Source organism: Cupriavidus sp. DB3 (assembly GCF_020418465.1).
Lineage (GTDB): Bacteria > Pseudomonadota > Gammaproteobacteria > Burkholderiales > Burkholderiaceae > Cupriavidus > Cupriavidus cauae.
In genome coordinates this window covers 1-56596 of the sequence record NZ_JAIZPL010000004.1, presented here as the reverse complement: position 1 = coordinate 56596, position 56596 = coordinate 1, and the positions used below count along the sequence as shown (strand labels likewise).

Genomic DNA, 56596 nt, shown 5'->3' with positions numbered 1-56596 from the left:
AAGTTCCTCGGCGTGCTGGACTTCGACGTGCGCGGCGGCAAGGTGGCCGACTTCCGCTACCGGCTGCTGCCGGTGTTCGCCGACTACCTGCCCGCCGATCCGGCGATGGAGGCGCTGATCCGCAAGGTCCGCGCGCCCTACGAGCAGAAGCTGGGCGAGGTGCTGGCCGTCAACAAGGAGCTGCTCTACCGCCGCGGCAACTTCAACGGCACCTTCGACCAGTTGATCCTGGACGGGCTGATGGACGTGCAGGGCGCCGAGATCGCGTTCTCGCCGGGCTTTCGCTGGGGCACCACGCTGCTGCCCGGGGAGGGCATCACGATGGAAAAGCTGATGGACCAGACCGCGATTACCTACCCGTACACCACGGTGACGCAGATGAGCGGCGAGACCATCAAGACCGTGCTCGAGGACGTGGCCGACAACCTCTTCAACCCCGACCCCTACTACCAGCAGGGCGGCGACATGGTCCGCGTCGGCGGCCTGCAGTACACCATCGACCCGGCCGCGCCGATGGGCAAGCGGATCACCGAGATGCGCCTGAAGGGCAAGCCGATCGAGGCCGGCAAGACCTACAAGGTCGCCGGCTGGGCCCCGGTCGCCGAGGAAGCCCGCCACAACGGCGGCCCGCCGATCTGGGACCTGATGGCGGGCTGGCTGCGCCAGCGCAAGGAAGTGGCCGCGGCGCCGCTGAACCTGCCGTCGGTCAAGGGAATGGGCGGAAACCCGGGCATGGCGGCTTGAGCTGGCGTGAGGTGGCTTGAGGGCCTTGAGGCGGCTAGAGGCGGCTAGAGGCGGCGTCATGGCTGGGTCGACGGCGGTCACGCCAACCCGCCACGACGGCTTGAATTCGCCGCAAAGCTCGCGCTATAATCGCCCGCTACGGGCCGATAGCTCAGCTGGGAGAGCGCTGCGTTCGCAATGCAGAGGTCGGGAGTTCGATCCTCCTTCGGTCCACCAAGATTCAAAGGCCAGAGCGTGCGCTCTGGCCTTTTGCTTTTTGGGGCCTTTTGGGGCCGCCAGAACGCCGAATGCAAGAACCGACAGCTTGCTGCAGCGTTGAAGTCGACGCTGTGCAGCAGGCATGCTGATATGCGTTCCATGAAGCGAACCTCTTGCACCGGGCTCCGGCCCGCCCCTATACTACGCGGCAACAAAACCCGCCAAGGCTATGCGCGCGAGCGTACCCTCAAACCGGCGGGTTACTTTTTTGTGCGGCAGAGTCTGGCCAGGGCTGCATCGGAACAACGATGAAAATCCCCTTTGGCAAGCCGGCTACGACTCACGCGCAGCAGGTGGCCTTGCTGCAACGGCGGGGCATGATGATCGACGATCCGGCGGAAGCAGAAGCCTGCCTGCGACATCTGAATTATTACCACCTCGCGGCGTACTGGCTGCCATTCGAACAGGACCACACCAACCATATTTTCAGGCCCGGCAGCTGCTTTGCTGACGTGATGAATCTCTACGCATTCGATCGCGCCTTGCGGCTGCATGTCCTCGATGCCATCGAACGCCTGGAGGTTTCCATGCGCAGTCAGTGGGCCTATCAATTGGCTCACCGATACGGGCCTCACGCCCATCTCGATGTCGCATTGGCGTTCAAGCCCCACCTATGGCGACTGAACCTCGATAAGCTTGCCGAAGAAGTAGGCCGGTCCGACGAAATGTTCATCAAACATTTGAAAGCGACTTACGCAGAGCCCTTGCCCCCAGTGTGGGCGGTCTGTGAGGTAATGACGCTCGGACTGCTTTCTCGCTGGTACAACAACCTCAAACCGATGCCGGCCCGCCGGGCCATTGCGATGGAATATGGGGTGGACGAGAAGGTATGGGAATCGTGGCTGCGTCACCTTTCATTGGTACGCAACACCTGCGCGCATCACTGCCGGCTCTGGAACCGGGAGTTCACGATTACCCCGGTTTTGCCTCGGAACAAGCCCGCTGCGCTGCGCGATGGATTCCAGCATGGCTCCCGTAAGCTCTACAACTCCCTTGTCATCCTGACGCACTGTATGCGGCGGATTTCGCCCAAGCAAAGCTGGTGTGCCGATCTCAAGAAGCTGATTACCCAATATGCCGTTCCGGTACAGGCAATGGGCTTTCCGCACGGCTGGGAACGCATGGAAATCTGGCGTGCAATAACAGCTTGAGGTCGAACGAGTCGGACCTACTATACTTTTCCCATTGGAGGACAAGCGATGAAAGCCACTGTCAGGACCACGGTCAAGCTGATCCGCAGCGATCCCGAGAGCGACAAGGCGCTGCGCGAGTTCATTGCCACCGGGAAGCTGAACTCCACCAGGACGTTCAAGATCCGGGACGCCGCCAAGGGCGTTGAGCGCGAGGTCAAGCTGAAGCTGATTCCCGCCCAGGGCTGACCTTGAACATCGCGCTGCCCGCGATCCTGCTGTTTTTCCTGGTCGCGCCGGGCTTCCTTTACCACCACTACAGCCAGGCCAGAGAGGCGCGCGAAGCCGACATGACGCCCTTCGGGGCGACGGCGATCAAATCCATCGTGCTGGCGCTGATCGTGGATGCCGTGGTCGGCCTCGCCGCCACGGAATATTTCGGTTACCAGCTCTATCTCGGCGACGCGCTGCGCATGCTGTCCGGCGGTGCCGCGGCGGCCAGCGTCCCGCCGCACCGCTATGAATGGCTGAACGAACACCCTTGGCCGGTGTTCGGTTTCTTTGCGGGGACGTTTGGCCTCGCCTTCACGCTGGCCATGCTGCGCCGGTGGCTGGTCAGCCGGTTCCATCTGGACCACCCGAACAGCTGGGCGAGCGGCTTCTTCCGGCAGCAGGCGCCCTGGTACTACCTCTTCAGCGGCATCGATTCGGGCATCAGCGACGGCGCCATGGTGGTCGTCAGCGCCGTGGTGCCGATGAAGGACCAGTCCTATCTCTACACCGGCCTGCTGGAGGACTTCGAGTTCAAGAGCGACGGGGAGCCGGAGCGGATCATCCTGTCGGCCGCGTCCCGGCGCAAATTGACCGACGACCGTGGGCGCGGCCTGGAGGAGCACGGGCGCTTCTACCCGATCGAAGGCAATCGGCTGGTGATCCGCTCCAGCGAGTGGACGACCTTGAACGTCAAGTTCCTGGTGGAAGAAAAGGCCTAAGCACCGGCTCCGGCCCTCGCGGACGGCTAGCGCATCTGCCTGGCCGAAGCGGCCACTACCGGTCCCGCCTCCCGCACCGCTCCTCCCGACCCCGACGGGCGCCCGATCAACGCGGCCGACACTGCCGACACCAGCCCGGCGAACATCACGTACGCACAGATCTGCCACGGCTTGCCCTCGCCCGACTTCAGCAGCGCGGTGGCGATGATCGGCGTGATCCCCGACGCGAAGATGCCCGAGAACTGGTAGACGAAGGAGGTGCCGGTATAGCGGACCTTGGCGTCGAACAGCTCGCAGAACAGCGCCGCCTCCGGCCCGTAGACCGCGGCATAGAAGATGCCGAACGGCACGATGATGGCCAGCCACAGCAGCATCACGTTGCCGCCGCCGTTGAGCATCAGCCAGAACGCGGGGAAGGCCGAGCATGCGGTAATCAGCGATCCCCAGAAGTAGACGCGGGTGCGGCCGATGCGGTCCGACAGGTGGCCGAAGAACGGGATGAAGAAACACATCACGATGGCGGCGGCCATCACGCCGGTTAGCGCCTCGGTGCGGCTGATCTTCACCGTCTGGGTCAGATAGCTGATCGAGAACACGCCGAAGACATTGAAGAAGACGCCGTCGATATAGCGCGCGCCCATGCCCTTGAGGATATTGCCGGGGTAGCGCCGCATCATGTCGACGAAGGGAATGCGCGTCTCGGCGTTGCGCTGCTTGACCGCGGTGAACTCGGGCGTTTCCTTGATCGACAGCCGGATATACATGCCGACGAAGACCATGCCGGCGGACACCAGGAAGGCCACGCGCCAGCCCCAGCTGAGGAACTGCGCGTCCGTCAGCGTCAGCGACAGCAGCGCCACCACGCCGGAGGCCAGGCACAGGCCGATCGACAGCCCGATCTGGGGCAGCGAGGCATAGAAGCCCTTGCGGCCCGGCGGCGCGTATTCGTAGGCCATCAGCACCGCGCCGCCCCATTCGCCGCCGAGCCCGATACCCTGCAGCACGCGCAGCAACAGCAGCAGGATCGGCGCCCACAGGCCGATGCTGTCGTAGGTGGGCACCAGGCCGATCAGGAAGGTCGAGATGCCCATGATCATCAGCGTGATCACCAGCATGCTCTTGCGGCCGACGCGGTCGCCGAAGTGGCCGAAGATGACGCCGCCGAGCGGCCGCGTGACGAAGCCCACCGCGAAGGTGGTGTAGGCCAGCATGGTGGCGACCACCGGATCGCCGGCCGGGAAATACAGCTTGTTGAACACGATGCCGGCGACGACGCCGTACAGGAAGAAGTCGTACCACTCGATGGTGGCGCCGATCACCGATGCCATCGCGACCTTGCGTACCGCCTGCTCGTTGGGGCTTGCCATGCTTGTCTCCTTTGGATTGACGGCGCCCTTGGTGGAATGAGTATGCGGGCGCGCGCGCTGCTGGGCTCGGCCGTGGGTGGCGCAGCGAACCGAGCCCGGGTTCGCTGCCGCTATGCGTTGGCGGGGCGATGGCGGGCCGGGGTCAGACCGGCTCGGTGATGCCGCGCTCGGGTTGGTGAGGGGCCTGGTGCCGGGCCTGGTGCTCGCCTTGGCCCTCGGTATCGCGCTCGGTTTGGTGCTCGGTCTCGCGTGCGGTTTGTCGCTCGGTCTCGCGCTCGGTCTCGCGTTCATCCTGAACCGGCCCTACCGCCCCCGCGCCGACGATCTCGCCGACCGTCTCCGCGCGCGCATCCTCGCGAATGAAGTCCGCTGCGCGCTCGGCCATCATCACGACCGGCACATTGGTATTGCCCGACACCAGCGTCGGCATCACCGAGCAATCGACCACGCGCAGGCCCGCCACGCCATGCACGCGCAGCCGCTCGTCGACCACCGCGAACGGATCGCTGGCCGGCCCCATCTTGGCGGTGCCCGACGGATGGAAGATGGTGGCGCCGTATTCGCGGCAGAAATGCAGGATCTCGTCGTCCGACTGCACCGCGTCGCCGGGCCGGAACTCGGCCTGCATCAGCGAGCGCATCGGCTCGGTCTGTGCCACGCGGCGGGCGAAGCGGACCGAGGCGATCGCGCTGCGCCGGTCCAGCTCGGCCGAGAGATAGTTCGGCTGCATCGACGGCGGCGTGAACGGATCGGTCGAGCGGATCCGCACCGTGCCGCGCGACTCCGGCCGCAACTGGCAGACCGAATACGTGCAGCCCGAGAACGGATGGACCTGGCCGCCCGCCATGTCGGCCGACAACGTGGCGAAGTGAAACTGCGTATCGGGCGTCGCGCTCTCCTGCGGCAGCACGCGGCAGAACATCGCGCCCTGGTTGATGCCGATCGCCAGCGGTCCCTGCCGCCACAGCAGCCATTCCAGCCCCATGCGGGCCTTGCCGAACAGCGAGCGCAACTGGTCGTTGGTGGTGATCGGCCGCGCCACCTGGTAGATCAGCCGGATCTGCAGATGGTCCTGCAGGTTCTCGCCAACGCCGGGCAGCGCGTACACCACCGGCACACCGAACTCGCGCAGCAGGCTCGCCGGTCCGATCCCGGACAGCTGCAGCAGCTGCGGCGACTGCAGCGCGCCGGCGCACAGCAGCACTTCGCGGCGCGCGCGGAGCACGTGCTGGCGGCCGTTCTGCATATAGCGCACGCCCACCGCGCGCCGCCCTTCGAACAGGATCGCGGTCGTATGCGCGCCGGTCTCGATGCGCAGATTGGGACGCGACTGCGCCGGCCGCAGATAGGCCACCGCGGTCGAGCAGCGCCAGCCCTTGCGCGTGGTCAGCTGGTAGTAGCCGACGCCTTCCTGGTCGCCGGTATTGAAATCGGCCTTGCGCGGCAGGCCGAGCGCTTCGCCGGCCTCGATGAAGGCATCGACCAACGGATGACGCCGATCGATCGAGGTCGCGTTCAGCGGTCCATCGGTGCCGCGCGTCGGGCCGGGGCCGAGGTCGTTGTTCTCGAGCTTGCGGAAGTAGGGCAGGCAGTCGTCCCAGCTCCAGCCGCGATTGCCGAGCGCGGCCCAGTGGTCGTAGTCCTCGCGCTGCCCGCGCACGTAGATCAGGCCGTTGATGGCGCTGCTGCCGCCCAGCGTGCGGCCGCGCGGCCAGTAGATGCGCCGGTTCAGCATGTTGGGGTCGGGGTCGGTATGGAAGCCCCAGTTGACCTCCTTGTGAAACATCGTCTTGCCGTAGCCGATGGGGATATGGATCCACGGATAGCGGTCCGGCGGTCCGGCCTCGAGCAGGCACACCGCGTGGCGGCCGTCCTCGCTGAGCCGGTTGGCCAGCACGCAGCCGGCCGAGCCGGCGCCCACCACGATGTAGTCAACGGTTTGCGACATCGTCGCTGTCTCCTGATCGGGTGTTGCGGGCAGGGTTTGTCCGGGGCGCATTGGCCGCGGGTCCTGTCAGCAACGTTCTTATAATGGAACGACTTGTCCCGATTTTATTTGCCGACCCGGGAATGAAAAGGTAATACGCGTGGAGGCGCGGAAAGTGAAACAGAACGTGCAAATTCCGTTTCAGAATCGCAGTGCAGCAGAGAGTCCGGCAGACCCGCGTGTGACCGACGAGGACGCGCGCAGCCTGCGCGTGCTGATGGTGCTCGATGCGCTCGCCCGCGCCCAGCATCCGCAGACCCTCGCGCAACTGTCGCAGCGCCTGCACGTGCCGAAGACCACGCTGATGCGCCTGCTGGCGGCGATGGAGAGCGCCGGGTTCGTACTGCAGATGCCGGCCGAACGCGGCTTCGTGCCGGGACCGCGGGCGGCGGGGCTGGCGCTGCAGACGTTGCGCAGTCCGCCGGTGCTGCGCGAATGCCGCGCAATCCTGGGCCGGCTGGTGGCGGCCCTGGGCGAGACCTGCAATCGGACCGCGCTGGACGGCGATCGCGTGCTCTACGTCGAACGCGTCGAAACGCACGAGCCGCTGCGGCTGCAACTGTCGCCGGGCATCCATGTGCCGCTGCATTGCACCGCCAGCGGCAAGCTGTTCCTGTCGGCGATGAGCCGGCTGGAGCGGCAGCAGACGCTGCAGCGTCTGGTGCTGACGCGCAATACGCCGCGCACGCTGGCTGACCTGTCGCTGCTGGAGGCCGAGCTCGATCGGCTCGGCGCGCGCGGCATCGGTGTCGACAACGAGGAATTCGTGCGCGGCATGACCGCGGTGGCGGTGCCGGTGCGCGAGCTGGGGCCGGAGGCCAACGGTACGGCGGCGGCCAACGCGCGCCCGGTGCTGGCGGCGATCGCCTGCCACGCGCCGACCGCGCGCGTGCCGCTGGAAGGGCTGCTGCGCGCGGTGCCGGTGCTGCAGGAGGCGGCGCAGCAGATGGCGCGGGTATTACGGACCGAATGACCAGCGCCCAATGACGCGCGCGCCGAATGAACAGTGCGCAGAGGACCAGCGTCACGGGAGCAGGGTACCCGACGACGGGCGCCCCCAAACGACCAGCGAACGGCTACACACCCCCCTGCCGCGGCACCCACACCGTGAAGGTCGTTCCCGTCCCCTCGCGCGAAACGACTTCGATATCGCCGCCATGCAGCATCGCCAGCTCGCGCGCGATATGCAGGCCCAGCCCCAGCCCCTCGGATTCGGTGGCCGAGCGCCCCGAGCGGAAGGCGTCGAACAGATGCGGCAGCAGGTCAGGCGGGATCGCGCCGCCGTTGCTGACCGCCACCGTCACGCGCTCGTCCGTGCCCTCGACACGCACGCGCACCGGCACTGCCGGGTCGCCATGCTGCAGCGCGTTGCCGATCAGGTTGGCCAGCACCTGCGACAGCAGCCCGGGGTCCACCGTCGCCACCGTATCGCCGAAACGTTCCAGCAGCAGCCGGCCCTTGCCGTGCCGGCTCTCGTGTTCGTCGACGATCGCCGCGCACAGCGCATGCAGGTCCTCGCGCTGCACCGCGGGCTGCATGCGGCCGCCGTGCAGCCGTGCGACGTCGAGCAGCTGATCGACCATCCGCACCATGCGCGTGCCGCTGCGGCGGATGCGCTCGACCGCGGGCGCGGTTTTCTGGTCGTGGCAGAAGCGCTCGAGGAACGAGGTCGAAGCCAGGATCGCCGACAGCGGCGTGCGCAGGTCGTGCGCCAGCACCGCCATCAGCATCTCGTTGGCCTTCAGCAGCCGCTGCGTGGTGGCGAGCTGCTCGGCCAGCTGCTGCTTCTGCCGGGCCAGCTGCACGAACACATCGACCTTGGCGGCGAGGATGTTGGCGTCCAGCGGCTTGTAGAGGAAATCGACCGCGCCGGTCGCATAGCCCTTGAACGTGCGCTGGCTGTCGTAGCCGGCCGCGGTCAGGAACAGGATCGGGATATGGTTGGTTCGGGTGCTGCCGCGCATCAGCTCGGCCAGCTCGAAGCCGTCCATGCCCGGCATGTGCACGTCGAGGATGGCCAGGCCGAACTCGTGCTGCAGCAGCAGGTCCAGCGCCTGCGGGCCGGAGTTGGCGTGCACCAGTTCGACATCGGGTCGCGCCAGCACCGCATCGAGCGCGGTCAGATTGCTGGCGATGTCGTCGACGGTCAGGATCTTGATGGGATCGGACATGGCAAGGTTTCAGTGGACGGCGCGCCGCAGCCGGCTGCCGATCGCTTCCAGGGTCAGCACCTCGTCGACCGCGCCGCGCGCGATCGCCTCGGCCGGCATGGTCTCGGCCGACGCGGTGTCCGGGGCCTGCACCCAGGTTCGTCCGCCGCAGTGGCGGATGGTCTCGAGCCCGCGCGCGCCGTCGTCGTTGGCGCCGCTGAGCAGGATGCCGAGCAGCGCCTCGCGCCAGGCATGCGCGGCAGACTCGAACAGCACGTCGATCGACGGGCGCGAGAAGCGCTCGGGCGGATCGACCGACAGCGCGAAATGCACGCCTTCGGCGCGCTCGCTGCCGAGATTTCCAACGGGAGTACCGACGTGACTGCCGGAGTAAGCGCCACCGTGGCGGCTGTCGCGCTCGACCAGCAGGTGATAGTCGGGCGGCGCCAGGTACAGGTGGCCGTGCCGCACCGGCATCTTGTCCTCGGCCTCGCAGACCGGCAGCGCGCAGCGCAGCGAGAACAGCTGCGGCAGCAGGCTCGGTGTATCCGGCCGCAGATGCAGCACCACGATCAGCGCCGGACGGAAGGCCGCCGGCAGCATCGGCAGCAGCACGTTCAGCGCCTCGATGCCGCCGGCCGAGCCGCCGATGACGACGGCGTCGGGCGCGGGGGACGGGTTGGCGATGGAGGCGTTCATGCGGCGATAAGTCGTGTCAATGCGGTGGAGTCAATGCGTCGATGTCAATGCGTCGATGTCAATGCGGTGATGTTGATATGGCGATGTCGATAGAGCGATGTCGATGCGGCGATGCCGGCGCGACTTCACCGCTTGCGATACAACCGGTCCGACGGCATCACCGCCTCGAACGCCTCGGCGTGCGCGCTGAACTGCAGCGTTTCCTTGCTGCCCAGCCCCAGAAAACCGTGGCGCACCAGCGCGTCGCGGAACAGCCCGAGCGCGCGGTCCTGCAGCGCGCGGTCGAAGTAGATCAGCACGTTGCGGCACGAGATCAGCTGCGCTTCCTGGAACACGCTGTCGGTCGCCAGGCTGTGGTCGGCAAACACCGCGCGCGAGACCAGGCCGGCATCGAACTTGGCCTTGCCATAGGCGGCGTGATAGTAGTCGCCCAGCGAATGCCGGCCGCCCGCGGCGAGGTAATTGCGGCCGAAGCCGCGCAGCCGGCCGGCGTCGTAGACCCCGGCGCGCGCTTCGGCCAGCGCCGCCGGGTTGATGTCCGTCGCATAGAAGGTGGTGCGCTCGTGCAGGCCCTCCTCGGCAAACAGGATCGCCAGCGACCACAGCTCCTCGCCGGTGCTGCAGCCGGCGACCCACACCGTGATCGACGGATAGGTCTTGAGCACGGGCGCCACATGTTCGCGGATCGCGCGGAAGTAGGAGGGATCGCGGAACATCTCGCTGACCTGCACCGTCAGGTACTGGAACAGCCGCCCGAACAGCGCGGGATCGCGCAGCATGCGGTCCTGCAACTGCGACAGCGTGTCGAGCCGCAGGTCGCGCAGCGCCTGCGACAGCCGGCGCCGCAGCGACGCGCGCGAATAGCCGCGGAAATCGTGCTGGTACTTGCGGAAGATGCCCTCGAGCAGCAATTCGAGCTCGATCTCGAAGTCGTCGGCGGGCACGGCCGCGAAGGCGTCGTCGGCCGGCATGGGGCCGGTCGAAGGGCGGACGGGAGGGGTCAGCGCGCGTGCAGCCATACCCGGCACAGCGAAAGCAGCTTGTCGATATCGATCGGCTTGGCGATGTAGTCGTTGGCCCCGGCCAGCAGGCAGGCCTCGCGATCGGACGACATCGCCTTGGCGGTCAGCGCGATGATCGGCAATTGCGCGTGGCGGCCATCCTGGCGGATATGCCGCATCGCGGTGAGTCCGTCCATCTCCGGCATCATGATGTCCATCAGCACCAGGTCGATATCGTCGCGGCCGTCGAGAATTTCAAGGGCCTGGCGGCCGTTGCGCGCGATCTCGACCTGCGCGCCGAGCGGTTCGATGACCTTGGACAGCGCGAAGATATTGCGCGCGTCGTCCTCCACCAGCAGCAGCCGGCGGCCCTCGAAGGCATCGTCGCGGCTGCGTACCGCGCGCAGCATGCGCTGGTGTTCCGGTGGCAGCGCCGATTCGACGCTGTGCAGGAACAGCGTGACCTCGTCGAGCAGCCGCTCGGGCGAGCGCGCGCCCTTGATGATGATCGACTTGGAATGGCGGCGCAGCTGCTGCTCGTCCTCGGCCGACAGCTGACGGCCCGTGTAGACGATCACCGGCGGCATCGAATACGAGGCATCGGCCGCCATCTGCTCGAGCAGGTCGTGGCCCGAGCCGTCCGGCAGCGCCAGGTCCATCACCACGCAATCGAAGCGGCGTTCCGACAGCCGCGCCAGCGCCGCCGACACGGTGTCGGCGGTAACGATGTCGATGTCGGCCGATTGCAGCAGCGCGCGGATGCTCTCGCGCAGCGTGGCATCGTCCTCGACCACCAGCACCGTGCGCATGCCGCCTCGCGCCATGCGCGCTTCCAGTTCGCGGATCACGCTGGCGAGGTCGTCGCGGCCGCTCGGCTTGAGCGTGTAGCCGATCGCGCCGCGGTGCAGCGCCGCCTCGGCATGGTCGCTGATCGACACCAGGTGGGTCGGGATATGCCGCGTGGCCGGGTCGCGCTTGAGCCAGTCGAGCAGCGTCAGCCCCGAATGGTCGGGCAGCGCGACATCGAGCAGGATGCCGCAGGGCTGGTATTCGCGCGCCAGCTCCAGCCCCTGCTGCGCGGTGGTCGCGTGCAGGCAGTCAAAGTCGAGTTCGTGCGCCAGGTCGTAGAGGATCCGCGCGAAGGCGACGTCGTCCTCGATGACCAGGATCAGGCGGTTGCCGCGCGAGCGCCGGTCGCGGTCGTCGTCGATCGGCGCCGGGCCGAGCATGGTGTGCAGCGGCGGCGCGCTGATCGTGATCGGAGACGCGCTCTGCGCCGTGGGCGTGGTGTGCGACATCTGCGCCGTGTGCCCTTGTCTTGCGCCGGCGGCATGCGTCGGCGCGGACATCGCGGCGACCGCCTCGGGCACCGGCGCGGGTTGCGGCGAGGTCAGCGCCTCGGTCACGTCGATGCCGCCTTCGGCCGCGACCTGGGCCGCCGCTTCGAGCACCGCCGCCGGGGCAGGGGGGACCGACGAGACGGCCGCGGCCGGCGCGGCCGGTCCGATGAATTCCAGCGGCAGCGTCAGCGTGAAGGTGCTGCCGGCCCCTGGTTCGCTGTCGACCGTCAGCGTGCCGTTGAGCAGTTGCGCCAGCTGGCGCGAGATCGACAGGCCCAGGCCCGTGCCGCCATAGCGCCGGCTGGTGGTGCCGTCGGCCTGCTGGAAGGCCTCGAAGATGATGGCCTGCTTGTCGCGCGCAATGCCGATGCCGGTATCGCGCACGGCGAAGCGCATGGCGTCGTGGCCATCGCGCGTGACCGACAGCGTCACCTCGCCGCGCTCGGTGAACTTGAAGGCGTTGGACAGCAGGTTGCGCAGGATCTGCTGCAGCCGCACGTTGTCGGTCACCAGCGTCGCGGGCAGGTCCGGCGCGCGCTCGATGCGGAACTGCACCGACTTCTGCGCGGCGATCGGCGCGAAGCCTTGCGCGAGGCCGCCGACCAACGCCTCGATGTCGACCGGCTCGGGCTGCACCGTCAGATGGCCGGCCTCGATCTTGGACAGGTCGAGGATGTCGTTGATCAGGTTCAGCAGGTCGGTATTGGCCGAATGGATGGTGGCGGCATAGCGCACCTGCTCGGGCGTCATGTTGCCTTCCTTGTTGTCCTGCAGCAGCTTGGCCAGGATCAGCGCGCTGTTGAGCGGGGTGCGCAGCTCGTGCGACATGTTGGCCAGGAACTCGGACTTGTACTGGTTGGCGCGCTCCAGCGCCCGCGCGCCGGCGGCCAGCTCGGCCTGGTATTGCAGCAGGTCGCGCTTCTGCGCCTCCAGCAGCTGGGTGTGTTCCTCCAGCTGGACGTTGCTCTGCTCGAGCTCGGCCTGCTGCGTCTCGAGCCGCGCCTGCGACTCCATCAGCGCGCGTCCGCGTTCCTCCAGTTCTTCGTTGGAAACGCGCAGCTCCTCCTGCTGGACCTGCAGTTCCTCGGCCTGGCGCTGGGTCTGAGCCAGCAGCGTCTCCAGACGCGCGCGATAGGCGGAGGCGGTCAGCGCCACGCCGGCCGCCTCGGCAACGCGCCCGATCAGTTCGACGGCATCGTCCAGCTTCGGCTGCGCGCTGGCGAAGGCCAGCTCCACCACGCCGACCACATGGCCGTCCGAGGTCAGCGGCGCGGCCAGCACCGCCTGCGGCACGTCGCGCCCCAGCGCCGAGCCGATGCGCAGATAGTGCGAGGACAGCCCGCGCGCCAGCAGCGGCCGGTTCTCGCTGGCGGCTTGTCCGGCCAGCGTCTCGCCGAGCGCCAGGTTCTCCGGCGTGTCCGCCGGCGCGGCCCAGCCCGCCAGCCGCTTCAGGCTGGCGTCCTCGAGCCGGTAGACCACGCCGGCCTGGGCCTGCACCAGCGGCACCAGCGCGCGCAGCAGCGCGGTGCCGACCTCGGCCGGCGTATCGAGTCCGCGGGTCTGCTGGACCACGCGTACCTGGCCCTCCTGCAGCCAGACGAAGCGGCGCATCTGCAGCTGGCTGGCGATATAGCGGTAGATCGCCGCGGCGAGGAACCACATCACCACGGTGCCGCAGAGGCGGTTGATCAGGCCGATGGTCGGATCGCCCCCGCCCGGCGAGAAGATATAGCCGGCCGCCATCAGCAGGGTCGCCCCGGCGGCCGTCCATAGCGGCATCATCGGCCGGTCGACGAACACGCACAGGCAGATCGGCAGCAGATAGAAGATCCACTCGGCGACGCCGAGCGGGGTCAGCAGGTCCGCGACAAGAAGCGCCGCAAGCAGCAGGGGAATGACGAGCGTACGCAGCAGATCGCTGCGCGCAAGGGTTTGGGGCATGGGCGACCGGGTGGAATTGGGGAGAGGCGGGGCGCCGGCGCAACAGCCGCCCGGTGCCTGCGCATGACGCCCCATGCTACAGATCCAAGTGACGTAAAAAAATCAGACAAAATCCGACATGCCCGCCATGCTGGAAGCGGGAGCGGCTATGGCAGTATGGCGCGATGGCGGCGCCACTCGCGGTCCCGGCCGCGGCCCGCGGCGCCTTGCCGATTCTCCAACACCACAGGAGCCCGAACCATGCCGAGTTTCGATCGCCGTACCGTTGCAGGCCAGCTGCCGCAGGGAGGCCGCTGAGATGGCCGGTGCCAGCCTGCTTGCGCTGCTCGACGATATTTCGACGATCCTCGACGACGTCGCCACGATGAGCAAGGTCGCCGCGCGCAAGACCGCGGGCGTGCTCGGCGACGACCTCGCGCTGAACGCGCAGCAGGTGACCGGCCTGAAGGCCGAGCGCGAGCTGCCGGTGGTGTGGGCGGTGGCGCTGGGTTCGCTGCGCAACAAGGTGATCCTGGTCCCGGCGGCGCTTGCCATCAGCGCCTTCGCGCCGTGGGCCGTGACGCCGCTGCTGATGATCGGCGGCGCCTTCCTGTGCTACGAGGGCTTCGAGAAGCTCGCCCACCGCTACCTGCCCGGCCACGCCGAACCGACCGAGCGCGCCCGGGAGGCGGTCGAGCGCGCCGCGCTGCGGCAGGCGGCGGCCAATCCCGCGGTCGACCTGGTCGCGCTGGAGAAGGAAAAGATCAAGGGCGCGGTGCGCACCGACTTCATCCTGTCCGCCGAGATCATCGTGATCTCGCTCGGCACGGTCGCCAACGCGCCGTTCGGCACGCGGCTGGCGGTGCTGACCGCGATCTCGCTGCTGATGACGGTGGGGGTCTACGGGCTGGTGGCGGGCATCGTCAAGCTCGACGATGCCGGGCTCTATCTGAGCGGCCGCGGCAACGGCTTCGCGCGCCGCATCGGCGATGGCCTGCTGCGGCTGGCGCCGATCCTGATGAAGACGCTGTCGGTGGCCGGCACGATCGCGATGTTCCTGGTCGGCGGCGGCATCCTCGTTCACGGCCTGCCGTGGGCGCACCATCTGGAAGAGACCGCCGCGCAATGGCTTGCGGCCATCCCCGGCGTCGGACCCTTCCTGTCCTGGCTGGGGCCGCTGCTGATCAATCTGGTCGGCGGCGTGATCGCCGGCGCCATCGTGCTGGCCGGCGTGATGCTGGTGCAGCGCGGCCGGCGGGCGTTGCGGCCGAGTTCGCACTGACCCGCGCAAGGCGTTTTCACGGCGCCCTGGGGATAACTCCGGGGACAACCCTGTGCCCGTCCTGTGTGCCGCACGAGGGACAAGCGCTGGGCAGCCTGTGGGGCGCCTGTGGACCGCGGACGAACAAGTCCGGCGCGCTCCGAACCCGTTTCCGCGAGGGCATCGGGTTATCCCGTATACGTCGGGTTTTCCCCTAAGCCTTATACAGTCCGCCAGCCCTTGTGCAGCAAGGGCCCGGCGGCCTTATCCACTGTGGAGGGCGCCGTTTACCTACTACTACTATCTACGTATACGTAAACAATCTTTAAAGACCATGGGGCACCGTTGCGCGGAGCGGCGGCTGGATGTGCGTTTACGTACGTAGGGCCGCCAAGCACGTTTGGGCACGTTCGGCAGGTTGGAGACGCCATGCACCTTGGGATGCCCATGCGTCCCAGGCACGCAGGCCGTCCGCCCCAACCGCGCCGACCGTCCCAACGGCCCCCAACGGCCCCAACGGCCCCAACGGCCCCAACGGCCCCAACGGCCCCAACGGCCCAACGGCCCCAATCGCCCCCACCGCGGTCCCGCTACCGCGGCACCTTGAACGCCGCCCGTTTACGTTGCGCTTCCTCGCGCGCCCAGCATCCCTGCTGGTGGTCGTTGACCATGCCCATCGCCTGCATCAGCGCATACATCGTGGTTGGCCCCACGAAGCGCCAGCCACGTTTCTTCAGGTCCCTGGACAGCGCCGTGGCTTCCGGGCAGGTCGTCATCGTGCGCAGTACCTCCGGCGTCAGCACGGCAGGCCGGCTCTTCGGGTCGGGCTCGTAGCGCCACAGATAGGCGGCCAGCGAGGACTCGGTCTCCAGCAGTTCGAGCGCGCGCTGGGCGTTGTTGATCGCCGCCTCGATCTTGCCGCGGTGGCGCACGATGCCGGCATCGCCCAGCAGCCGCTCGATGTCTCGCTCGCCGAAGCGGGCCACCTTCTCGACGTCGAAGTTGGCGAATGCCTTGCGGAAGGCCTCGCGCTTGCGCAGGATCGTCAGCCAGCTCAGGCCGGCCTGGAAGCCCTCGAGGCACAGCTTCTCGAACAGGCGGCGGTCGTCGTCGACCGGATAGCCCCACTCGTTGTCGTGATAGTGGCAATAGTCCTCGAGCGTGCCGCACCAGCCGCAGCGCACCAGCGGCGTGTCGGGCGCCGGTGCGGCCTGCTTGGGTCGGGTGGTGGCGGGCATGGTGGTCATCGTGTCTCCGTTGTCTCGATTGGGGCCGGTGGGGCAGGGTTGGGGCCGGTTTGGGCCACGTTGGGCCGGGTTGAGCCAAGTGGGGCCGGGTTGAGCCAAGTGGGGCTGGGTGGGGCCAGGTTGGGACGAGGTCGCGACCCCGCAAGCAAGCCGCCATGTTAGTGCGAGTTCGCCGCCGCTTGCAGGGGACAACGCCGCAACGCTGAATTTCAAAATATTTGACCGAGGCGTCCGCAACGCTTGACGCCGCGACGGTGGGGATTTGTCAAACTAGGCCCGTATTCCCCGCATCCACGCTGTCGAAGAAAGGATCCCCATGTTGCCCGCGCTCTATGTCTCCCACGGTTCGCCGATGCTGGCGATCGAACCCGGCCCGGTGGGCCCGGCGTTCGATGCGCTGGGCGAGCGGCTGCGCGCCTTGCAGCCGCGCGCGGTGCTGGTGATCTCGGCGCACTGGATCTACAGCACGCTGGCCGTGACCACGGCCGAGCGCCAGCAGGCCTGGCACGACTTCGGCGGCTTCCCGCCGGAGCTCTATGCGCTGCGCTACGACGCGCCAGGTTCGCCGGCGCTGGCCGGGCGCGTCAAGGCGCTGGTCGAGGCCGCCGGCATCCCGGGGGCCGGGTTTGTCGCGCTGGACGATGCCAGGCCGCTCGACCACGGCGCCTGGCTGCCGCTGCGGTATTTCTTCCCTGATGCCGACGTGCCGGTGGTGCAGCTGGCGCTGAATCCCTACCTGGACCCGGCCGTGCAGATCGAGATCGGCCGCGCGCTGGCGCCGCTGCGCGACGAGGGCGTGCTGGTGGTTGGCTCGGGCAGCTTCACGCATAACCTGCGCGAAGTGTTCGGCGGGGAACGGCCCGTGCAGCACGGCGGCGCGACCGAGCCCTATGTCGAGGCGTTTCGCGGCTGGATGGCCGGCGCGCTGGACGAGGCGCTGCGCACCGGCGATACCGCGCGCATTTCGCGTTATCGCAGCGAGGCGCCGCATGCGCGCCGGGCCCATCCGACCGACGAGCATCTGCTGCCGTTCTTCGTCGCGCTGGGGGCGGCGCTAGGCCCCGCGGCGGGAACCGCCGGCGCGCCTGTGCCGGCCAAGGCGGCCGAGGTGGCAGAGACGGCAGAGACGGCAGAGGTGGCACAGGTCGCCAAGGTCGCCGGGGCCGCCAAGGTCGCGCGTGCGACCGATGCGGTCACCTACGGCGTACTGGCGATGGATACCTTCGTCTTCGAAGGCATGGGCGTGGCCGCCGCGGCGTGAGTCCGGCGGGGTACAGCTAGGCGGCCGCCGGCGGCGCCCCCAGCATGCCGCGCCGGCGCAGCGCATAGGCGAAGGCGCCGAGCGCCGCGATGGCCAGCACCACCATCACCCAAAGCATCAGCCAATAGCCGCCGGCCGCCGTCCACATCAGCGCGCCGAGCCACGGCGCGATCGCCTGCATCAACAGCACCGGCGTCATCATCAGCCCGTTCAGCGTCGCATAGTGGTGCCGCGAGATCAGCTCGGGCATCGCCATCGCACGCAGCATCGTGTTGATGCCGTTGGCGCAGCCGTAGAGCACCGCCGCCAGCATCAGCCATTTGCCGTGGCCCAGCGCCAGCGTCAGCAGGCCGAGGCTCATCACCAGATAGACCGGCATCGCGATCCGCACCGGCTGGCGCGACGGCATGCGTGCCATCGCCAGGCGGCCGATGACCTGCGCCGGGCCGATCAGCGCCGCCACCATCAGCTGCTCGCCGACCGGCAGGCCCTTTTCGTTGAGCATCGGAATCAGGTGCGCGCCCAGCAGCGAGGCCACCACCGCCAGCGCGGTGAAGGCCAGCACCACCGCCCAGAACACCGGATCGCGCAGCGCCAGCGTGGCGATGCCCGGGGAGCCGCCGCCCAGCGGCGCGACCGGCTGCACGCTGGCATAGGTCGGATGCGGCGTGAAGCGCAGCCGCGCATGCAGCGGCGCGCAGACCAGCAGGTTCAGCGCGGCGAAGATCAGCAGCGTGCCGCGCCAGCCGATATGCAACACCAGCCATTGCGCCAGCGGAATGAAAATGGTGCTGGCGAAGCCCGCCACCAGCGTCACGATGACGATCGACTTCTGGTAGCCGTCGCCATAGGCCTGGCGCAGCACGACGAAGGCCGGCTCGTACAGCGTGGTCGCCATGGCCAGGCCCAGCGGCACCCACATCAGCAGGAACAGCGTCGGGTTCGGCGTCCAGGCCCACAGCATCAGTCCCAATCCCGCCAGCACCGAGCCGGTGCCCATCACCCACCGCGCCGGCGCCCGATCGAGCAGCCGGCCGACGGCGAACGAGCACAGCGCCCAGACCAGCAGGCCGAGCGAATAACCGCCCGCCAGGAAGGGCTTGCCGTAGCCGAGCGTGCGGCTCATCGGCTCGATGAAGACGGTGAAGGCGAAGTACAGCGTGCCCCAGGAAATGGTTTCGGTCAGACCGAGTACCCAGGCCAGATGGCGGGGCGGTTCGGACCAGGGGGCGGATTGGGACTGTGGTTCGGTGGGGCCGGCGGCGTCGCTGTCGGCCGCCATGCCGGGGGCGGAGCCGGCGGTGTCGGGGCGGGGACCGGAAGAGAGGTCGGGTGTCGTCATGGCATGCGCCGGGAAGGCCGGCGCCGTGGCCGCCGATGCGATGCCGGCGGCGCATGGTTTGGGGAATCCCGATTGTAGCGGCGGCTCGCCGCCGCGTGCGCGGGGCGTTGCGCGGCGGCATCGCGCGCTCACCGGGCTTCGTGCCTTCCCCACGTATTCACACTTCCCGCGGGGCGTTGGGCCTTCCCCGGCCCTTCGCACTTCCCCCGGGGCTTTGGGCCTTCCCCGAGCTTTCGCGCTTTCCCGGAGCCGTCCTCCGGGCCTTCGCCCCTTCCCCCTGCCGGGCCTACACCCTGGCGTCGGGCGGTCCCTTCAGCTCGACCACATTCCCATCGGGATCGCGCAGGTAGATCGACGGCCCCGTGCCTTCGGCGCCGTAGCGCGATTCGACCGGCCCCGCCTCGACGCCGTGCGCGCGCAGATGGGCGGCGATGGCCTGCGCATCGAAGGGCTCGACGCGCAGGCAGAAGTGGTCCAGATTGCGGCCCTCCGGACCCGGTCCCGCGCCGCCCGCCTTGCCGAGCGGGCCGTCGAGCGTGACCAGATCGATCAGGCTCGCGCCGGCGCGCAGCTGCGTCAGCCCCAGCTTCGGCTGCTCGCGCTCGAGCGTGCAGCCCAGCACGTCCACGTAGAAGCGCAGCAGCGCGGGCACGTCGGCGCTGCGCAGCACCAGATGATCGATACCCCGGATCGACAGCATGGCGTCGGCTTGGCGGCGTTACAGGCGCCGCCCGTCGAACGGGATGACCTTCAGCTTGTCCAGGTCGATCCCCTCCAGGCAGCGCGCATTGACGGCCGCCGTCGGCTGGCCTTTCGGATCGATGGCTTCGCCGAACGGCCCGCAGCCGCACACCGGGCAGAAATGGTGGGCGATCTTCATGGTGTGGAAGCGGTAGGTCGAGTAGTCGGACTCGGGCGTCTTCAGGTGGAACCGGTCGCGCGGCACGAACCACAGCAGATGGCCGCGCCGCTGGCAGATCGAGCAATTGCACGACAGCACGGCCTCGATCTCGCCCTCGACCTCGAATGCAATGCGGCCGCAGTGGCAGCTGCCCTGGTATGGCATGGTGTTCTCCTCGGTTCGGTGAAAGGGTGCCGCCGGTGCTCCAGGGGGATGGCTTCGGCGCCTTGGCTTCGGCGGCTTCGCTTCGGCGACTTCGCTTCAGCGGGTCGGTTTCGGCGGGTTGGCTTCAGACTGGGGTTTGCTTCAGTATCCTGCCGGCGACTGTCGGTATCCTGACAGTGTAGCGGCATCAACCGGTGTCACAATGCCGCAATCCCCAGAGCGCATCAGCGCCGACCCCACCAGGAGACCACCATGAGCGAATCCCACCCCGCGCCGCGTGCGCGCTTCAGCCATATGGAACAGGGCACCCGCGAGGACTGGGCCGCGATCTCGGCCGAGTTCATGCCCTATGCCGCGGCGCTGCCAGACCGCGTGCTGGCCCATCTGCGGCTGCTCGACGGCGACTGCGGCGGCTTTCCGGTCGACCGGCTGACCCACAGCCTGCAGACCGCCACGCTGGCCCACCGCGACGGCCGCGACGAGGAATACGTGGTCTGCGCGCTGCTGCACGATATCGGCGACACGCTGGGCAGCTACAACCATCCCGACATCGCCGCGGCGATCCTGAAGCCCTTCGTCAGCGCCGAGAACTTGTGGATGGTGGAAAAGCACGGCGTATTCCAGGGCTATTACTTCTTCCATCACCTGGGTCTGGACCGCAACCTGCGCGAGCAATTCCGTAGCCAGCCCGAGCTGTTCGAGCGTACCGCCGAGTTCTGCGCGAAGTACGACGCGGCGGCCTTCATGACCGACTACGACACGCTGCCGCTGTCGTTCTTCGAGCCGATGGTACGGCGCGTGTTCGCGCAGCCGAAGAACTCGATGTATGTGAAGAAGGGCGAGGACAAGCTGGCGCAGGTGGAGTAGGGCGGCAAGCTGACTCGGAGAATCGGCGCCCCTCTCCCGCTGTGCGGGAGAGGGGAGCACATCGCAGGCGAGATCAGCCTTTCAAACTCACGCCGCCTGCTGCCCCGCCTGCGGATTCCTGAACTGCGCCAGCAGCGTCTGCCAGCGCGAGCGCGCCGCCTTCAGGTTGTTGGCCTTGACGTGGCCGAAGCCGCGGATGTCGTCCGGCAGATTGGCCAGCGCCACCGCGGTGCCGTGGTTGGCGGCATTGAGTCCCGCCACCAGTTCGTCGAGCAGCGCCCGGTATTCGCCGATCAGCGCGCGCTCGGTGCGGCGTTCCTCGGTCTTGCCGAACACGTCCAGCGGACCGCCGCGCAGTCCCTTCAGTCTCGCCAGCAGCTTGAAGATCGTCATCGTAGACGGGCCGAAGCGGCGCTTGATCAGGCGGCCCTGCTCGTCGTGCTTGGCGATCATCGGCGGCGCCAGCCAGAAGTTCAGCTGGTAGTCGCGGCCCGGCTCGCCCTCGAACTGGTTGCGCAGCTTGTCGAGGAAGACCGGATCGGTATAGAGCCGCGCGACCTCGTACTCGTCCTTGTAGGCCATCAGCTTGGCGAGGTTGCGCGCTACCGCCTCGGTCAGCGGCAGCGGCTTGCCGCTGCCCACCAGCGCGCTCTCGGCCGCGCGCACGCGGTTGACCGCGTCGCGATAGGTCTGCGCATAGGCGGCGTCCTGGTACGCGGTCAGGTGCTCGGCGCGATGGGCGATCAGCTTCTCCAGCAGCGCCCCCGACGAGGTCGGCAGCTTGACCACGTCGGCGCCCTCGGCGGTGCGCTTGAGCTCGCCGGTCAGCGACAGCACATGCTCGGGGTCATGCGCCATATGGCGGCCCCATTCGAACGCGGCCTTGTTCTTGTCGACCGACACGCCGTTCAGTTCGATCGCTCGCACCATCGCGTCCAGCGACAGCGGCACCCAGCCCTTCTGCCACGCATAGCCGAGCACCAGCGGGTTGGTGTAGATCGCGTCGCCGAGCAGCGCCACCGCCAGCGCGCTGGCATTGATGAAGTCGCATTGCTCGCCGACCGCGTTGCGCACGTCCTGCTCGGCCGACAGCCCGGGGAACTGCCACTTCGGATTGCGGATGAACTCGGCGGTCGGGGTTTGCGCGGTATTGACGATCGCGCGCGTGCGGCCCGCCTGCGCCTTGGACAGGACCTCGTCGGTGGCCGACACGATCGCGTCGCAGCCGATCACCAGGTCGGCCTCGCCCATCGCGATGCGCGTGGCGTGGATATCCTCCGGCCGCGCGGCGATCTGCACGTGCGACAGCACCGCGCCGCCCTTCTGCGCCAGGCCCGCCATGTCGAGCACGGTGACACCCTTCTGCTCCAGGTGGGCCGCCATGCCGAGCAGGCCGCCGATGGTCACCACGCCGGTGCCGCCGACGCCGGTCACCAGCACGCCGTACGGCCGCTGCAGCGCGGGCAGCGCCGGCTGCGGCAGCGGCGGCAGGTTCGCCATCGACACGCCGTGCGCCTCGGGCTTGCGCAGCTGCGCGCCTTCGGCGGTCACGAAGCTGGGGCAGAAGCCGTTCAGGCAGGAGAAGTCCTTGTTGCAGGACGACTGGTTGATCTTGCGCTTGGTGCCGAGCTCGGTTTCCAGCGGCTCGACCGACAGGCAGTTGGACTTGACCGAGCAGTCGCCGCAGCCTTCGCACACCGTGTCGTTGATGAAGACGCGGCGCGCCGGATCGGGGAAGCTGCCGCGCTTGCGGCGGCGGCGCTTCTCGGTGGCGCAGGTCTGGTCGTAGATCAGGATGGTGCAGCCCGGCACCTCGCGCAGTTCGCGCTGGATGCGGTCCAGCTCGTCGCGATGGTGAACCGTGACGCCCTGCGGCAGCTTGATCGCGCCGCTGTATTTCTCGGGCTCGTCGGTGACGATGTCGATCCGCTTGGCGCCCTCGGCGGCGACCTGGAAGGCGATGTCCTGCACCGACAGCTGGCCGTCGACCGGCTGGCCGCCGGTCATCGCGACCGCATCGTTGTACAGGATCTTGTAGGTGATATTGACGCCGGCCGCGATCGACGCGCGGATGGCGAGCAGGCCCGAATGGAAGTAGGTGCCGTCGCCGAGGTTGGCGAACACGTGCTTGTCGCCGGCGAACGGCGCCTGCCCGATCCACGCCACGCCTTCGCCGCCCATCTGGCTGAAGGTGCTGGTGCTGCGGTCCATCCAGACCGTCATGTAGTGGCAGCCGATGCCGGCCAGCGCGCGCGAACCCTCGGGCACGTTGGTCGAGGTGTTGTGCGGGCAGCCGGAGCAGAACCACGGCTTGCGCTCGGCGGCCACGCGCGGTGTGGCCAGCGCGCGCTCCTTGGCCTCGATCACCGCGATGCGCGCGGCGATGCGGGCGCGCACGTCGCTGGGCAGGTCGAACTTGTCCAGGCGCGTGGCGATCGCCTTGGCGATGATCGCCGGCGACAGCTCGTAGTGCGCCGGCAGCAGCCAGTTGCTCTGCGGGATCGACCATTCGCCGCCGGCATTGTCCTTCTCGTCGAACTTGCCGTAGACCTTGGGCCGGACGTCGTCGCGCCAGTTGTACAGCTCTTCCTTCAGCGCGTACTCCATGATCTGGCGCTTTTCCTCGACCACCAGGATTTCCTGCAGGCCCTCGGCGAAGGCGCGCGCGCCCTGCGCTTCCAGCGGCCAGACGCAGCCGACCTTGTACAGCCGGATGCCGATGCGTTCGCAGGTCTCCTTGTCCAGGCCCAGGTCGGTCAGCGCCTGGCGCGTATCGAGGTAGGCCTTGCCGCCGGTCATGATGCCGAAGCGCGCGTGCGGCGAATCGATTTCGATGCGGTCGATGCGGTTGGCGCGCACATAGGCCAGCGCCGCGTACCACTTGTAGTCGAGCAGCCGCGCTTCCTGTTCCAGCGGCGGATCGGGCCAGCGGATATTGAGACCGCCCGGCGGCATCGCGAAGTCCTGCGGCAGCGCGATCTGCACGCGGTGCGGATCGAGTTCGACGGAGGCCGACGATTCGACCACGTCGGTGACGCACTTCATCGCCACCCACAGGCCCGAGTAGCGGCTCATGGCCCAGCCATGCAGCCCGTAGTCGAGATATTCCTGCACGTTGGCCGGGAACAGCACCGGCAGCCCGCAGGCCTTGAAGATGTGTTCGGACTGATGTGCCAGGGTCGAGGACTTGGCCGAGTGGTCGTCGCCCGCGAGCACCAGCACGCCGCCGTGTTTCGACGAGCCGGCCGAGTTCGCATGCTTGAAGACGTCGCCGGTGCGGTCCACGCCCGGGCCCTTGCCGTACCACATGCCGAACACGCCGTCGTACTTGGCGCCCGGGTACATGTTGACCTGCTGCGAGCCCCACACCGCGGTCGCGGCCAGGTCCTCGTTCAGGCCCGGCTGGAACACGATGTTGTGGCCGGCCAGGTGCGACTTGGCCTTCCACAGCGCCTGGTCCAGCGCGCCGAGCGGCGAGCCGCGATAGCCCGAGATGAAGCCGGCGGTATTGAGGCCGGCGGCGCGGTCGCGTTCCTGCTGCAGCATCGGCAGACGAACCAGCGCCTGCGTGCCGCTGATGTAGATGCGGCCGCGTTCGAGCGTATATTTGTCGTCCAGGGTAACGTTTGCGAGCGCGCGACGGATGGCGTCGCTGACCGGGGCGGTCAGGGGGGCATTCATATGTGCTCCTCTTCGGGCATGTTGTCGGGATCGCCGACACACTTCAGTGGTGGGCAGCCGCGCAGGCCTCTTGTGAAGGCGGAAGCGACCGTGTCTCTGCCCGGCATGGTAGCACCGGCGGCGTTGACACGGCACCCTGCGGCGCAGCATCCCGGGCCCCTTCCGGCTCGGCGATTTCCCGAATGGACAAGCCCTGGCGTGTACACTGCACTGCATCCAAGCCCGGCAGCGGGCGGCGTCCAAGGGATGCCGCCCGGGCCGCGGTGGTGCAACCCCCCCACTGCTGGAGCGAGCGCTCCCCCAGGACAACCGATGAATACCAATCCCCGCCAGGGCACCGCGACCCTGGCCGTTCTGATCGACGCCGACAATGCCGCTCCCGGCATCGTCGAAGGCCTGCTGGCCGAAGTGGCCAAGTACGGCGTGGCCGCCGTCAAGCGCATCTATGGCGACTGGACCAAGCCCAATCTGGCCGGCTGGAAGGAGTGCCTGCTGTCGCATTCGATCCAGCCGATCCAGCAGTTCCGCTATACGGTGGGCAAGAATGCCACCGACAGCGCGATGATCATCGACGCGATGGACCTGCTGTACTCCGGCCGTTTCGACGGCTTCTGCATTGTCTCCAGCGACAGCGATTTCACGCGGCTGGCCTCGCGCATCCGCGAGCAGGGCCTGACGGTCTATGGCTTCGGCGAACGCAAGACGCCCAAGCCCTTCGTCACCGCCTGCGACAAGTTCATCTACTCGGACCTGCTGCGCGGCGACGTCGGCAGCGACGAAACCGACGAGGCCAGCGCGCCGGCCCGCCGCCGCAGCGGCGGCGAGCTGCGGCAGGACACGCGACTGGTGCGGCTGCTGCAGTCGGCCGCGCAGGCGGTGTCCGACGAGGAAGGCTGGACCACGCTCGGCAGCATGGGCACCCACATCGCCAAGCAGGCGCCCGAGTTCGATTCGCGCAACTACGGCTACGGCAAGCTGTCGGAGCTGGTCGCCGCGACCGGCCTGTTCGAGGTCGAGACCCGCAACGGCGGCAACAACAAGACCATCTGGGTCCGGCTCAAGCGGCGCGGCGAACAGCGCGGTGGCGAGCAGCGTGGTACCGAACAGCGTGGTACCGAACAGCGTGGCGGTGAGCAGCGTGGCGGTGAGCAGCGTGGCGGTGAGCAGCGTGGCGGTGAGCAGCGCGGCGGCGAGCAGCGGGGTGCCGAGCAGCGCGGTACCGAACAACGAGGTGTTGAGCAGCGCGGTAGTGAGCAGCCAGGTGGTGAACAGCGCGGAAGCGAGCAGCGGGGCGACAGACAGGACCACGCGGGGCAGGGTGGCCAGCGTCAAGGCGGTCAGGGCCAGGGTGGCCAGGGGCGGGGCGGTCAGCGCGGACGCGGCAACGCGGCTCCGGCACCGGCACCGGAACCGGCACCGGAACCGGCAGAAGCGGTGCCGGCCGTCAGCGAACCCGTGCCTGCGCCCGAGCCGGTGCAGTTCGACGAGCCGGCGGTAGCCGCCGCCGCGGCCGAGCAGCCTGGCCATGGCGCCCATGGCAATCCCGAACCCGCCGCGCCGCCGCGCTCCTCGCGCGGCCGCCGCGCCTCGCGCCGTCCGGACGTGAAGCTCAGCGACACGCCATGGCCGATCGACAGCACGGTGTTTGCGGCACCGGCCGCGGCGAGCGAAGCGCTGGAGGTGCCGGGCGCGGAAGCGCCGGCGATGGCGGAGCCGGAAGAACCGGTGGAAACCGCCGAAGCGGTGCAGGCCGCCGAGGCCGCGCCGCCGGCACGCAAGCGCCGCAGCCCGGCTCCGCGCAAGCGCACGGCGAAGAAGACGGCGGCAGCGGAATAAGCAGTTCGGGGGCGAGCGCCGCTTGCCCTCTCCCCGGCCCTCTCCCGCGGACCTCTCCCGCGGACCTCTCCCTTCAGGTGGATCGGGAGACGGGGTTGCCCCGCGCTACCGCACCAGCTGATTGATCTCGATGATCGGCATCAGCACCGCCAGCACGATCAGCAGCACCACCACGCCCATCGTCAGGATCAGCAGCGGTTCGAGCAGGCTGGTCAGGAACAGCGTGCGCCGTTCCAGCTCCTGCGCCTCGCCCTGCGCGGCGCGCTCCAGCATCGTCGGCAGATTGCCGGTGGCCTCGCCCGAGCGGATCAGGTGCACCAGCACCGGCGGGAACTGGTTCTGCGCGGCCAGCGCGCGGGCCAGCGACGAGCCCTCGCGCACGCGTGTGGTGGCGTCCTCGACGTTGGCGCGCAGCGCCTCGTTGCCCAGCGTTTCTCCGGCCGCCTGCAGGCTGCGCAGGATCGGCACGCCGGCCGACACCAGGATCGCCAGCGTGCTGGCAAAGCGCGCGGTGTTGTAGCCGCGGATCAGCTTGCCGGCCAGCGGCGCGGTCAGCAGCCAGCGATGCCATTCGAGCCGCACGCCCGGCTGGCGCAGCAGCGCGCGGATCGCCATCACCGCCAGCGCCAGCACGATCAGCGCGGCCCACCACCATTGCCGCACGAAGTCCGACAGCGCCAGCATCACCACCGTCAGCATCGGCAGCTTCTGCTTGGTGTTGGCGAACACGCTGACGACCTGCGGCACCACGTACGACAGCAGGAAGATCACGATCGCGAACGCCACCACCGTGACGATGGCCGGATAGGTGAAGGCCAGCCGGATCTTGGCGGTCAGCGTGTTGCGGGTCTCGATATAGCCGGCCAGCCGTTCCAGCACCAGGCCCAGATGGCCCGAGTGTTCGCCGGCCGAGACCAGCGCGCGATAGATATCGGGAAAGTCGCGCGGATGCTGCATCAGCGCGACCGACAGCGAACTGCCGCCCATGACCTCGGCGCGCACGCCGGCCAGCAGCTCGTGCACATAGGCGCGCTCGGCCTGGTCGGCCAGCGCCGCCAGCGCCTCGTCCAGCGGCAGGCCGGCGACGATCAGGCTGGCGAGCTGCCGCGTGAACAGCGCCAGCTCCTGCGTCGACAGCCGGCGGCCGAAGCCCACCGCGCTGCCGCCACGCGCGGCCTGCGCCGCGCTGCCGAGCGCGTCGACGGTCAGCGGGGTCAGCCCGCGGGTGCGCAGATGCGTGCGGGCCTGCTTCGGGCTGTCGGCCTCGATCACGCCGCGGTCGGTCTTGCCGGCGGCGTCGACGGCTTCGTAGCGATAGGCTGGCATGGCTCAGGTCACGGGGCTCGGTGGCGCGGAGTCCGGCACGGAACTCGACGGCACGTGGATCGAGGGCACGGAGGTCGAAGGCACGGAGGTCGAAGGCAGGGGGGTCGAAGCCACGGGGGTCGACGGCACGGAACCCGGCACGGGGCGCGATCGCAAGCGTTCCATCCCGGCTTCAATCGCGCGTCACGCGCAGCACCTCTTCCAGCGAGGTCGCGCCGCTGTCGATCCAGCGCTGCGCATCGCCGCGCATCGTGTGCATGCCGTTGGCGAGGGCGGTCTGCTTGATTTCCGATTCGGGCGTCTGGCGATGGATCATCGTGCGGATGCGGTCGTCGACCACCAGCAGCTCGTAGACGCCCATCCGCCCCTGGTAGCCCGACTGCCCGCACTTGTCGCAGCCGACCGGGTGCCACAGCTTCTGCAGCGGCTTGCCCTCGGCCAGCAGCGTGTCCGCCTCGGCGGGCGTCACCGCGATGGTTTCCTCGCGCTTGCAGTGCGGACACAGCCGCCGTACCAGCCGCTGCGCCAGCACGCCCAGCAGCGACGACGACAGCAGGAAGGGCTCGATCCCCATATCGACCAGGCGGGTCACGGCCGAGGCGGAGTCGTTGGTGTGCAGCGTCGCCAGCACCAGGTGGCCGGTCAGCGAGGCCTGCACCGCGATCTGCGCGGTCTCCAGGTCGCGGATCTCTCCGATCATCACCACGTCCGGATCCTGCCGCAGGATCGCGCGCAGCGCCTTGGCGAAGGTCATGTCGATGCGCGCGTTGACCTGGGTCTGGCCGATGCCGTCGAGGTCGTACTCGATCGGGTCCTCGACCGTCATGATGTTGGTGGTGCGCGCATCGAGCCGCGACAGCGCCGCGTACAGCGTGGTGGTCTTGCCCGAGCCCGTCGGGCCGGTCACCAGCACGATGCCGTGCGGCTGGCGGATCAGGTCGTCGAAGGCGGTCAGCGTGCCGGGCGCCATGCCCAGCTTGGCCAGGTCGAGCCGGCCGGCCTCCTTGTCCAGCAGACGCAGCACCGCGCGCTCGCCATGGCCGGTCGGCAGCGTCGACACCCGCACGTCCACCGGCCGGCCGCCGACCCGCAGCGTGATGCGGCCATCCTGCGGCAGCCGCTTCTCGGCGATATCGAGCTGCGCCATGATCTTGATGCGCGAGATCAGCGCGCCATGCAGCGCCTTCTTTGGCCGCACCACGTCGCGCAGCGTGCCGTCGACGCGAAAGCGCACCACCGAGGCCGATTCGAACGGCTCGATGTGGATATCCGAGGCGCCTTCGCGCGCGGCCTGCGTCAGCAGCGCGTTGATCATGCGGATGATCGGCGCGTCGTCTTCCGATTCGAGCAGGTCCTCGACCGCGGGGATGTCCTGCATCAGCCGCGACAGATCGACCTCGCCCTCGACTTCGCCGACCACCTGCGCGGCGGTGCCGTCCTGGCGGTTGTAGGCGTCGGACATCGCGTGTTCCAGCGCCTGCGGATCAAGCACGCGCAGATGCAGCGGTCCGTGCACGCGCGCCAGCTCGGCCAGCGCCGCCGGCGAGGTCGAACGGCTGACCCAGACCTCGAGCCCGTCGGCGCGCTGATGCGCGACCAGCAGCTTTGCCTCGCGCGCGAAGCCGTAGGGCACCAGGCGCGCGGCGATCGGCGAGGACAGCGGCGTTTCGGCAACGGCAGCGGCAACTGCAGCGCCACCGGCACCGGCACCGGCACCGGCAAGCGTGCCCCCGACCGTGCCGGCCGGGGTATCGCCGAGGATATCGCCCGAAGTCGCGCCGGAAGTTGCGCCGGAAGCCATGCCGGAAGCTGCGCCGGGAACGGAGGAGGGCAGTGTCGCCATCGTGGTTTGCCTCTGTGGTCGAGTCCGCCGCTCAGGCGCCCTCGCCCTGGTTGGGCGCGCGCGAGGTCGGGCCCGGCGGCGGCAGCGTCTGCTCGAGCGGCAGCGGACCGGGCACCGGGCCGTTGTTGCGCGGGTCGACGAACGGCGCGGTGGGCGCCTCGGCCGGCGGCAGCACCGGCGTCTGCGTGTCGCGCATCATCATGTTCGGCGAGACGAAGCCCTGCTGCTCGCCGCGGATATAGCCATAGCGGTCCTGCGTGATGCGGTCGGTCGCGCCGGAGGTGCGCATCACGTAGGGGCGCAGGAAGACCAGCAGGTTGGTCTTCGCGCGCGACTTGTTCTCGTAGCGGAACAGCCCGCCGATCCACGGCAGGTCGCCCAGGCCCGGCACCTTCTGCACGCCGTCGCCGTAGTTGTCCTCGATCAGGCCGCCCAGCACGATGATCTGTCCGTCATTGACCAGCACATTGGTCTCGATCGAACGCACATTGGTGGTCGGACCCTGGATCAGGTTGGTCGTGCCGGGCACCACCGACGACGACTCCTGGTAGATCTGCAGCTTGACCAGCCCACCGTCGGTGATCTGCGGCTTGACCCGCAGCGTGATGCCGACATCCTTGCGGTCGAACGTGTTGAACGGCGTGCCGCCGCCGACCGCGTTGTTCTGCGCGTACGAGCCGGTCGTGATCGGAATGTTCTGGCCGATCAGGATCTTGGCTTCCTCGTTCTCCAGCGTGATCAGGTTCGGCGTCGACAGCAGGTTGACGCTGCCCTGGCTGCCCAGCGCGCGCAGCAGCGCGCCCAGGCCGAGCGCGCGGTTGACCACGCCCAGGTTCAGGCCGCCGATGTCGGGCACCAGTTGGGCCGCCCGTTCGATCCCCGCCGCGCCGTTCTGCGAGATGTCGTAGACCGCGCCGCTCAGGTTGATGATGTTGCTGCCGCCGGTGCCGAAATTGGTGCCGGCGAAGAAGTTGTTGTTGCCGCCCGAGGAGCTCAGGATGCCTTGCCACTGGATGCCGAGCTCGGCCGCCTGGGTCGAGGTCACCTCGACGATCATCGATTCGATGTAGACCTGCGCGCGGCGCGCGTCGAGGTCGTCGATCACCGCGCGCAGGCTGCGGTAGACCGCCTCGCTGGCGGTGATGATCAGCGAGTTGGTCGACGGATCGGCCTGGATGATGCCGCCGGTGGTCGGAATCTGGTTCGGCGCGAACGAGGCCGAGAAGGCCGAGCCGGTCCCGCCGGTGCCGCCGCCGAAGCCGCCGCCGGTGCTGCCGGTGCGGCCGTAGCCGCCCATCCCGCTGGTGCCGCCGGTGAACTGCCCGGTCGGCGCCGCGATGTTCTGCGTGCCGGCCATGCCGGCGGCCCCGCCCGCGGCGCCCGCGATGCCGCCGATGCCGCCCTGGCCCTGCTGCGCGACATTGAAGCTGGCGTCGGCGGCGACGATCGCGCGCAGCGTCGGCGCCAGCTTGACCGCGTCGGCGTTCTTCAGCGGCACCACCCAGATGTTGCCGGGGCGCGCGTGCGGCTGGTCCAGCTTCTCGATCAGCTGGCGCGCCTGCTGCAGCCGGGCCCGGCTGGTGGCGCGCACCAGCAGCGCGTTGCTGCGCGGCTCGGCGACCACCGAGGTGCGCAGGCTGGCATCGACGGCGGGGCCCGCCGCGCCGCCCGGCGCGCCGCCGGCCGCGCCCGGATCGAGCAGGCGCTGCAGCACCACCGCGGCGTCGCTCGCGATCGCGTACTTCAGCGGGATCAGCTCGACCTCGCCCGACGCGGGCGCATCGATCGCCGCGATGATCCGCGCGATGCGGCGCAGGTTGTCGGCATAGTCGGTGATCACCAGCGTGTTGTTGGCCGGATAGGCCGTGATGGTGTTGTTCGGCGCGATCATCGGCCGCAGCACCGGCACCAGCGCGTTGGCCGACTCGTAGTTCAGCCGGAACACCTGCGTCACCACCTGGCCGCCGCGGCTGGCGCCCGCGCCGACCACGGTGGGCGAGCCCTGCAGCTTGGCGTCGGCCTCGGGCACGACCTTGGTGAAGCCGTTGGCCTCGACCATCGCATAGCCCTGCATCCGCAGCACCGAGCCCAGCGTCTCCAGCGCCTGCGCCCGCGACACCGGCGCCTCGGTCACCAGGTTGACGGTGCCCTTGACGCGCGGGTCGATCACGAAGTTCTTGCCGGTGGCCTGGCCCACGGCGCGCACGACCGCCTCCAGATCCGCGTTGACGAAGTTGAGCACGACCTGGTCGCGGTTGCGCGGCGTGACGTCGGGCGGCGCCGGCACGGCGGGGCTCGCCGGTCCGGGTGCCTGCGCCCAGAGCGGGGCCGGCGCCATCAGCGACAGGGCGCACAGCGCCGTGACGGCGCGCGCGCAGGCGGTAGGCAGGATGGGGCGTCGGTCTGTTGTCGTCATAAGCTCGGTTGGTTGCGCGGTCCGGTGCTTGGCGCGGTGCCTTGCGCCGGGTCAGAAGCGCAGCCTGGTCACATTGTTCTCACGTCTTCCCAGCAGGCTCAATAGGGAGGCCAACTGATTGGCGGCGTCCGGGTCCGCGTGGGCGGTGCCCTCGAAGCGCGCCTGGCGGCCCAGCGGTCCGCCGCCCTCCAGGTGCAGCGGGCCGGCCACGGTCGACAGCCTGAGCATGCCGGTGGCGCCGCTCCAGTCGATTTCGGCGCGGTAGCTGCCGAGCGGCCGCAGACGGCTGACGGCCGATGATACTTGGTCGATGCGAAGCGTCAGGTGGCCGTACATCCCCGCCGGCCGGCCGCCATCGGACTTGTCCCCGCGAAAGCGGCCCTCCAGCGCGCTCCAGTCCAGCCGCATCGCGCCGTCCGGGCGCAGCGTGTTGAACGGCGCGCCGATGCCCTCGAGCAGCGAGGCCGGCAGCCGCATCGAGCCCGACTGGGCGTGCCAGCCGGCCGGCGTCACCGTGACGGTGACCGGGGCGGGCATCGCCTCGGTGTGCTGCGCGACCAGCCGCAGCGAGCCGGTCAGCAGCGGCCAGAACGCGACCTGCCACTGCAGGCGGCCGGGCAGGACCGTGGCGGTGCGGCTGCCGGCGCCGGCCGACAGCGCCAGCGTGGCGCTGCCGCGCCAGAGCGAGCCGGCGGCATCGGCCAGCAGCACCCGGCCCTCGGTCCGGCTGGCGACGGTGTCGGCGATCCAGGCCGCCGGCAGCGCGGCGATCACCGTCACCGCGACCGTGGCCAGGCCCAGCAGCGCCCAGCGCAGCATGCCGCGGCGGCGGGCAGGCCGCGGCTCGCGTCGCCGCAGGCGCAGGGCTTCCAGGCGCGCCATCAGCCACGTCCACCCGGACGTTCGGGCCCGGCGGCGGGTCCCTGCAAGGTGGCGGTGACGTTGACGACGGCGGTGGCGCCGACGTAGACAATGCGGGCGTCGGTGACCTTCAGCCGCTGCTGCTGCCGCACGTCCGACAGCCAGGCGGCCACCGCGCCGAACGGCACCTTGTCGAGCTGGACCTGCACCGTGTTGTCGCCGGTCGGCGCGACCCGGCTGGCGGTCAGGCCATGCTGGGACAGGCCGTCGCGCAGCGCCTGCACCAGCGCCTCGCCGCGCAACGCCGGCGCGGGGCTTGCCGACAGGCCGCGCGCCTCTTGCGCCAGCGTTTCCATCTCGGCCAGCTCCGCGCGCAGTTGCGGCAGGCTCTTCTGCAGCCGCTCGCGGCCTTCGGCGGCCGGTTCCCACAGCACGCTGTAGCCGATCGTCAGCGCCAGCAGCGCGCCGCCGACCGCCAGCAGGGTCTGCTCGCGCGGGTTGCGGGCGGTCCAGAAGGCCTCGGCCCGCTCCCGCCAGCGGGCGGGCACGCGCGGGCGCAGCTTGCCGAGCCGCGCGGCCAGGCCGGCGGTTGAGCGGGTCCGCGAGGCGGCGGCGGACGTGGGCCGATCGTGCGCGCGGTCGTTCATGGTGTTGCCTGGTGAGCGGACATGGCCGGGAGGGCGGCCATGGCAAAAAGGCCGGACATGGCGCGGAGGCCGGGCATGGCTGGGATGGCGGACATGGCGGGGAGGGAGCAAATGGCGCGCATCACGACAGCGATCCCGGCTTGATGATCCAGCGCGAGCCGGCGGGCGCGGGGCCGCCGCCGGAGCGGCCCGTGTCGGCCGGCGCGCGGTCTTCTTCCATCGACAGTCCCGCCTGGCGCGCGGCCTGGCGCAGCGCATTGGTATCGGTGCCCGGCTTGAGCGTCGCGTGCAGTGCGCGGCCGCGGTACTCGAGGGCGAGCAGCGCGTCGGGCGGCAACTGGCGGCCGGCCTGGGCGAAACGGTCGGCCAGCGGCAGGAAATCGTCGGGCGTGCTGCGGCCGCTGGCCAGGCGCAGCTGTTCGACCTGGCGGCGCATCTGCAGCGGCGGGTCGACCACCACCGGCATGCGCGGGAAGGCGCTGCGCAGCAGTTGGGTCTGGGCCTGCTGCAGCCGCGCCTGCTCGCCGCGCAGCATCAGCCAGTGGATGTTCAGCGCGACCAGATGGACGACCAGCAGCGCGGCGGCCAGCGCCAGCGGTGCACGCCAGGCGCGCAGGTTCCAGCGGTCGGCGCGGCCCTGCGCGAAGTCGAACTGCGCCAGATCCAGCGAGGGCTCGCGCAGGCTCGCCTGCGCCCCTTCGATCCAGACCGGCCAGCCGAGCGGGCGTACCGAGGTCAGCGTCGGCAGCGCCGCCGCCTCGCGGTCGCCGTACCAGATGCCGGCCGGCGCCAGCGCCTGCCAGGCGGCCAGTGCGTCGTCGCTGAGCAGCAGGCCGTAGCCCTGATAGCGTTCGGTGCGCACGGTCAGTTGCCAGAATGGCGCGGCATGGCCGGTGCCGGCGCCGGTGCCGCCGGTGCCCATTTCCCCTTCGAGCAGGGGCGCGGCGGCGGCCAGTGCGCTGGAGGCGGCTTCGAGCGCCAGCGTGGCGGGCGGCTCGGACGGGGAGGCGGCTTCGGGCGCAGCCGAGGGCTCGGCCGGACCGGATGCGTTGGCCGGAGCCGCCGTGCCACCGCCCTCGGACTCGCTATCAGCCAGCGGCAGGCAGAACTGCGCGGGCAGCAGATGGCGGCGGCGATGGCGGTGTTCGGCGAAGGCGTCGAGCACCGCGCGCAGCCAGGCGCGTTCGGTCACCATCAGCAGGCGGCGGCGCGGACCGCGCGCGGCGGCTGCGGCGCTGGTGGCATCGGCGCCGGCTTGCGGGGCCTCAGGCCCGACCGCGATATGGCAGGCCTGCGCATCGGCCGCCAGCGAATCCTCGACCAGGTTCGGCAGCGCGAGCTTGAGCCGGTTTGGCGCCAGCGGCGGCACCGCGGCGGCGGTCACCAGCACGTCGGCGGCGGCGACGATCAGCACCAGCCGGTCGGCCGGCGGCAGCTCGGCGATCGGCGCGTAGCCCTCGCGCAACAGGTGGCCGGTGGACGGGGTCCGCTCGCGCCGGCCCTGGGCGGCCGCGGCATCGCGCACCAGCGCGAACGGCAGCGCCCCGAAGCGCCAGGGCTGCGGTTGATCGTGGGGGCGATGCGGCAGGCGGACGAACAGGGTGGTGCTCAAGGTTTCCTTGGGGCTGCGCGGCAGTAAAGATGGACGGCGGAATCGTCGACGGCCCGGGGGCGCGTCTGCAAGCTGGTCCGGTTTCGTGCGAAGGCACGGGCCGGTCCGGTGTCGGCGGTGCCCGCTGTGCCGGCGGCGATCGCCGTGCCACAGCCGGGTGCCGGTAAATGCCTTTCCGCCAAGGCATCAGCATACCTTGCCTTTGTGGCGGATTCGCGTCAACCGTTTCGGCAGGGTGCGGCGGGCCGCAGTGCCGGCGGCGCGGGCGTTCCGGGCAAGGGATGTCGATCGGTGCCATCGCTTTCGTCGCCTTCATCGCCCCGCTCGTCGCCCGGTCGCCGCCCCGGTCGTCGCCCCGGTCGTCGCCCCGGTCGCCGCCCCGGTCGTCGCCCCGGTCGCCGCCCTCATCGCGCTCATTGCCATCATCGCCCTCATCGCAACTCCGGCATCCGCTCGAGGTCGCGCGTCCAGACCACCTGCGTCGCCTGGGCGCTGCCCAGGACCGCCGCGCGCCGCACCAGCGAGACCTGCATCCGGATCGCCCGCTCGTGGCGGATCAGGCCGTAGATCAGGAAGTAGTGCGAGCGCGTTTCCAGCGCGGTGCCGACGCTGGCATCGGCCTGCGGCGCGATCGCGCGCAACTGCGTCTGCAGGTCGCCCACGTTGTTGAAATAGGCACGATCGCGCTGGCGCACCAGTTCGCGGGCGCGGTCCAGCGGCAGCTTGTCGATGACCGCGGCCAGCACTTCCGGGTCGGCGGTGTTGGCGTTGACCGGCGTGCGGTCCGGCAGCAGGTCGACGAAGGGCTCGAGCACCGGCAGCATGTCGGGCTCGTAGCCGGGGATGGCCATCAGGTCCGCCAGGCTGTCGGGCGGCCGCAGCCCGGCGCGGCCGGCGCCGGCCCGCTCGGCCTGGAGCAGATGGCGCGCGGTCGCCTCCGCCAGCCCCTGGTTCAGGCCCAGCACGCGCAGCAGGCGCCGATAGGCCGCGAGCCCGGCCGGGTCGATGGTCACCGAGATGCCGCCGTTGGCGCCCGCGGTGGTGGTGATCAGATTGCGCAGGTTGAAGCGGGCCTGCGCGTCGAGGATGCGGCCGGACAGGAAGGAGGTCTCGCCGGCGCGGTCGGTGCGCAGCGCGGAGCCGAGGAAGTCCGACAGCCGCGTCTCGGCGATCGGCACGGCCCACGGCTCGCCGAGATGGTCGACGTTGGAGCGGCGCAGGTCGTCGCGCAGGATCAGCCGCGCCCAATCCACCGCGGCACGTTCGATCCAGGCGGCCTGGGCCACCAGGCGCTGGTTCTCGACCGAGCGGATCTGCACCTGCTGGCGCCAAAGCAGGCCGGACACCACCACCACGGCCAGCGTGACGATCAGCAGCGCGGTGACCACGGCCGCGCCGCGCTGGTGGCCGGCCCGCGGCCGGAGGGAAGGGAGGCGGGGGCTGCCGTTCATGGCGCGCTCATGCTCACTGGCCCGTCATGCACAGCTTGTCGAAGCGGCGCGGCGCGTCGCCGTCGCCCATCCGCGCCAGCACCACCAGCTCCAGCCCGCGCAGCGCGCCGGCCGGGACGCCGATCTGCGCATTGCTGGCCGGCACCGCGCTGGCCGCGCCGATCCGCAGCGCGGCGCGCAGCTCGCCGCTGGTATCGCGCCAGCCGCCGGGCTCGACCCAGGCGCGCGCGACCAGCCCTTCCGCGTCCGGCACCAGCGGCCGCACCAGCTCGCCGCCGCCGCCCGGCTGGCGCAGCGCGATCAGCGCCGCCTGCACGCCCTGGCGGTTGTCCAGCGGCGGGGAAGCGGCGCGCACCACGGCGCCGTTCTCGACCCGGTAGGCCACCACCTGCCAGGCGCCGGGCAGCCCCGGCTCGCGGCGGTCGCGCACCAGCAGCAGCCGGCCGTCCTCGAGTTCGACCGGGCTTTGCTGCAGCGCCTCGGGACGGGCCAGGTTCTCGCAATCGGTCTGGAACTGGCCGTACAGCAGCTTGAGCGCATCGAGCCGCTGGTCATGGTCGACCAGGCGCTCGCGGCCGCGCGTCATTGCGTCGAGACCGCGCCAGCCCATCACCGCCATCACGGCCAGCAGCGTGATGGCGACCAGCATCTCGATCAGCGTGAAGCCCCGCGCTTCAGAGCAGGTTGCGCGTTTCATTGGGGACGATGGTGACCAGCCAGGCGAGCCGCACCGAGCGGTCCTCGGCGGACGGATAGACCGCGATCTCGACGCGGCGGAAGGCGGGGTTCGGCGTCGGCGCGACGGTCTGCTCGCAATAGAGCACGATGCCGCCCTGCGGGCAGGGCGCGCCGCGCGTGCCGGGCTCGGGCCAGGTCTTGGTCAGGCGCAGCGCGACCAGCTGGTTGTCGGCGCTCCAGCCGGCCAGCATGCGCTGCTGCAGCGAGCCGCCGGCCTCGATCATCGAGCCCATCGCGCGCATCGCGGCGGTCAGCGCGACCGCCAGGATGGTCAGCGCGACCAGTACCTCGATCAGCGTGAAGCCGCGCGGGCGGCGGCTTGGCGTTCCCGCGCGAAGGCGGGCGCGGCGGTGTGGAGTCATTGCGCGCTGGCGAAATAGCGGCCGGTGCCGTCGCCGGTCACCTCGACACGGATATTGCCGCGTACCAGCACCAGCTGCCGCGGCGCGTCGATCCACTCGCGGCCGAATACCAGCCGGGCGCCGCCCTGGCCGGCGGCGCCGGCGGTCACCGCGACCTGGTCCAGCGGCAGCCGCCACTGGCCCGGCGCGAAGACGTCGTCGAGCAGCGGCATCCAGCCGGACGGCGTGGCCTCGAGGAAGCGCCAGCCCTGCGGATCGGCTTCCCAGGCCAGCGGCCGGGCGCGCAGCTGCGCCTCTTCCTGCGCGAGTTCGAACAGGCGGGCGACCTTCTGGCCATCGTCGAGGATGCGGCCGCGCTCATTGGGCGTGGCGTTGATCGCCACCATCGACACCACGATGCCGGCCAGCACCATCACCACCAGCAGTTCGAGCAGCGTGAAGCCGCGCGAGCCCTTCCGCGATGCACCCCGCGCACGGGATGCCCCCGCTAGGCACGGTGGTGGCGATGGATGCGAGCGGTGCGCGCCGGTGGCCATGATGAAGACGGGCGTCAGCCGGCGGCGGGACGCTTAGTCCCAGTTGCCGATATCGGCGTCGTTGCCGTTGCCGCCGGCCTGGCCGTCGGCACCGAAGCTGAACACGTCGATCTCGCCGCGCACACCGGGGTTCAGATACTGGTACGGCTGGCCCCAGGGGTCGCGCGGCAGCTTTTCCAGATAGCCGCCGCCCTTCCAGTTGTTGGGGATCGGCTCGGTGGTGGGGCGGGTGACCAGCGCCGCCAGGCCCTGTTCGGTGGTCGGGTAGCGGCTGTTGTCGAGGCGGTACAGCTTCAGCGCCTGCATGATCGACGAGATGTCCTGGCGCGCCGCGACGATGCGCGCTTCGTCCGGGCGGCTCATGATCTTGGGCACGACCAGTGCCGCCAGCACGCCGAGAATCACGATCACCACCATGATCTCGATCAGCGTGAAGCCGGCACGGCGGCGGCGCAGGCGGGCGGCGCCGGCGGGTTGGCTGGGTCGGGCGAGGGCGGAGCTGGACGGAGTGTTTCTGCGCATCGGGTTTTCAGGCCTAGGTTGTCGACGGAGTCGAAGCCGGCGCGGCGACCGCGTCGCGCACCGGTGGATGGTCGTCCAGTATACCCGCGGCTTGTGACGCCTCGGTACCGGACGAGCACCGACATCGCCGCCCCGTCGGCGGCCACGTTGGTTGCCGTGTCGGCTGCTACGTCGTTGCGGCCGCCGGCTGCCACGTCGGCTGCTGCGTCGTTGCCCCGCCGGCTGCCACGTCGGCTGCTGCGTCGTCGCCCCGCCGGCTGCCATGTTCGTTGCCGCGCCGGCCCCGACGGCCGCGGCCGCCGCCGTCATGCGGGTTGCAAGACAATCGCCATGACGCTCTGTTACGCTTGCCGCCATCGACAACCTGCGGCGGCCATCCCGGTCCGCCCGACGCGACCTCGTGCCACTGTCCCTGCCATCCGCTTTCCGTTTCGATGCCGGCGCCGCCTGGCTGCCGCGCATCGCCACGCTGCTGCTGTTCGTCGCGCTGTGCGCGCTGGCGACGCGATGGGTGCTGACCTTCAGCGCGATGGACACGATCCCCGTGCCGAAGACCGCGCGCGTGGCGCAGACCGAGGCGGTCGAGACCGGCGCCATCGCGACGCTGTTCGGCGGCAGTCCGCAAGCCGGCGTGCGAGACGTGCAGCTGCTTGGCGTGATCGCCGACCCGGTGGGCGGCGGCGCGGCGGTGGTGTCGATCGACAACGGTCCGCCCAGGGCGCTGCGCGCCGGCGCCGCGCTGTCGCCGCAGATCCGGCTGGTCGAGATCCGCGACCGCGCGGTCGTGATCGAGCGCGACGGCGCGCGCCAGACGATTGCCTTGCCGGCCCGGCCGCTGGCGGCGCGCGGTACGCTGCCGCGGGCGACGCCGGCGCCGTTGGCGACCCCGCCGTCCGGCGCCGCGGCCCCGCTGTCGACGCCGGCCACGCCGCCGATGCCGAATCCCGCGGCGAATCCCCCGGCCACCGCCGCGGCCCCCGCGGCGACCCAGCCGCCGGCCGGCATGGCGACGAATCCGGGCGTGGCCGCGCACGTTCCGCCGCAGCAGGCGCCCAATCCCGGCGCCAATCCCGGCTTCAATCCCGGCGCCAATCCCGGCTACAACCCGGGGGCCAATCCTGGCTACAGCCCCGGCGGCAATCCCGGCACGAACCCCGCAGTGAACCCCGGCATGAATCCGGGCATGAGCCCAGGCATGGACCAGGGCGACGACGGGGCGATGATGTCCAAGGGCTGAACCGGGCTGAACGGGCTGAACGGGGCTGAACGGGGCTGAACGGGGCTGAACCGGCTGAACCGGCTGAACCGGCTGAACGGGCTGAACGGGCTGAACGGGCTGAACGGGCTGAACGGGCTGAACGGGCTGAACGGGCTGAACGGGCTGAACGGGCTGAACGGGCGAAGGCGCGATGCGAACCGGCTTGCGGCGTTCTGTATCACTTTCGTACCGTCCCCGTATTGGTCGCGTATTGCTGGTCGCGTATTGCTCCCGTATTGCGGCCGTTTACAGCCCGGGGCCGTTTCTGTGAGCCGCGTAACATCCTATTAATCCGGCCAACTTCCCGCCATCGTCTGCGTTCTAATCGGTACATGGTCAATCCGACCAGTCGACCGAAACAAGGAAAACAGACATGTCACGAAACACCATCAAGCCGCGCCCTGTTCACCAGTTGCTGGCCGCTTCGGCGGTGTTCCTGGCGATCGGCGGCAGCGCGATCGCGCAGACGCAGGCACCGGCCCCCGTCACCCAGGGCGTGCCGCAAGCCGCCGCCTCCGCGGTAGAAGGCAAGCCGGCGCAAAAGGGTCACCGCGCCGACGGCCACCACCACCGTCATCATCGCCACCACGGCCACCACGGCGGCATGTCGCTGCGCGCGGCCGATACCGACCGCGACGGCGCGATCTCGAAGGCGGAAGCCGATGCGATGTTCGCCCGCGTCGATGCCAACAAGGACGGCAAGATCGACCGGGACGAGATGCGCGCCTTCCACAAGGCCCAGCACGAGCAGCACCGCCAGCAGATGCGCGAGCGCTTCGATGCGCGCTTCAAGGCCGCCGACAAGGATGGCGACGGCGCGCTGAGCAAGCAGGAGGCCGAGGCTGGCATGCCGCGCCTGGCCAGTCATTACGACCGCCTCGATGCCAACAAGGACGGCAAGCTGACGCGCGACGAAATCGGCGCCGGCATGCGCCAGGCCCATCACCAGCGGATGGAGCGGATGCACCGCCACCACCACGGCATGAAGGGCGCACCCGGCGCGCCGGGCGCACCGGGAACCGCCGGCAATGCCGGCACCCCGCCGACGCAGCCGAACAACCCCGCGGTGCCGTCGACCGAGGGCGGTTGAGCGGTAATTCCCCGGCGCTCCCCCGGCGTCCCGCCGCAGCGCGGTGAGGCCAATACGGGGCAATAAGAAGCGCGCGGTCCGAAAGGCCGCGCGCTTTGTCGTTGGCGTTCGCCGGCGGCCGTACTCGGCCGACTCGCGGCGTGCTCGGCCGAGCCGTGCATTCGTCCGGCCGTCGTGGAATGGCGGCGGCTCGGCGCCAGAGGACACGTCATCTCACAAAAAATTGCAACCTTGTGCCCGTCTTGCTAAATTTGCGCAAAAAAATTGCTGGCTGTCTTATTGCGGAGCAACAATATCGTGAGCAAGGTGGAGCTGGACAAGATCGACCGGAAGATCCTCGAGGTCCTGCAGACCAACGGGCGGTTGACCAATCTCGAAGTCGCGGAGCGCGTCAGCCTGTCGCCTAGCCCATGCCTGCGGCGCATCCGCCGGCTGGAGGAGATCGGCGTGATCCGGCAATACGCGGCGCTGCTGGAGCCGGGCAAGATCGGGCTGGGGCTGCTGGCCTACATCAACGTACGCCTGGAGAAGCACGGCGGCGCGCCCAAGGGCAAGGCGCCACTGGACCTGTTCCGTGCCGCCATCGCGATCTGGCCGGAGGTCGCCGCCTGCCATGCGATGACGGGCGAGATGGACCTGCTGCTGAAGGTCTACGTCGAGGACATGGACCACTTCGCCCGCTTCATGAAGGACCAGCTGCTGGCCCATCCGGCGGTAATCGATGTGCGCTCGAGTTTCGCGCTCGAATCGATCAAGGACACCACGGCGCTGCCGGTGGTCGGCGGCTGAGCGACCGAGCGGCCGAGCGAGCGGCGGACACACCGAGCGGCACGCCACCGGGCAGCCAAGCGGCGGAGCGCCTTGACGACCGACCGGCCCGGCGGCGTTCCCCTGGCAGGCCCCAAACGAAAAACGGCGCGCCAGTCGGCGCGCCGTTTCCCTGTCGGCGGGTGTCGATGCCGATCAGGCCGTGCTCTTCTGCGGCATGATCGAGCGCCAGAAGCGCTGGCCGAAGCGGCGCGCGTCGCGCAGGTTGCGGCGCACCACGTAGTCCAGGTCCGCGACCTGTTCGTCGATCGCCTCGGTCAGGCGGCTGACCGTGTCCGCCGGCGGCAGCTCCAGGTAGGCATCGGCCTCGCCGTAGGCGTACTGGACCTTCATGCCGGCCTTCTTGGCGATGTGCATCATCGCGGCGTTGCGCGACAGGCAGTGCATGTACAGCGTGCGCACGTTCGTGTTGCGGCCATGGATGGCGGCGCGCTCGAACAGCGCGCTGCCGATGCCGCGCCCGCGCGCGCTCTGCGACACCGATACGCCGAACTCGGCCACGCGGCCCTGGGCGTTGTCGCGCAGGTTGGCGAAGTGGCCGACACCGACCAGCTCGATATGCTCGTCGTAGACGCCGAACACCGTGTCGTGGTCGAAGTCGATGCTGTCGACATAGGCCTCGATCACCTGGTCGCCCACCGACTGGCCGAAGCGGAGCAGGCGATCTTCCTCGCCAAGGGCGAGAAAATGCTTCAGCAGGCGCGAGCGATGCTGGGCCCCCAGCTCGCGCACCAGAGTGGTCGGGCGCTGGGCGGCCTGCGAGGCTGCGGCTGCTTTGCGAAGATCTTCGTCGGTGAAGGCACCGACCGCCTTGCTCAGTTCGAGCGGATTCACTTTCTGTTCCTTGGGCGATTCAGGGTATAAACGTCACATCGCGGCAAGCAGACTTGTCAAAGTAGACCATCAGAATGCAATTTCCTAATGGATGGGGCAAATCCTATCTTGCGGCAACGCGAAAAGTATTGTAGCGCATTTGTCAGTTTGGCGTAAGCATGGTGCGTCGCAGAGCGCCGGACGGCCGGACTGACATTCCAGTAATCCCTTAAAAATCAATATCTTGCTTGCCTATCCGGCGATTCCCGGGTGTGGAAATGTTGCAACGCCGCAGTCTGTTGCAGCGTTCCGCGCCATCCCGCCATGCCGTTGAAAGTAACGCCTGCTACACACCATGCCTGCCCGACCCATCGTTGTGATCTATGCCAATGCGCGCGCGAAGCGCTCGCATGTGAACCGGCCGCTGGCCGAGGCGCTCGCCGCGCTGCCCGATGTCGACGTGCGCGATCTCTATGCCCGCTATCCCGACTACGACATCGACGTGGTGGCCGAGCAGCGCGCGCTGTCGTGCGCCGACACCGTGGTGCTGCAGTTTCCGACCTTCTGGTTCAGCGTGCCGCCGCTGCTGAAGCTGTGGATGGACGAGGTGCTCGAGCGCGGCTGGGCCCACGGCCCGGGCGGCACCGCGCTGCGCGGCAAGTCCTGCCTGGTGGTGGCCAGCACGCGCGGCACCGAGGAGGCCTACTCGGCGGAGGGCGTACACCGGCATCCGCTGTCCTCGTTCCTGTTGCCGCTGGAGCAGATGGCGCTGGAATGCGGCATGACGTGGCGCGCGCCGATCGCGATCCACGACGCCTACCGGCTGGACGAGGCGGGTGTGCAGCGCGTGATCGCCGAGGTCATGGCCGCGCTCGGCCACGGCGACGAAGGCGGCTCGACCAAGGCGGCCACCGCAGCCACCGCGGCCGCCCGGCTGGAGCTCGCATGAATCCGCATGATGCGCTGCGCGTGGTGCTGGTGTTCCTGGTCGCCGCGGTTGTGGCGGTGCCGCTGGCGCGCCGTTTCGGCCTGGGAGCGGTGCTCGGCTATCTGCTCGCCGGCGCGGCGATCGGGCCCTGGGCGCTGCGGGTGGTCACCGACGTCGAATCGATCCTGAGCTTCTCGGAATTCGGCGTCGTGCTGATGCTGTTCGTGATCGGCCTGGAGCTGGCGCCCACCAAGCTGTGGGCGCTGCGCCAGACCATCTTCGGCTATGGCGCCCTGCAGATGGCCGGCTGCGCGTTGCTGATCGGCGCGCTGGCCGCGGCCTTCGGCGCCAGCTGGCAGGTCGCGCTGGTGGCCGGGCTGGGCCTGGCGCTGTCGTCGACCGCGATCGCGCTGGCGACGCTGGGCGAGCGCAATCTGTTCGCCACGCCGGCCGGCAAGGCCAGCTTCGGCATCCTGCTGTTCCAGGACATCGCCGCGGTCCCGATGATCGCCTTGCTGCCGATGCTGACGTTCGACGGATCGCAGCCGGCCGACGGCCACGCCTGGATCGGCGCGGCCAAGGCGGTGGCGGTGATCGCCGCGGTGGTCATCGGCGGGCGCTACCTGGTTCGTCCGGCGCTGCGCTTCATCGCCCGCACCGGCATGCGCGAGATGTTCACCGCCTTCGCGCTGCTGCTGGTGGTCGGCATCGCCGCGATGATGGAAGCGGTCGGCATGTCGATGGCGCTCGGCACCTTCCTCGCCGGCGTGCTGCTGGCCGACTCGGAATACCGCCACGCGCTGGAGGCCGACATCGAGCCCTTCAAGGGCCTGCTGCTGGGGCTGTTCTTCATGGCGGTCGGCATGTCGATCGACTTCGGCGTGATGGCGCAGCAGCCGTGGCAGGTGCTGGGGATGGTCGCCGCGGTGGTCGGCGCCAAGGTGCTGGTGCTGCGGCTGCTGGCGCCCCGCTTCGAGATCGCGCGCGGCCAGCGCCTGCTGTTTGCGTTGCTGATCTCGCAGGCCGGCGAGTTCGCCTTCGTCGTGTTCGGCGTGGCGCGCTCCGCCGGGCTGCTGCCCGAGAACATCGCCGCGCTGCTGGTGCTGGTGGTGGCGCTGTCGATGGTGACCACGCCGTTGCTGCTGCTGGCCTACGACCAGATCGTCGCGCCGCGGGCCGGCAAGCTGCGCCAGCGGGCGGACGAGACCATCGAACCGCAGGACAACCCGGTGCTGATCGCCGGCTTCGGCCGCTTCGGCCAGATCGTCGGCCGTCTGCTGTATGCGCAGGGCATCGGCGTGACGGTGCTCGACCACGACCCCGATCAGATCGATTTCCTGCGGCAGTTCGGCTTCAAGGTCTTCTATGGCGATGCCACGCGCATGGACCTGCTCGAAGCCGCGGGCGCGGCGAAGGCGAAGATCCTGGTGGTCGCGGTCGACGGCATGGACGAGAGCCTGGCGCTGATTGACCGCGTGCGCCAGCGCTTTCCGCATCTGCGCATCTACGCCCGCGCCCGCCATGTGTCGCACGTCTATTTGCTGAAGGACCGCGGCGTCGAGCTGTTCGAGCGCGAGATGTTCGAGGGCTCGCTGATGCTGGGCCGGCGCGTGCTCGAGGGGTTGGGGCTGGACCCGGCCGAGGCCCGCGCCGCGGCGATGAAATTCCGCCGCCACAACATCGCCGCGATCGACCGCTTCTACCCGCACTACACCGACCAGAAGACGATGGTGTCGCTGGCGCGGCAGGCGCGCGACGAGCTCGAGGAAATGTTCAGGCAGGACCGCGAGCAGCGACGCCGGCGCGAGGAGGCAGAGTGGTCGTGACCCGCGCCGGGGTCGCCGCCCTCGTCGGCGCCTTCGTTGTCACCCTCGCCGTCGCGCGTGTCTCTGCCCCCGCCGCCGCCGGTGTCGCGCGCGCCGCTACGACGACAGCTTCAGGCCGACGATGCCGGCCAGCACCAGGCCGGCGCTGAACAGCCGCCAGAAGCTGGCCGATTCGCCGAACAGCAGGATGCCGACCGCGAACGAGCCGACCGCGCCGATGCCGGTCCAGACCGCGTAGGCGGTGCCGAGCGGCAGCGCGCGCATGGCGAGCGACAACAGCCAGAAGCTGACCACCATCGTCACGATGGTGAAGGCCGATGGCCACAGGCGGGAGAAACCTTCGGAGTATTTGAGGCCGGTGGCCCAGGCGATTTCGGTGAGGCCGGCGAGCAGAACGTAGATCCAGGGCATGGTGGGCTGCGATGGTGTCGAGGCATCGGGGCCGTCCCCGGTTGGTCGGGCGCCGCTGGATCGAATCTCGAAGCCGGAACGGCTTGCCGCGGCGGCGCGGGGTCGTCCCCGGCGCAGGCGGCATTCTATCGCGGGAGCGCCGCGGCGTCAGGCGCGCGCGTGTCCGGGCAGCCCGCCCGCCAGCAGGTCGATCACCATCTCGGCGAAGTCGGCGTAGGAGAGCTTGCCGCCCGGCTTGAGCCAGGTGAAGGTCCAGTTGATCATGCCGAACACCGTCATCGTCAGCGCGGTCTGGTTCTCGCGCGTGACCCGTTCCGGATAGGCCCGCCGCAACTGGCGCGAGAAGGCCGCGACCACATCGCGCTCGCGCTTCAGGATGATGTCCCGCTGCTCGGGCGCGAGGAACTTGACGTCGTTGATCAGCGCGATATGCCGGGTCTGCGAGGTCTCGTACTCGGCCAGGAAGGCGCGGATCAGATTGGCGAAGCTGTCGCGCTCGCTGTGGCCCTGGCGCTCGGCCTCGGCCTCGACCTCGGTGACGATCAGCATCAGCCGGCGCGTATAGCGATCGAGCAGGTCGAACAGGATCGCTTCCTTGCTCTCGTAGTAGTGGTACAGCCGCGCCTTCGAGGTGCCGCAGGCCGCGGCCAGGTCGGCCATCGACGTGCTCGGATAGCTGCTGGCGGCAAACGCCGCCGCGGCCAGCTCGAGGATCTGTTCGCGTTGGGCCTCGAAGTCGGGCGCCTTGGTACGGGCCATCAGGAATCGGCCGTCAGGTTTCGCCGCAGCTCGCAGGTCTGCAGCGAATCGGCATTGCCACGCAGCACCATCTGGCCGGCGCCAATCAGTTCGCGGCAGCGCCAGAACACGAACCAGTCGCTGGCCAGCAGCCCCTCGATCGCGCCCATCACGCTGCCGACCACCTGGGCCGCGGGCGTCCATTCGAGCGGGGCGCGCTCCAGGATCACCTCGTCGACCGAGTGATAGGCCGCGGGTACCAGCGTATTGCCCTTCCACAGCCGCACGTCGGCGTTTTCCTTGACGTTCTGCTGCCACTCGTAGCCGAGCCGGCCCAGCCGCAGCACCGAGACCGGTGCGATGGTGGAGAAGCGGCGCGCCAGCCGGGCGGCCGGATACATGCCGATCGCGGTCAGGTTGCCCTGGGTGGTGCCGTCGAGCTCGCGGCTGTCCATCGCGACCTCGTTGATCCGTTGCGGGCTCTGGTACAGGTGGAATACGACCCGGCGCAGCATCAGCTGGTCGGAGGCGCTCTGGCCGTGCCAGATCGCGACCTCGGGCTCGCTCTGGCGCAGGCCCTGCAGCTGGTCCAGCGCCTGGCGCATCTCGGCGGCGAAGTCGATCTCGCTGTGCGGGGCGACGCGCTGCCAGAAGCCGGAGCGGATCAGGCCGCTGCTGTCCACGTCGGCGATCGGGCCGACGGCCAGGTCGTCGCGCAGCACGACGACGGGGTCCGGACGGGCGGCTTGCGCCAGTGCCTGGCGCAGCGTGTTGCCCGCCATGTCACCGTTGACGACGTGGATGTATTGCATGGCCGTGATTGTATATGGATAAGACGGCTCAACAGCACCGCGCGGGCGGCGGGCGGCGCCGCATCCGGGCAGTATCCGGGCAGTTATCCGGGAAGTATCCGGGCCGGGGCGGCGCGGTATCTGCGCGGGGGCGCCCGGGCGCGCGGTTTCAGGCAGCGGCCATTTTAACCATGCAGCGCGGCGGGACGGCGGCGGTGCGTGCGCCGCCGCGCGTTCGGCTGGGGTTTGGTCATGCGCTCCGCCGAGCGTGTTCGGTCACGTGTTCGGCCCGGGCGAGGTTCCGCGGTTCTCTTCCGGTCTACCTACCGCTCGTCGTAGCTGACCACTACCCGCTCGGTCAGCGGCCGGGCCTGGCAGGTCAGTACGAAACCCTTGTCCATCTCCCACGGCTCGAGCGTGTAGTTCTTCTCCATCTCGACCTTGCCCTCCAGCACCTTGGCGCGGCAGGTGCAGCAGACCCCGCCCTTGCAGGCATAGGGCAGGTCCAGTCCGGCCGCCAGCGCGGTGTCGAGCACGTTGGCGTCCTGCAGCGGGATGCGCATCGCGTGCTGCTTGCCGTCGAGCACCACCACCAGCTGCGCGGTGCCGGCCTCGTCGGTGGTCACCTTGACGGGCTGGCGGCGCGGCTGCGCCAGCGGCACGCCGAAGCGCTCGGCGTGGATCTTGTGCGGGTCCAGGCCGGCGTCCTTCAGCGCGGCCTCGACGTCGTCGATCATCGAGGCCGGGCCGCAGACGAAGGCCGCGTCGATGTCGTCGACCGGGATCAGCGTCTCGAGGAAGGCCTGCACCCGCGCGCGGTCCAGCCGGCCATGCAGCAGGTCGACCTCCTGCGGCTGGCGCGACAGCACGTGGTACAGCGTCAGGCGCGACAGGTACTGGTTCTTCAGGTCGTCCAGCGCCTCGGCGAAGATGATGCTGTCGACATTGCGGTTGCCGTACACCAGCGTGAAGCGGCTGTTCGGCTCGACCGCCAGCGTGGTCCGGATCAGCGACATCACCGGGGTGATGCCGCTGCCGGCGGCGAAGGCGACGTAGTGGCGCGCCGCCTCGGGGTCGAGCGGGACATGGAAGCGGCCGTCCGGCGTCATCACGTCGATCGTGTGGCCCGGCACCACCGCATCGTGCAGGAAGTTCGAGAACAGCCCGTCGTCGACCCGCTTGACCGCGACGCGCAGCTCGCCCTGCTGGTCGTAGTCCTGCACGCCGCAGCAGATCGAATACGAGCGCCGTACCTCCTGGCCGTCGATCGACGTGCGCAGCGTCAGGAACTGGCCCTGCTTGAAGCGGTAGGCGTCACGCAGCGCGGGCGGGACCTCGAAGGCGACGGAGACGGTGTCGGCAGTTTCGGGGCGGACCTGCGCCACGCGCAGCGGATGGAACTGAGGGGTCATGGCGGCGTGGGAACGGTGGGCCGCGGCGCGAGCCGGGCGGCCTGGCTGGTACGGTGGCTAGTACGGTTTGAAGTAGTCGAACGGTTCGCGGCAGGCGCGGCAGCGGTAGAGCGCCTTGCACGCGGTCGAGCCGAACTGGGACAGCGGCTCGGTGTCGGGGCTGCCGCAGTGCGGGCAGGTGACGTTGTCGGTGGCCCTGGCGCCCGTGGCACCTACGGCGCCCGTAGCGTTCGTAGCGCCAGTCTCGCCGGTGGCGCGATGGCGCGGCACGAAGCGCAGCGGCCGGGTTGGCGCACCCTGGTCGGCGCAGCGCGCCGGCGGCGCGATGCCGTAGGCCCGCAGCTTGTCGCGGCCCTCGGCGGTGATCCAGTCGGTAGTCCACGCCGGCGCCAGCACGGTGCGGATCTTCCACGGGCCAAGGTCCGCCTGGTCGAGCGCGCGGCCGATGTCCTCGGCGATCTCCGCCATCGCGGGGCAGCCCGAATAGGTGGGCGTGATCACGATCTCCAGCGCGCCGTCGTCGGCGATCGCCACCTCGCGCAGGATGCCCAGATCTCGGATCGACACCACCGGGATCTCGGGATCGGGCACCGCGTCGAGCACGGTCCAGGCGCGGGCCACGCGCGCTTGCGCGTCGGCATCGGCGTGGACTGCGTGCAGGCGGGTGTCCGGGTGCCCGTTTGCGTGGGAATCCGCGTGGGAAGCCGCGTCGGAATCCGCGTGCATGCCCGGGAGAGGCAAGGTGGCTGGCATGGGATCGGCCTCGATATGCGCGGCGTCCGCCGTTACCAGTGCGCGCCGGGATGGGCGCGCACCAGGCTCTGCATCTGCGCCAGCAGGTAGCTCATATGCTCGGAGTGCAGGCCCTGCTTGCCGGTCGACACGAAGCCGGTCGCGGCGGGCAGCGTCAGCGTGGCCTCGGCCACGGTCTGCTCGACGGTCGCCTGCCAGGCCGGCCGCAGTTCCGCGGTCAGCACCGCGATGCCCTGCGCGGCCGCTTCCTGCTCGACCGGGTCCGGCGCGAAGCATTCGTTCATATAGGGCAGCAGATGGTCCAGCGCGCGCTGCGTGCGTTCGTGCGACAGCTCGGTGCCGTCGCCCAGCCGCACCAGCCAGTCGGCGCCGTGATGCAGGTGATAGCGCGCTTCCTTGATCGACTTCGAGGCGATCGCGGCCAGGCCCGCGTCGCGGCTGCCTTCGAGCGCGCTCCACAGCTCGACCATCAGCGCGCTGTACAGGAAGTTGCGCACGATGGTGACGGCGTAGTCGCGGTCCGACGAGGCGGTGCCGGCCAGCGGCCCGCTGTGCGGCAGCTCCAGCAGCGTCCAGTTGCGGAATTCTCGCTCGCCGCGCCAGTAGGCGTAGTCGTCCTCGTGGCGCGCCCGGCCGGTCAGTTCGGCCTCCAGTTCCCCGGCGCGCGCATAGAGCAGGCGCGCCTGGCCGATCAGGTCCAGGCTGATATTGGCCAGCGCGATGTCTTCTTCCAGTACGGGTCCGTGGCCGCACCACTCGGCGTTGCGCTGGCCGAGGATCAGCGCGTTGTCGGCCAGGCGCAGCACGTACTGCCAGCCGGCGGTGCGCGCCAGCGGCAGGTTGGACAGCAGCGGCGAAGGGGTGGGACTGAGCGTGGCGGTCATGCGCGGCCCTTCTTACATATGGTTGACTTCATCGGGCAGCTGATAGAAGGTCGGATGCCGGTAGATCTTGTCGGCCATCGGGTCGAACAGCTCCGCCTTCTCGTCGGGCACGCTGGCGGTGATCGCGGACGACGGCACCACCCAGATCGACACGCCTTCCTGGCGCCGCGTATAGACGTCGCGCGCCATGCGCAGCGCCTGGTGCGCGTCGGCCGCGTGCAGGCTGCCGCAATGCTTGTGTTCCAGGCCCTGCTTGCTGCGGACGAACACTTCCCACAGCGGCCATTCCTTTTGCGTCATCTTGCTTGTCTCCTGTCGGCGGCTTGCGGTCACTTGCCGGAGCCGTTGCGGCTCAGGCCGCGGCGCGGGCTTGCGCCGCTTCGCGCTGTGCCACCTTGGCGGCGTGGGCCAGCGCGGCCTCGCGTACCCAGGCGCCGTCCTCGTGGGCCTTGACGCGCGTCGCCAGCCGTTCGCGGTTGCACGGGCCGTCGCCGTTGATGACCCGCCAGAACTCGTCCCAGTCCAGCGGGCTGTAGTCGTAGTGGCCGCGTTCCTCGTTCCAGCGCAGGCCGGGGTCGGGCAGCGAGACGCCGAGTACCTTGGCCTGCTCGACCGTTGCATCGACGAATTTCTGGCGCAGGTCGTCGTTCGAGATCCGTTTGATGCCCCAGGCCATGGTCTGCGCGCTGTTGGTCGACGCCGCATCGGGCGGGCCGAACATCATCAGCACCGGAAACCACCAGCGGTTGACCGCGTCCTGCACCATCTCGCGCTGCGCGTCGGTTCCGCGCATCATCGCCAGCAGCGCGTCGAAGCCCTGGCGCTGGTGGAACGACTCTTCCTTGCAGATGCGGATCATCGCCCGCGCATACGGACCGTAGGAGCAGCGGCACAGCGGAATCTGGTTCATGATCGCCGCGCCGTCGACCAGCCAGCCGATCACGCCGACATCGGCCCAGGTCAGCGTCGGGTAGTTGAAGATCGACGAATACTTGGCCTTGCCGCGATGCAGGGCGTCGACCATCTCGTCGCGCGAGGTGCCCAGCGTTTCGGCCGCCGAATAGAGATAGAGGCCGTGGCCGCCTTCGTCCTGCACCTTCGCCAGCAGGATCGCCTTGCGCTTGAGCGACGGCGCGCGCGTGATCCAGTTGCCCTCGGGCAGCATGCCGATGATCTCGGAATGCGCGTGCTGCGAAATCTGGCGGACCAGCGTCTTGCGGTAGGCGGCAGGCATCCAGTCCTGCGGCTCGATCTTGCCGTCCGCGGCCAGGCGCGCATCAAACGCGGCCTGCGCCTCGGCGCTTTCGGCCGCGTTGCTGGGGGCATGCGCGCCTTCGTTGGCGGCGCGCTGCGCGTCGGCCGACAGGGGCTGTTGGGGCAGGTCCAGGCTTTGGGTGTACATAGCGCCTCCTCTGGCGGGTCCCGGCCGTGCGTGGGCCGGGCGGTAGGAAGCATTATATATAAACCGACCGTTCGGTCAATTAATTGGCGGGCGTGTTAGCGCCATGCCATTAGCGCGTCGGGATCAGGATTCGGGAACGAAGCGGACGTGCCCGCTGCGCAGCACGATATTGCGCGAACGGGTCATCTCGAACAGCGACTGCGCGATGCTTTCGATGCGTGGCCGATGGTCGGTGAAGGCACGTACCAGGTCTTCCTCGCGCGGCGAGCGCGCGCCGAAATGCGACTCGAGCGCTTCGGCGGTGATCGAATAGCGGGACGGTTGGCCGTTGACGGTGGCGGGGCACGACAGCGTCAGGCTGGCTGCGCAGTAGGTGGGGACGCTGCTGGGAAACAGGATCTCAGGCATGGCGTGCCTCGGCCGGAAAGGGACGGGAGTCACGACCATTCTAGGATATTGGGCGGCACACGCCAGCCGGGAGTCCTGGATCGGGATCCGGCCCCTGTTTCGCGTGCGGGCTTCCCTTCGATGGCGAGTGCTCGCTTACTTCATCGACTCGTTGATGCTGCAGCGCACCAACGCGTCGGAGCGGAGTAAGGCCGCCCCGCCAGGAAGCGCCGAAATGTGGACGAAAAAAAACCCGCGCAGGTTGTGCGCGGGCTGGAATCCACCGAGGTGGTGGAGGAGACAGACTTCACTATACGCGGCTTGTTGCGACGCACCAAGGTCCGCGTTCCAAAAAGCTGAAATCGGTACGATTTCGTTGTGTCAGTGCAACAGTAATCTGTCCCCGTAAGCCGCCAGCCCAGTCCTATCAATGGAAGAACAGGTAGGCGATGCCGATGGCGGCGACCAAGCCCACCGCATCGGCGAACAGTGCGCAGCCCAGCGCATGCCGGGTACGACGCACATTGACGCTGCCAAAGTAGACCGCCAGCACATAGAAGGTGGTTTCGGTCGATCCCTGGATGATCGCGGCCAGCTTGCCCTGGAAGGAGTCGACGCCGTAGGTCGTCATGACGTCGACCATCAGGCCGCGCGCGCCGGCGCCGGACAGCACCTTCATCAGGCCGACCGGCAGCGCCGGCACGAAGTCGGTATTCAGCCCGAGGCTGGCGACGGCGGCCGCCAGGCCTTGCATCAGCCAGTCCATGCCGCCGCTGGCGCGGAACAGCCCGATCGCGACCAGGATCGCCACCAGGTAGGGAATGATCTGCACCGCCACGCCGAAGCCTTCCTTGGCGCCGTCGACGAAGGCCTCATAGACGTTGACCCGCCGCGCCGCCCCGCACAGCAGGAACAGCACGATCAGGCCCAGGATAAAGAGGCTGCCCGCCAGCGCGGTCACGGTGTCGACTTGCGGCGCCGGCGCGCGGCGCAGCCAGACCGCCAGACCGCCGAGCGCGGCCACGATCGCCACCAGCGTGCCGAGGATGGCGGGTTTGAGCAGATTGAGCCGCTGAGTCCACGCCACCGCGACCAGCCCGGCGAGGCAGGACACGCCGGTCGCCAGCAGCGTCGGCAGGAAGATGTCGGCGGCGTTGAAGCCGACCAGACCCTGCTTCAGCGCGACCGCCTGCCGCATCGCGATCACCGAGGTCGGAATCAGCGTCAGCCCCGCGGTATTGAGCACGATGAACATGATCTGCGCATCGGTCGCGGTGTCGGGCTTGTCGCTCAGCGTCTGCAGCTCGCGCATCGCGTTCAGGCCCAGCGGCGTCGCGGCATTGTCCAGGCCCAGCATATTGGCCGAGACGTTCATCATCATCGCGCCCTGGGCGGGGTGGCCTTGCGGGACGCCGGGAAACAGGTGCCGCAGCACCGGATTGACCGCGCGCGCGAAGCCCTGCACCACGCCGCCACGCTCGCCGACCCGCATGATGCCGAGCCAAAGCGCCATGATGCCGGCCAGGCTCAGCGAGATCTCGAAGGCGGTGCGGGCGCTGTCGAACAGGCTCGCCAGCATGGCCGGAAAGATGGCGGCATCGCCATGTGCCAGCCGCACGCAGCCGATGGCGAAGGCGGACAGGAAAAAGGACAGCCAGACCAGGTTCAATGCCATGGGCGTAGTGGCAAATAAGCGGGCAAATAAGCGGGCAAGTCAGCGGGCAAGTCAGCGGGCAAGTCAGCGGGCAATAAGCGGACGGATCAACGTACGGATCCGCGGGACCTGTGGGCGCAGCCCGCATGGCGAGTCGCAAAGAACGGCGTGGTGCGCAAGGCGCCTATCATAGCGTGGCCGCTGGCCGCTGGCCGCTGGCCGCTGGCCGCTGGCCGCCGGCCGCGGCTGCTCTAGGGCTGCCCGCCGTCACCGCAGGTCCGCGGGGCGTGCCGCCGCTCTCGCCGCTTACCGCGGTCCCCGCCACTCCGCACCGGCTCGGCCGCTCCGTGCCGGCTGGGCCACTCCGCACCGGCTGGGCCACTCCGTGCCGGCTCCACCGCTTTGGCGTCGCGGGCCCGCCAGCCTCCTTCAGGGAGACGACCTAGGCGAACGCCGCGCCGCGCTTGGCCAGCAGCTTGCGCAGGATCGACCGGTGGCAGCGCTGCTCGTCCTCGCAATAGCAGCCGATCGCGAAATTGGTCTGGTGCGACAGCGCGGCCAGCAGGTCGAGCGTGCGGCTGGCCTCGGGTTCGGCCATTTCGGCCTGGAAGCGCCGCTCGAAATGGCGCCAGGCCTTGTCGTCTTCCTCTTCCTGGGCGTGCTTGGCTTCGGCGACCAGTTCCGGAGAGGGCGACAGCAGCGGGAACCAGACATCGTAGAAGTCACGGCTGGCGTATTCGCTGCGCGGCACGCCTCGAGGCGGCCGGCGCACCGTGCCGATGCGCAGGCCTTCGCCGGCGCTGCGCGGGGTTCCGAGCCTGACGATGTGGACGGCCATGGCGGGCGCTCCTGTCTGCGGTCTGCGGTGGGGACGGCGGCAGCCGACGCCGAAGCGCCGGCCGTCACGGCGCAGCGAACGGTCAGGCGGTCGCTGCCGGCTCCAGTCCCAGTTCGCGAATCATGGTCTCCCGCATCACGAACTTCTGCACCTTGCCGGTGACCGTCATCGGCATGTCGTCGACGAAACGAACATAACGCGGGATCTTGTAGTGCGCAATCTGGTCCCGGCAGAACTCCCGGATCTCGTCCTCGGTCGCGCTCTGCCCGGGTTTGAGCACGATCCATGCGCACAGCTCCTCGCCGTACTTCGGATCGGGCACGCCGAACACCTGCACCGCCTGCACCTTTGGATGGCGGAACAGGAATTCCTCGATCTCGCGCGGATACAGGTTCTCGCCCCCGCGGATCACCATGTCCTTGACCCGCCCGACGATATTGCAATAGCCCTGCTCGTCGATCGTCGCCAGGTCGCCGGTATGCATCCAGCCGTCGCGGATCGTCTCGCGCGTGCGGGCCTCGTCCTCCCAATAACCCAGCATTACCGAATAGCCGCGGGTGCACAGCTCGCCGGTGGCGCCGACCGGCACGACCTGCCCGGTTTCGTCGACGATCTTGCACTGCAGATGCGGCTGGACTCGGCCGACCGTCGCCACGCGTTTCTCCAGCGGGTCGTCGGTCGCACTCTGGAAGGAGACCGGGCTGGTCTCGGTCATGCCGTAGGCGATCGTCACCTCGGCCATATGCATGTCCTTGATGACCCGCTTCATCACCTCGATCGGGCAGGGGGCGCCGGCCATGATGCCGGTGCGCAGCGAGGTGAAGTCGAATCTCGCGAATTCGGGGTGATCGAGCTGGGCGATGAACATCGTCGGCACGCCGTGCAGGGCGGTGCAGCGTTCCTCGTGCACGGCCTGCATGGTCGCCAGCGGATCGAAGGCCTCGCCGGGGAAGATCATGCGCGCGCCGACGCTGACGCAGGCCAGCACCGACAGCACCATGCCGAAGCAGTGGTACAGCGGCACGGGGATGCACAGCGAATCGCGGTCGGTCAGCCGCATGGCCATCGCCACGAAGCGGCCGTTGTTGACCACGTTGTGGTGCGTCAGCGTCGCGCCCTTGGGGTTGCCGGTGGTCCCGCTGGTGAACTGGATATTGATCGGATCTTGCGGGCCAAGCGCCGAGCCGGCGGCGTCCAGCGCACCGGTATCTGGCCGGGACAGCAGCTCGGCATAGCGCAGCATGCCGGCGGTGTCCTCCTCGCCCATGCGCACGACCCATTGCAGCGTGGGCAGCCGAGCCGCTCGCAGCGCGCCTGGCTGGCTGTCGGCCAGCTCCGGCGCCAGCTTCTGCAGCATCTCGATATAGTTGCTCGACTTGAAGCGCGGGGCCGTGATCAGCATCCGGACACCGGCCTTGTTCAGCGCGTACTCCAGTTCCGCCAGTCGGTAGGCGGGGTTGATATTGACCAGGATGGCGCCGATGCGGGCGGTGGCGAACTGGGTCACCAGCCACTCCTGCCGGTTCGGCGACCAGATGCCGACGCGGTCGCCGCGCGCGATGCCGCGCGCCAGCAGGCCGGTGGCCAGGCGGTCGACCTGCTCGCTGAACTGGCGCCAGGTCCAGCGGATTCCCTGCTCGCGGAAGACGACGGCCTCTGCGTCCGGGTGGGCCGCCGCCGTGGCGGCCAGCAATTCGGCGATGGTCTGGTCCGACAGCGGCACGTCGGTGGCGCCAGTGACCAGCGACAGGCCGGCGTTCGGGATCAGCGTCATGTTTGTCTCCTTCGACTGATTGACTGAATCGTAGTCAGGGGTGCTTCTCTTATAGGTATGGGGCGCCAGCTTAGGCGAAGCGTTCCGCCGATGCTGTCACCGGTGCGACATTTGTTGTCTTTGAAGCACTTCAAGGCCGAATTCGGGTTTTTACTTAATTTGCTTGCCTTCGGCCGCGCCCTCCCTTAATATTCGCCCCCTCGCAGCCGAACGGCGGCGGGGTTGGCGGGGAAGGCGAAGGCGCTGCGGTGCTGGAGCCGCAGCAAAAAAGTGCTGACAACCTGTTGACGAGAAGCGAAATGTTCTGCATAATCTCGTTTCTCTGCTGCTGACAACGCAGCGACGC

Annotated in this window: 49 protein-coding genes and 1 tRNA gene (1 of these 50 cut by a window edge); 15 read left to right on the top strand and 35 right to left on the bottom strand. The window is 69.2% G+C overall.

Annotation, left to right across the window (positions count from 1 at the left end; genetic code table 11):
• The 5 genes from soxB to K7G19_RS13755 form a co-directional block, all read left to right on the top strand.
• Positions 1-744, top strand: partial view of a thiosulfohydrolase SoxB gene (gene soxB, locus K7G19_RS13775; protein ID WP_226107733.1) — the 3' portion only. The gene continues 978 nt to the left of window position 1, outside the view; 744 of the gene's 1722 nt are visible here — the last part of the coding sequence; the start codon falls outside the window, past its left edge; its stop codon occupies positions 742-744.
• A 140-nt stretch (positions 745-884) separates the two neighbouring features.
• A tRNA-Ala gene (locus tag K7G19_RS13770) sits at positions 885-960 on the top strand.
• A gap of 290 nt (positions 961-1250) precedes the next feature.
• On the top strand, positions 1251-2153 hold the full coding sequence (locus K7G19_RS13765) for an Abi family protein (protein ID WP_226107732.1): 903 nt from the start codon (positions 1251-1253) through the stop codon (positions 2151-2153).
• Between the two features lie 48 nt (positions 2154-2201).
• Entirely contained in the window at positions 2202-2381 is a 180-nt protein-coding gene (locus tag K7G19_RS13760; RefSeq protein WP_226107731.1) for a hypothetical protein, read from the top strand.
• Positions 2382-2383: 2 nt separating this feature from the next.
• Complete coding sequence (locus K7G19_RS13755) at positions 2384-3124, top strand: DUF6338 family protein (protein ID WP_226107730.1); 741 nt, start codon at positions 2384-2386, stop codon at positions 3122-3124.
• A gap of 26 nt (positions 3125-3150) precedes the next feature.
• Here the strand turns inward: K7G19_RS13755 and K7G19_RS13750 are convergent, their stop codons facing one another.
• Positions 3151-4491 (bottom strand): MFS transporter, encoded by a 1341-nt coding sequence (locus K7G19_RS13750; protein WP_226107729.1) that lies wholly within the window; start codon positions 4489-4491, stop codon positions 3151-3153.
• A 142-nt stretch (positions 4492-4633) separates the two neighbouring features.
• Positions 4634-6439, bottom strand: coding sequence for a GMC family oxidoreductase (locus tag K7G19_RS13745; protein ID WP_226107728.1), 1806 nt, complete (start codon positions 6437-6439; stop codon positions 4634-4636).
• 154 nt (positions 6440-6593) lie between these two features.
• Here K7G19_RS13745 and K7G19_RS13740 point away from each other — a divergent pair, with 154 nt between their 5' ends.
• Complete coding sequence (locus K7G19_RS13740; protein ID WP_226107727.1) at positions 6594-7451, top strand: IclR family transcriptional regulator; 858 nt, start codon at positions 6594-6596, stop codon at positions 7449-7451.
• Positions 7452-7554: 103 nt separating this feature from the next.
• On the opposite strand, the gene K7G19_RS13735 is transcribed toward K7G19_RS13740, so the two are convergent.
• From K7G19_RS13735 to K7G19_RS13720, 4 genes are all read right to left on the bottom strand, one after another.
• Positions 7555-8649, bottom strand: a complete 1095-nt coding sequence (locus tag K7G19_RS13735) for a hybrid sensor histidine kinase/response regulator (protein WP_150081970.1) — start codon at positions 8647-8649, stop codon at positions 7555-7557.
• A gap of 9 nt (positions 8650-8658) precedes the next feature.
• Positions 8659-9327, bottom strand: coding sequence for a chemotaxis protein CheB (locus K7G19_RS13730; RefSeq protein WP_149317550.1), 669 nt, complete (start codon positions 9325-9327; stop codon positions 8659-8661).
• Positions 9328-9452: 125 nt separating this feature from the next.
• Positions 9453-10298 (bottom strand): protein-glutamate O-methyltransferase CheR, encoded by an 846-nt coding sequence (locus K7G19_RS13725; protein WP_226107726.1) that lies wholly within the window; start codon positions 10296-10298, stop codon positions 9453-9455.
• Between the two features lie 29 nt (positions 10299-10327).
• The gene (locus K7G19_RS13720; RefSeq protein ID WP_226107725.1) at positions 10328-13609 is read right to left on the bottom strand and encodes a response regulator; all 3282 of its coding nucleotides are present in this window, start codon (positions 13607-13609) and stop codon (positions 10328-10330) included.
• Between the two features lie 298 nt (positions 13610-13907).
• Here K7G19_RS13720 and K7G19_RS13715 point away from each other — a divergent pair, with 298 nt between their 5' ends.
• Entirely contained in the window at positions 13908-14870 is a 963-nt protein-coding gene (locus K7G19_RS13715) for a DUF808 domain-containing protein (protein ID WP_149317553.1), read from the top strand.
• A gap of 569 nt (positions 14871-15439) precedes the next feature.
• On the opposite strand, the gene K7G19_RS13705 is transcribed toward K7G19_RS13715, so the two are convergent.
• Positions 15440-16087 (bottom strand): DNA-3-methyladenine glycosylase I, encoded by a 648-nt coding sequence (locus tag K7G19_RS13705; RefSeq protein ID WP_226108150.1) that lies wholly within the window; start codon positions 16085-16087, stop codon positions 15440-15442.
• Between the two features lie 325 nt (positions 16088-16412).
• On the opposite strand from K7G19_RS13705, the gene K7G19_RS13700 reads away from it, so the two are divergent.
• Positions 16413-17357 carry a class III extradiol ring-cleavage dioxygenase gene (locus K7G19_RS13700; protein WP_226107724.1) on the top strand — a complete coding sequence of 315 codons (945 nt, stop codon included), beginning with the start codon at positions 16413-16415 and terminating at the stop codon, positions 17355-17357.
• Positions 17358-17373: 16 nt separating this feature from the next.
• On the opposite strand, the gene K7G19_RS13695 is transcribed toward K7G19_RS13700, so the two are convergent.
• The 3 genes from K7G19_RS13695 to K7G19_RS13685 all read right to left on the bottom strand — a co-directional run bounded on the left by K7G19_RS13695 (position 17374) and on the right by K7G19_RS13685 (position 19765).
• A complete protein-coding gene (locus K7G19_RS13695; RefSeq protein ID WP_226107723.1) occupies positions 17374-18699 on the bottom strand; it encodes an MFS transporter in 1326 nt (441 codons plus the stop codon).
• Positions 18700-18985: 286 nt separating this feature from the next.
• Entirely contained in the window at positions 18986-19399 is a 414-nt protein-coding gene (locus tag K7G19_RS13690; RefSeq protein WP_149317556.1) for a VOC family protein, read from the bottom strand.
• Between the two features lie 18 nt (positions 19400-19417).
• Positions 19418-19765: a GFA family protein gene (locus K7G19_RS13685; protein ID WP_149317557.1), complete on the bottom strand. Its 348-nt coding sequence runs from the start codon at positions 19763-19765 to the stop codon at positions 19418-19420.
• A 252-nt stretch (positions 19766-20017) separates the two neighbouring features.
• Between K7G19_RS13685 and K7G19_RS13680 the strand changes: the two genes are divergently transcribed.
• Positions 20018-20632 (top strand): HD domain-containing protein, encoded by a 615-nt coding sequence (locus K7G19_RS13680; protein WP_226107722.1) that lies wholly within the window; start codon positions 20018-20020, stop codon positions 20630-20632.
• Positions 20633-20719: 87 nt separating this feature from the next.
• Here K7G19_RS13680 and K7G19_RS13675 read toward each other — a convergent pair whose 3' ends face one another.
• On the bottom strand, positions 20720-24313 hold the full coding sequence (locus K7G19_RS13675; protein ID WP_150081964.1) for an indolepyruvate ferredoxin oxidoreductase family protein: 3594 nt from the start codon (positions 24311-24313) through the stop codon (positions 20720-20722).
• 312 nt (positions 24314-24625) lie between these two features.
• Between K7G19_RS13675 and K7G19_RS13670 the strand changes: the two genes are divergently transcribed.
• Positions 24626-26149, top strand: a complete 1524-nt coding sequence (locus K7G19_RS13670) for an NYN domain-containing protein (RefSeq protein WP_226107721.1) — start codon at positions 24626-24628, stop codon at positions 26147-26149.
• Between the two features lie 105 nt (positions 26150-26254).
• On the opposite strand, the gene gspF is transcribed toward K7G19_RS13670, so the two are convergent.
• The 11 genes from gspF to gspG all read right to left on the bottom strand — a co-directional run bounded on the left by gspF (position 26255) and on the right by gspG (position 38463).
• Positions 26255-27475, bottom strand: coding sequence for a type II secretion system inner membrane protein GspF (gene gspF, locus K7G19_RS13665; protein WP_150081958.1), 1221 nt, complete (start codon positions 27473-27475; stop codon positions 26255-26257).
• A 172-nt stretch (positions 27476-27647) separates the two neighbouring features.
• Positions 27648-29276, bottom strand: a complete 1629-nt coding sequence (gene gspE / locus K7G19_RS13660) for a type II secretion system ATPase GspE (RefSeq protein WP_226107720.1) — start codon at positions 29274-29276, stop codon at positions 27648-27650.
• 73 nt (positions 29277-29349) lie between these two features.
• Positions 29350-31734 (bottom strand): type II secretion system secretin GspD, encoded by a 2385-nt coding sequence (gene gspD, locus K7G19_RS13655; RefSeq protein ID WP_226107719.1) that lies wholly within the window; start codon positions 31732-31734, stop codon positions 29350-29352.
• A gap of 51 nt (positions 31735-31785) precedes the next feature.
• The gene (locus tag K7G19_RS13650) at positions 31786-32616 is read right to left on the bottom strand and encodes a type II secretion system protein N (RefSeq protein ID WP_150081953.1); all 831 of its coding nucleotides are present in this window, start codon (positions 32614-32616) and stop codon (positions 31786-31788) included.
• The gene (locus K7G19_RS13645) at positions 32616-33242 is read right to left on the bottom strand and encodes a type II secretion system protein M (RefSeq protein WP_226107718.1); all 627 of its coding nucleotides are present in this window, start codon (positions 33240-33242) and stop codon (positions 32616-32618) included. The genes K7G19_RS13650 and K7G19_RS13645 overlap by 1 nt, the downstream gene beginning before the upstream one ends.
• 121 nt (positions 33243-33363) lie before the next feature.
• Positions 33364-34854, bottom strand: coding sequence for a type II secretion system protein GspL (gspL, locus tag K7G19_RS13640; RefSeq protein ID WP_226107717.1), 1491 nt, complete (start codon positions 34852-34854; stop codon positions 33364-33366).
• A 431-nt stretch (positions 34855-35285) separates the two neighbouring features.
• A complete protein-coding gene (gene gspK / locus K7G19_RS13635; protein ID WP_226107715.1) occupies positions 35286-36305 on the bottom strand; it encodes a type II secretion system minor pseudopilin GspK in 1020 nt (339 codons plus the stop codon).
• 13 nt (positions 36306-36318) lie between these two features.
• Positions 36319-37002 (bottom strand): type II secretion system protein J, encoded by a 684-nt coding sequence (locus K7G19_RS13630; RefSeq protein ID WP_226107713.1) that lies wholly within the window; start codon positions 37000-37002, stop codon positions 36319-36321.
• Positions 36980-37405 carry a type II secretion system minor pseudopilin GspI gene (gene gspI, locus K7G19_RS13625; RefSeq protein ID WP_149317567.1) on the bottom strand — a complete coding sequence of 142 codons (426 nt, stop codon included), beginning with the start codon at positions 37403-37405 and terminating at the stop codon, positions 36980-36982. Before gspI ends, K7G19_RS13630 begins: the two co-directional genes overlap by 23 nt.
• The gene (locus tag K7G19_RS13620; protein ID WP_226107711.1) at positions 37402-37941 is read right to left on the bottom strand and encodes a GspH/FimT family pseudopilin; all 540 of its coding nucleotides are present in this window, start codon (positions 37939-37941) and stop codon (positions 37402-37404) included. The genes gspI and K7G19_RS13620 overlap by 4 nt, the downstream gene beginning before the upstream one ends.
• Positions 37942-37974: 33 nt before the next feature.
• Entirely contained in the window at positions 37975-38463 is a 489-nt protein-coding gene (gene gspG, locus K7G19_RS13615) for a type II secretion system major pseudopilin GspG (protein WP_149317569.1), read from the bottom strand.
• Between the two features lie 400 nt (positions 38464-38863).
• On the opposite strand from gspG, the gene K7G19_RS13610 reads away from it, so the two are divergent.
• From K7G19_RS13610 to K7G19_RS13600, 3 genes are all read left to right on the top strand, one after another.
• Positions 38864-39700 (top strand): general secretion pathway protein, encoded by an 837-nt coding sequence (locus K7G19_RS13610; RefSeq protein WP_226107709.1) that lies wholly within the window; start codon positions 38864-38866, stop codon positions 39698-39700.
• A gap of 394 nt (positions 39701-40094) precedes the next feature.
• On the top strand, positions 40095-40811 hold the full coding sequence (locus tag K7G19_RS13605; RefSeq protein ID WP_226107707.1) for an EF-hand domain-containing protein: 717 nt from the start codon (positions 40095-40097) through the stop codon (positions 40809-40811).
• A gap of 297 nt (positions 40812-41108) precedes the next feature.
• Positions 41109-41600: an Lrp/AsnC family transcriptional regulator gene (locus tag K7G19_RS13600; RefSeq protein ID WP_150082551.1), complete on the top strand. Its 492-nt coding sequence runs from the start codon at positions 41109-41111 to the stop codon at positions 41598-41600.
• Positions 41601-41774: 174 nt separating this feature from the next.
• On the opposite strand, the gene K7G19_RS13595 is transcribed toward K7G19_RS13600, so the two are convergent.
• A complete protein-coding gene (locus K7G19_RS13595) occupies positions 41775-42473 on the bottom strand; it encodes a GNAT family N-acetyltransferase (RefSeq protein WP_226107705.1) in 699 nt (232 codons plus the stop codon).
• Positions 42474-42807: 334 nt separating this feature from the next.
• On the opposite strand from K7G19_RS13595, the gene K7G19_RS13590 reads away from it, so the two are divergent.
• Together K7G19_RS13590 and kefC are read left to right on the top strand one after the other, a co-directional pair.
• Entirely contained in the window at positions 42808-43401 is a 594-nt protein-coding gene (locus K7G19_RS13590) for an NAD(P)H-dependent oxidoreductase (RefSeq protein WP_223819509.1), read from the top strand.
• Positions 43398-45206 (top strand): glutathione-regulated potassium-efflux system protein KefC, encoded by a 1809-nt coding sequence (gene kefC, locus K7G19_RS13585; RefSeq protein ID WP_226107703.1) that lies wholly within the window; start codon positions 43398-43400, stop codon positions 45204-45206. Before K7G19_RS13590 ends, kefC begins: the two co-directional genes overlap by 4 nt.
• Before the next feature lie 96 nt (positions 45207-45302).
• Here kefC and sugE read toward each other — a convergent pair whose 3' ends face one another.
• The 12 genes from sugE to K7G19_RS13525 all read right to left on the bottom strand — a co-directional run bounded on the left by sugE (position 45303) and on the right by K7G19_RS13525 (position 56250).
• Positions 45303-45617: a quaternary ammonium compound efflux SMR transporter SugE gene (gene sugE, locus K7G19_RS13580; protein WP_006578904.1), complete on the bottom strand. Its 315-nt coding sequence runs from the start codon at positions 45615-45617 to the stop codon at positions 45303-45305.
• Between the two features lie 147 nt (positions 45618-45764).
• Positions 45765-46376, bottom strand: coding sequence for a TetR/AcrR family transcriptional regulator (locus K7G19_RS13575; protein WP_149317575.1), 612 nt, complete (start codon positions 46374-46376; stop codon positions 45765-45767).
• Positions 46376-47167 (bottom strand): DUF1835 domain-containing protein, encoded by a 792-nt coding sequence (locus tag K7G19_RS13570; RefSeq protein WP_149317576.1) that lies wholly within the window; start codon positions 47165-47167, stop codon positions 46376-46378. The genes K7G19_RS13575 and K7G19_RS13570 overlap by 1 nt, the downstream gene beginning before the upstream one ends.
• Positions 47168-47469: 302 nt before the next feature.
• Positions 47470-48558, bottom strand: a complete 1089-nt coding sequence (gene paaE, locus K7G19_RS13565) for a 1,2-phenylacetyl-CoA epoxidase subunit PaaE (protein ID WP_149317577.1) — start codon at positions 48556-48558, stop codon at positions 47470-47472.
• A gap of 57 nt (positions 48559-48615) precedes the next feature.
• Positions 48616-49179 carry a 1,2-phenylacetyl-CoA epoxidase subunit PaaD gene (gene paaD / locus K7G19_RS13560; protein WP_370639542.1) on the bottom strand — a complete coding sequence of 188 codons (564 nt, stop codon included), beginning with the start codon at positions 49177-49179 and terminating at the stop codon, positions 48616-48618.
• Between the two features lie 164 nt (positions 49180-49343).
• On the bottom strand, positions 49344-50195 hold the full coding sequence (gene paaC / locus K7G19_RS13555) for a 1,2-phenylacetyl-CoA epoxidase subunit PaaC (protein WP_226107701.1): 852 nt from the start codon (positions 50193-50195) through the stop codon (positions 49344-49346).
• Positions 50196-50207: 12 nt separating this feature from the next.
• Positions 50208-50495: a 1,2-phenylacetyl-CoA epoxidase subunit PaaB gene (gene paaB, locus K7G19_RS13550; protein ID WP_006579224.1), complete on the bottom strand. Its 288-nt coding sequence runs from the start codon at positions 50493-50495 to the stop codon at positions 50208-50210.
• A gap of 52 nt (positions 50496-50547) precedes the next feature.
• Complete coding sequence (paaA, locus tag K7G19_RS13545; protein ID WP_226107699.1) at positions 50548-51597, bottom strand: 1,2-phenylacetyl-CoA epoxidase subunit PaaA; 1050 nt, start codon at positions 51595-51597, stop codon at positions 50548-50550.
• A 123-nt stretch (positions 51598-51720) separates the two neighbouring features.
• Positions 51721-52005 (bottom strand): DUF1488 domain-containing protein, encoded by a 285-nt coding sequence (locus K7G19_RS13540; RefSeq protein WP_053822693.1) that lies wholly within the window; start codon positions 52003-52005, stop codon positions 51721-51723.
• A gap of 406 nt (positions 52006-52411) precedes the next feature.
• The gene (locus tag K7G19_RS13535) at positions 52412-53659 is read right to left on the bottom strand and encodes a nucleoside recognition domain-containing protein (RefSeq protein ID WP_226107697.1); all 1248 of its coding nucleotides are present in this window, start codon (positions 53657-53659) and stop codon (positions 52412-52414) included.
• A 421-nt stretch (positions 53660-54080) separates the two neighbouring features.
• A complete protein-coding gene (locus K7G19_RS13530) occupies positions 54081-54476 on the bottom strand; it encodes a DUF488 domain-containing protein (protein ID WP_149317581.1) in 396 nt (131 codons plus the stop codon).
• 82 nt (positions 54477-54558) lie between these two features.
• Entirely contained in the window at positions 54559-56250 is a 1692-nt protein-coding gene (locus tag K7G19_RS13525) for an AMP-binding protein (RefSeq protein ID WP_226107695.1), read from the bottom strand.
• Positions 56251-56596: the final 346 nt, after the last annotated feature.

What these genes read in the sequence shown, in the direction of transcription:
- K7G19_RS13540 (WP_053822693.1), bottom strand. Translation starts at nt 52,005, where the DNA reads ATGCCTGAGATCCTGTTTCCCAGCAGCGTCCCCACCTACTGCGCAGCC.
- K7G19_RS13745 (WP_226107728.1), bottom strand. Translation starts at nt 6,439, where the DNA reads ATGTCGCAAACCGTTGACTACATCGTGGTGGGCGCCGGCTCGGCCGGC.
- K7G19_RS13750 (WP_226107729.1), bottom strand. Translation starts at nt 4,491, where the DNA reads ATGGCAAGCCCCAACGAGCAGGCGGTACGCAAGGTCGCGATGGCATCG.
- K7G19_RS13705 (WP_226108150.1), bottom strand. Translation starts at nt 16,087, where the DNA reads ATGCCCGCCACCACCCGACCCAAGCAGGCCGCACCGGCGCCCGACACG.
- K7G19_RS13760 (WP_226107731.1), top strand. Translation starts at nt 2,202, where the DNA reads ATGAAAGCCACTGTCAGGACCACGGTCAAGCTGATCCGCAGCGATCCC.
- K7G19_RS13630 (WP_226107713.1), bottom strand. Translation starts at nt 37,002, where the DNA reads ATGAAACGCGCAACCTGCTCTGAAGCGCGGGGCTTCACGCTGATCGAG.
- gspE (WP_226107720.1), bottom strand. Translation starts at nt 29,276, where the DNA reads ATGGCTTCCGGCGCAACTTCCGGCGCGACTTCGGGCGATATCCTCGGC.
- paaE (WP_149317577.1), bottom strand. Translation starts at nt 48,558, where the DNA reads ATGACCCCTCAGTTCCATCCGCTGCGCGTGGCGCAGGTCCGCCCCGAA.
- kefC (WP_226107703.1), top strand. Translation starts at nt 43,398, where the DNA reads ATGAATCCGCATGATGCGCTGCGCGTGGTGCTGGTGTTCCTGGTCGCC.
- K7G19_RS13650 (WP_150081953.1), bottom strand. Translation starts at nt 32,616, where the DNA reads ATGGCGCGCCTGGAAGCCCTGCGCCTGCGGCGACGCGAGCCGCGGCCT.
- paaC (WP_226107701.1), bottom strand. Translation starts at nt 50,195, where the DNA reads ATGACCGCCACGCTCAGTCCCACCCCTTCGCCGCTGCTGTCCAACCTG.
- K7G19_RS13670 (WP_226107721.1), top strand. Translation starts at nt 24,626, where the DNA reads ATGAATACCAATCCCCGCCAGGGCACCGCGACCCTGGCCGTTCTGATC.
- K7G19_RS13730 (WP_149317550.1), bottom strand. Translation starts at nt 9,327, where the DNA reads ATGAACGCCTCCATCGCCAACCCGTCCCCCGCGCCCGACGCCGTCGTC.
- K7G19_RS13700 (WP_226107724.1), top strand. Translation starts at nt 16,413, where the DNA reads ATGTTGCCCGCGCTCTATGTCTCCCACGGTTCGCCGATGCTGGCGATC.
- K7G19_RS13690 (WP_149317556.1), bottom strand. Translation starts at nt 19,399, where the DNA reads ATGCTGTCGATCCGGGGTATCGATCATCTGGTGCTGCGCAGCGCCGAC.
- gspD (WP_226107719.1), bottom strand. Translation starts at nt 31,734, where the DNA reads ATGACGACAACAGACCGACGCCCCATCCTGCCTACCGCCTGCGCGCGC.
- K7G19_RS13645 (WP_226107718.1), bottom strand. Translation starts at nt 33,242, where the DNA reads ATGAACGACCGCGCGCACGATCGGCCCACGTCCGCCGCCGCCTCGCGG.
- K7G19_RS13605 (WP_226107707.1), top strand. Translation starts at nt 40,095, where the DNA reads ATGTCACGAAACACCATCAAGCCGCGCCCTGTTCACCAGTTGCTGGCC.
- sugE (WP_006578904.1), bottom strand. Translation starts at nt 45,617, where the DNA reads ATGCCCTGGATCTACGTTCTGCTCGCCGGCCTCACCGAAATCGCCTGG.
- K7G19_RS13695 (WP_226107723.1), bottom strand. Translation starts at nt 18,699, where the DNA reads ATGACGACACCCGACCTCTCTTCCGGTCCCCGCCCCGACACCGCCGGC.
- K7G19_RS13715 (WP_149317553.1), top strand. Translation starts at nt 13,908, where the DNA reads ATGGCCGGTGCCAGCCTGCTTGCGCTGCTCGACGATATTTCGACGATC.
- K7G19_RS13675 (WP_150081964.1), bottom strand. Translation starts at nt 24,313, where the DNA reads ATGAATGCCCCCCTGACCGCCCCGGTCAGCGACGCCATCCGTCGCGCG.
- gspF (WP_150081958.1), bottom strand. Translation starts at nt 27,475, where the DNA reads ATGCCAGCCTATCGCTACGAAGCCGTCGACGCCGCCGGCAAGACCGAC.
- K7G19_RS13680 (WP_226107722.1), top strand. Translation starts at nt 20,018, where the DNA reads ATGAGCGAATCCCACCCCGCGCCGCGTGCGCGCTTCAGCCATATGGAA.
- K7G19_RS13535 (WP_226107697.1), bottom strand. Translation starts at nt 53,659, where the DNA reads ATGGCATTGAACCTGGTCTGGCTGTCCTTTTTCCTGTCCGCCTTCGCC.
- paaB (WP_006579224.1), bottom strand. Translation starts at nt 50,495, where the DNA reads ATGACGCAAAAGGAATGGCCGCTGTGGGAAGTGTTCGTCCGCAGCAAG.
- gspK (WP_226107715.1), bottom strand. Translation starts at nt 36,305, where the DNA reads ATGAACGGCAGCCCCCGCCTCCCTTCCCTCCGGCCGCGGGCCGGCCAC.
- K7G19_RS13620 (WP_226107711.1), bottom strand. Translation starts at nt 37,941, where the DNA reads ATGGCCACCGGCGCGCACCGCTCGCATCCATCGCCACCACCGTGCCTA.
- K7G19_RS13530 (WP_149317581.1), bottom strand. Translation starts at nt 54,476, where the DNA reads ATGGCCGTCCACATCGTCAGGCTCGGAACCCCGCGCAGCGCCGGCGAA.
- K7G19_RS13735 (WP_150081970.1), bottom strand. Translation starts at nt 8,649, where the DNA reads ATGTCCGATCCCATCAAGATCCTGACCGTCGACGACATCGCCAGCAAT.
- K7G19_RS13525 (WP_226107695.1), bottom strand. Translation starts at nt 56,250, where the DNA reads ATGACGCTGATCCCGAACGCCGGCCTGTCGCTGGTCACTGGCGCCACC.
- gspG (WP_149317569.1), bottom strand. Translation starts at nt 38,463, where the DNA reads ATGCGCAGAAACACTCCGTCCAGCTCCGCCCTCGCCCGACCCAGCCAA.
- K7G19_RS13725 (WP_226107726.1), bottom strand. Translation starts at nt 10,298, where the DNA reads ATGCCGGCCGACGACGCCTTCGCGGCCGTGCCCGCCGACGACTTCGAG.
- K7G19_RS13570 (WP_149317576.1), bottom strand. Translation starts at nt 47,167, where the DNA reads ATGCAATACATCCACGTCGTCAACGGTGACATGGCGGGCAACACGCTG.
- K7G19_RS13765 (WP_226107732.1), top strand. Translation starts at nt 1,251, where the DNA reads ATGAAAATCCCCTTTGGCAAGCCGGCTACGACTCACGCGCAGCAGGTG.
- K7G19_RS13720 (WP_226107725.1), bottom strand. Translation starts at nt 13,609, where the DNA reads ATGCCCCAAACCCTTGCGCGCAGCGATCTGCTGCGTACGCTCGTCATT.
- K7G19_RS13575 (WP_149317575.1), bottom strand. Translation starts at nt 46,376, where the DNA reads ATGGCCCGTACCAAGGCGCCCGACTTCGAGGCCCAACGCGAACAGATC.
- K7G19_RS13685 (WP_149317557.1), bottom strand. Translation starts at nt 19,765, where the DNA reads ATGCCATACCAGGGCAGCTGCCACTGCGGCCGCATTGCATTCGAGGTC.
- gspI (WP_149317567.1), bottom strand. Translation starts at nt 37,405, where the DNA reads ATGACTCCACACCGCCGCGCCCGCCTTCGCGCGGGAACGCCAAGCCGC.
- paaA (WP_226107699.1), bottom strand. Translation starts at nt 51,597, where the DNA reads ATGTACACCCAAAGCCTGGACCTGCCCCAACAGCCCCTGTCGGCCGAC.
- K7G19_RS13590 (WP_223819509.1), top strand. Translation starts at nt 42,808, where the DNA reads ATGCCTGCCCGACCCATCGTTGTGATCTATGCCAATGCGCGCGCGAAG.